This window comes from Dongia sp., from assembly GCF_041905885.1.
Lineage (GTDB): Bacteria > Pseudomonadota > Alphaproteobacteria > Dongiales > Dongiaceae > Dongia.
This window is the reverse complement of the sequence record NZ_JAYRKD010000028.1, coordinates 1-54,914: the sequence shown is the minus strand read 5'-3', so window position 1 is coordinate 54,914 and position 54,914 is coordinate 1. Positions and strand designations below refer to the sequence as shown.

The 54,914-nt window shown below is 65.9% G+C and carries 61 protein-coding genes, 1 tRNA gene and 1 pseudogene (1 of these 63 running past the window's edge); 52 read left to right on the top strand and 11 right to left on the bottom strand.

Annotated elements, in window-relative coordinates; genetic code table 11:
* Both ACH2CY_RS22725 and ACH2CY_RS22720 read left to right on the top strand, forming a co-directional pair.
* On the top strand, positions 1-300 hold the 3' portion of the coding sequence (locus ACH2CY_RS22725; protein WP_395021938.1) for a phosphatidylserine/phosphatidylglycerophosphate/cardiolipin synthase family protein. The gene continues 1,122 nt to the left of window position 1, outside the view; only the last 300 of its 1,422 coding nucleotides appear in the window; its start codon lies beyond the left edge, outside the window; the stop codon is at positions 298-300.
* Positions 301-468: 168 nt separating this feature from the next.
* Positions 469-927 (top strand): response regulator, encoded by a 459-nt coding sequence (locus ACH2CY_RS22720; RefSeq protein ID WP_395021936.1) that lies wholly within the window; start codon positions 469-471, stop codon positions 925-927.
* 4 nt (positions 928-931) lie between these two features.
* On the opposite strand, the gene ACH2CY_RS22715 is transcribed toward ACH2CY_RS22720, so the two are convergent.
* A complete protein-coding gene (locus tag ACH2CY_RS22715; protein WP_395021935.1) occupies positions 932-1,321 on the bottom strand; it encodes a hypothetical protein in 390 nt (129 codons plus the stop codon).
* A gap of 140 nt (positions 1,322-1,461) precedes the next feature.
* On the opposite strand from ACH2CY_RS22715, the gene ACH2CY_RS22710 reads away from it, so the two are divergent.
* Complete coding sequence (locus tag ACH2CY_RS22710) at positions 1,462-2,181, top strand: gamma-glutamylcyclotransferase (protein WP_395021934.1); 720 nt, start codon at positions 1,462-1,464, stop codon at positions 2,179-2,181.
* On the opposite strand, the gene ACH2CY_RS22705 is transcribed toward ACH2CY_RS22710, so the two are convergent.
* The gene (locus tag ACH2CY_RS22705) at positions 2,165-2,884 is read right to left on the bottom strand and encodes a GntR family transcriptional regulator (RefSeq protein ID WP_395021932.1); all 720 of its coding nucleotides are present in this window, start codon (positions 2,882-2,884) and stop codon (positions 2,165-2,167) included. The two genes, ACH2CY_RS22710 and ACH2CY_RS22705, sit on opposite strands and share 17 nt — an antisense overlap.
* A 130-nt stretch (positions 2,885-3,014) precedes the next feature.
* On the opposite strand from ACH2CY_RS22705, the gene ACH2CY_RS22700 reads away from it, so the two are divergent.
* From ACH2CY_RS22700 to ACH2CY_RS22685, 4 genes are all read left to right on the top strand, one after another.
* Complete coding sequence (locus ACH2CY_RS22700; RefSeq protein ID WP_395021931.1) at positions 3,015-3,890, top strand: dihydrodipicolinate synthase family protein; 876 nt, start codon at positions 3,015-3,017, stop codon at positions 3,888-3,890.
* Positions 3,891-3,895: 5 nt separating this feature from the next.
* A complete protein-coding gene (locus tag ACH2CY_RS22695) occupies positions 3,896-4,930 on the top strand; it encodes a proline racemase family protein (protein ID WP_395021930.1) in 1,035 nt (344 codons plus the stop codon).
* A 91-nt stretch (positions 4,931-5,021) separates the two neighbouring features.
* Positions 5,022-7,955 carry an HD domain-containing phosphohydrolase gene (locus ACH2CY_RS22690; protein ID WP_395021929.1) on the top strand — a complete coding sequence of 978 codons (2,934 nt, stop codon included), beginning with the start codon at positions 5,022-5,024 and terminating at the stop codon, positions 7,953-7,955.
* Between the two features lie 10 nt (positions 7,956-7,965).
* Positions 7,966-8,478 (top strand): cupin, encoded by a 513-nt coding sequence (locus ACH2CY_RS22685; RefSeq protein ID WP_395021928.1) that lies wholly within the window; start codon positions 7,966-7,968, stop codon positions 8,476-8,478.
* A gap of 1 nt (position 8,479) precedes the next feature.
* On the opposite strand, the gene ACH2CY_RS22680 is transcribed toward ACH2CY_RS22685, so the two are convergent.
* Genes ACH2CY_RS22680 through ACH2CY_RS22670 form a run of 3 tightly spaced genes read right to left on the bottom strand, consistent with a single transcriptional unit; the run spans position 8,480 to position 11,104 of the window.
* Entirely contained in the window at positions 8,480-9,307 is an 828-nt protein-coding gene (locus tag ACH2CY_RS22680; RefSeq protein WP_395021926.1) for a DUF4886 domain-containing protein, read from the bottom strand.
* 4 nt (positions 9,308-9,311) lie between these two features.
* Complete coding sequence (locus tag ACH2CY_RS22675; protein ID WP_395021925.1) at positions 9,312-10,307, bottom strand: dipeptidase; 996 nt, start codon at positions 10,305-10,307, stop codon at positions 9,312-9,314.
* 26 nt (positions 10,308-10,333) lie between these two features.
* Positions 10,334-11,104, bottom strand: a complete 771-nt coding sequence (locus ACH2CY_RS22670) for an SDR family NAD(P)-dependent oxidoreductase (protein WP_395021924.1) — start codon at positions 11,102-11,104, stop codon at positions 10,334-10,336.
* Positions 11,105-11,221: 117 nt separating this feature from the next.
* On the opposite strand from ACH2CY_RS22670, the gene ACH2CY_RS22665 reads away from it, so the two are divergent.
* On the top strand, positions 11,222-12,442 hold the full coding sequence (locus tag ACH2CY_RS22665; protein ID WP_395021923.1) for an MFS transporter: 1,221 nt from the start codon (positions 11,222-11,224) through the stop codon (positions 12,440-12,442).
* On the opposite strand, the gene ACH2CY_RS22660 is transcribed toward ACH2CY_RS22665, so the two are convergent.
* The 4 genes from ACH2CY_RS22660 to ACH2CY_RS22645 form a co-directional block, all read right to left on the bottom strand.
* Positions 12,430-12,978, bottom strand: coding sequence for a hypothetical protein (locus tag ACH2CY_RS22660; RefSeq protein ID WP_395021922.1), 549 nt, complete (start codon positions 12,976-12,978; stop codon positions 12,430-12,432). The genes ACH2CY_RS22665 and ACH2CY_RS22660 overlap by 13 nt on opposite strands.
* A 365-nt stretch (positions 12,979-13,343) precedes the next feature.
* Positions 13,344-14,777, bottom strand: coding sequence for a C69 family dipeptidase (locus ACH2CY_RS22655; RefSeq protein WP_395021920.1), 1,434 nt, complete (start codon positions 14,775-14,777; stop codon positions 13,344-13,346).
* A 75-nt stretch (positions 14,778-14,852) separates the two neighbouring features.
* Entirely contained in the window at positions 14,853-16,580 is a 1,728-nt protein-coding gene (locus tag ACH2CY_RS22650) for an SUMF1/EgtB/PvdO family nonheme iron enzyme (protein ID WP_395021919.1), read from the bottom strand.
* Between the two features lie 39 nt (positions 16,581-16,619).
* Positions 16,620-18,353 (bottom strand): SUMF1/EgtB/PvdO family nonheme iron enzyme, encoded by a 1,734-nt coding sequence (locus ACH2CY_RS22645; RefSeq protein ID WP_395021917.1) that lies wholly within the window; start codon positions 18,351-18,353, stop codon positions 16,620-16,622.
* A 496-nt stretch (positions 18,354-18,849) separates the two neighbouring features.
* Here ACH2CY_RS22645 and rpsL point away from each other — a divergent pair, with 496 nt between their 5' ends.
* The 41 genes and pseudogenes from rpsL to ACH2CY_RS22440 all read left to right on the top strand — a co-directional run bounded on the left by rpsL (position 18,850) and on the right by ACH2CY_RS22440 (position 49,756).
* On the top strand, positions 18,850-19,221 hold the full coding sequence (gene rpsL / locus ACH2CY_RS22640) for a 30S ribosomal protein S12 (RefSeq protein WP_395021916.1): 372 nt from the start codon (positions 18,850-18,852) through the stop codon (positions 19,219-19,221).
* A 12-nt stretch (positions 19,222-19,233) separates the two neighbouring features.
* Entirely contained in the window at positions 19,234-19,704 is a 471-nt protein-coding gene (gene rpsG / locus ACH2CY_RS22635; protein ID WP_395021915.1) for a 30S ribosomal protein S7, read from the top strand.
* 23 nt (positions 19,705-19,727) lie between these two features.
* A complete protein-coding gene (fusA, locus tag ACH2CY_RS22630) occupies positions 19,728-21,803 on the top strand; it encodes an elongation factor G (RefSeq protein ID WP_395021914.1) in 2,076 nt (691 codons plus the stop codon).
* Positions 21,804-21,827: 24 nt separating this feature from the next.
* Entirely contained in the window at positions 21,828-23,018 is a 1,191-nt protein-coding gene (gene tuf, locus ACH2CY_RS22625) for an elongation factor Tu (protein ID WP_395021912.1), read from the top strand.
* Positions 23,019-23,031: 13 nt separating this feature from the next.
* Positions 23,032-23,346 carry a 30S ribosomal protein S10 gene (gene rpsJ / locus ACH2CY_RS22620; RefSeq protein WP_379953391.1) on the top strand — a complete coding sequence of 105 codons (315 nt, stop codon included), beginning with the start codon at positions 23,032-23,034 and terminating at the stop codon, positions 23,344-23,346.
* A gap of 7 nt (positions 23,347-23,353) precedes the next feature.
* On the top strand, positions 23,354-24,046 hold the full coding sequence (gene rplC / locus ACH2CY_RS22615; RefSeq protein WP_395021910.1) for a 50S ribosomal protein L3: 693 nt from the start codon (positions 23,354-23,356) through the stop codon (positions 24,044-24,046).
* 12 nt (positions 24,047-24,058) lie between these two features.
* Complete coding sequence (rplD, locus tag ACH2CY_RS22610) at positions 24,059-24,691, top strand: 50S ribosomal protein L4 (RefSeq protein WP_395021908.1); 633 nt, start codon at positions 24,059-24,061, stop codon at positions 24,689-24,691.
* The gene (locus ACH2CY_RS22605) at positions 24,688-25,020 is read left to right on the top strand and encodes a 50S ribosomal protein L23 (RefSeq protein WP_395021907.1); all 333 of its coding nucleotides are present in this window, start codon (positions 24,688-24,690) and stop codon (positions 25,018-25,020) included. The genes rplD and ACH2CY_RS22605 overlap by 4 nt, the downstream gene beginning before the upstream one ends.
* A gap of 18 nt (positions 25,021-25,038) precedes the next feature.
* Positions 25,039-25,869 carry a 50S ribosomal protein L2 gene (gene rplB, locus ACH2CY_RS22600; RefSeq protein WP_395021905.1) on the top strand — a complete coding sequence of 277 codons (831 nt, stop codon included), beginning with the start codon at positions 25,039-25,041 and terminating at the stop codon, positions 25,867-25,869.
* Between the two features lie 12 nt (positions 25,870-25,881).
* Positions 25,882-26,172: a 30S ribosomal protein S19 gene (rpsS, locus tag ACH2CY_RS22595; RefSeq protein ID WP_395021903.1), complete on the top strand. Its 291-nt coding sequence runs from the start codon at positions 25,882-25,884 to the stop codon at positions 26,170-26,172.
* Positions 26,169-26,558 (top strand): 50S ribosomal protein L22, encoded by a 390-nt coding sequence (rplV, locus tag ACH2CY_RS22590; RefSeq protein WP_395021902.1) that lies wholly within the window; start codon positions 26,169-26,171, stop codon positions 26,556-26,558. Before rpsS ends, rplV begins: the two co-directional genes overlap by 4 nt.
* The gene (gene rpsC / locus ACH2CY_RS22585; protein ID WP_395021901.1) at positions 26,558-27,235 is read left to right on the top strand and encodes a 30S ribosomal protein S3; all 678 of its coding nucleotides are present in this window, start codon (positions 26,558-26,560) and stop codon (positions 27,233-27,235) included. Before rplV ends, rpsC begins: the two co-directional genes overlap by 1 nt.
* A 15-nt stretch (positions 27,236-27,250) precedes the next feature.
* Positions 27,251-27,667 carry a 50S ribosomal protein L16 gene (gene rplP, locus ACH2CY_RS22580; RefSeq protein ID WP_395021900.1) on the top strand — a complete coding sequence of 139 codons (417 nt, stop codon included), beginning with the start codon at positions 27,251-27,253 and terminating at the stop codon, positions 27,665-27,667.
* Positions 27,668-27,679: 12 nt separating this feature from the next.
* Entirely contained in the window at positions 27,680-27,880 is a 201-nt protein-coding gene (gene rpmC / locus ACH2CY_RS22575) for a 50S ribosomal protein L29 (RefSeq protein WP_395021899.1), read from the top strand.
* 25 nt (positions 27,881-27,905) lie between these two features.
* On the top strand, positions 27,906-28,172 hold the full coding sequence (gene rpsQ / locus ACH2CY_RS22570) for a 30S ribosomal protein S17 (protein WP_395021897.1): 267 nt from the start codon (positions 27,906-27,908) through the stop codon (positions 28,170-28,172).
* Positions 28,173-28,184: 12 nt separating this feature from the next.
* A complete protein-coding gene (rplN, locus tag ACH2CY_RS22565; protein WP_028096610.1) occupies positions 28,185-28,553 on the top strand; it encodes a 50S ribosomal protein L14 in 369 nt (122 codons plus the stop codon).
* Between the two features lie 21 nt (positions 28,554-28,574).
* A complete protein-coding gene (rplX, locus tag ACH2CY_RS22560) occupies positions 28,575-28,892 on the top strand; it encodes a 50S ribosomal protein L24 (protein ID WP_395021896.1) in 318 nt (105 codons plus the stop codon).
* A gap of 11 nt (positions 28,893-28,903) precedes the next feature.
* Positions 28,904-29,446: a 50S ribosomal protein L5 gene (gene rplE / locus ACH2CY_RS22555; protein WP_395021895.1), complete on the top strand. Its 543-nt coding sequence runs from the start codon at positions 28,904-28,906 to the stop codon at positions 29,444-29,446.
* Positions 29,447-29,468: 22 nt separating this feature from the next.
* Positions 29,469-29,774 carry a 30S ribosomal protein S14 gene (gene rpsN / locus ACH2CY_RS22550; RefSeq protein ID WP_395021893.1) on the top strand — a complete coding sequence of 102 codons (306 nt, stop codon included), beginning with the start codon at positions 29,469-29,471 and terminating at the stop codon, positions 29,772-29,774.
* Between the two features lie 17 nt (positions 29,775-29,791).
* Complete coding sequence (gene rpsH, locus ACH2CY_RS22545) at positions 29,792-30,187, top strand: 30S ribosomal protein S8 (RefSeq protein WP_395021892.1); 396 nt, start codon at positions 29,792-29,794, stop codon at positions 30,185-30,187.
* A gap of 12 nt (positions 30,188-30,199) precedes the next feature.
* Positions 30,200-30,736: a 50S ribosomal protein L6 gene (rplF, locus tag ACH2CY_RS22540; protein ID WP_395021891.1), complete on the top strand. Its 537-nt coding sequence runs from the start codon at positions 30,200-30,202 to the stop codon at positions 30,734-30,736.
* A gap of 17 nt (positions 30,737-30,753) precedes the next feature.
* Positions 30,754-31,116, top strand: coding sequence for a 50S ribosomal protein L18 (gene rplR / locus ACH2CY_RS22535; RefSeq protein ID WP_395021889.1), 363 nt, complete (start codon positions 30,754-30,756; stop codon positions 31,114-31,116).
* 15 nt (positions 31,117-31,131) lie between these two features.
* Complete coding sequence (rpsE, locus tag ACH2CY_RS22530; protein ID WP_395021888.1) at positions 31,132-31,716, top strand: 30S ribosomal protein S5; 585 nt, start codon at positions 31,132-31,134, stop codon at positions 31,714-31,716.
* Positions 31,717-31,729: 13 nt separating this feature from the next.
* Positions 31,730-31,912: a 50S ribosomal protein L30 gene (rpmD, locus tag ACH2CY_RS22525; RefSeq protein ID WP_395021887.1), complete on the top strand. Its 183-nt coding sequence runs from the start codon at positions 31,730-31,732 to the stop codon at positions 31,910-31,912.
* A 41-nt stretch (positions 31,913-31,953) separates the two neighbouring features.
* Positions 31,954-32,430 (top strand): annotated as a pseudogene (gene rplO / locus ACH2CY_RS22520) (50S ribosomal protein L15); the annotation flags it as partial.
* A 269-nt stretch (positions 32,431-32,699) separates the two neighbouring features.
* Positions 32,700-34,046, top strand: coding sequence for a preprotein translocase subunit SecY (gene secY, locus ACH2CY_RS22515; protein WP_395021885.1), 1,347 nt, complete (start codon positions 32,700-32,702; stop codon positions 34,044-34,046).
* Positions 34,047-34,063: 17 nt separating this feature from the next.
* A complete protein-coding gene (locus ACH2CY_RS22510; protein ID WP_395021884.1) occupies positions 34,064-34,720 on the top strand; it encodes an adenylate kinase in 657 nt (218 codons plus the stop codon).
* A 154-nt stretch (positions 34,721-34,874) separates the two neighbouring features.
* The gene (rpsM, locus tag ACH2CY_RS22505) at positions 34,875-35,252 is read left to right on the top strand and encodes a 30S ribosomal protein S13 (RefSeq protein WP_395021883.1); all 378 of its coding nucleotides are present in this window, start codon (positions 34,875-34,877) and stop codon (positions 35,250-35,252) included.
* A gap of 52 nt (positions 35,253-35,304) precedes the next feature.
* On the top strand, positions 35,305-35,718 hold the full coding sequence (rpsK, locus tag ACH2CY_RS22500; protein WP_395021881.1) for a 30S ribosomal protein S11: 414 nt from the start codon (positions 35,305-35,307) through the stop codon (positions 35,716-35,718).
* Between the two features lie 136 nt (positions 35,719-35,854).
* Positions 35,855-36,868, top strand: coding sequence for a DNA-directed RNA polymerase subunit alpha (locus ACH2CY_RS22495; RefSeq protein ID WP_395021879.1), 1,014 nt, complete (start codon positions 35,855-35,857; stop codon positions 36,866-36,868).
* 136 nt (positions 36,869-37,004) lie between these two features.
* Positions 37,005-37,430: a 50S ribosomal protein L17 gene (rplQ, locus tag ACH2CY_RS22490; RefSeq protein WP_395021877.1), complete on the top strand. Its 426-nt coding sequence runs from the start codon at positions 37,005-37,007 to the stop codon at positions 37,428-37,430.
* Between the two features lie 210 nt (positions 37,431-37,640).
* Positions 37,641-39,020 carry a Do family serine endopeptidase gene (locus ACH2CY_RS22485; RefSeq protein ID WP_395021876.1) on the top strand — a complete coding sequence of 460 codons (1,380 nt, stop codon included), beginning with the start codon at positions 37,641-37,643 and terminating at the stop codon, positions 39,018-39,020.
* A gap of 4 nt (positions 39,021-39,024) precedes the next feature.
* Positions 39,025-40,335, top strand: coding sequence for a replication-associated recombination protein A (locus ACH2CY_RS22480; RefSeq protein ID WP_395021874.1), 1,311 nt, complete (start codon positions 39,025-39,027; stop codon positions 40,333-40,335).
* A gap of 190 nt (positions 40,336-40,525) precedes the next feature.
* Positions 40,526-41,182, top strand: coding sequence for a cysteine hydrolase family protein (locus ACH2CY_RS22475; protein ID WP_395021873.1), 657 nt, complete (start codon positions 40,526-40,528; stop codon positions 41,180-41,182).
* A gap of 1 nt (position 41,183) precedes the next feature.
* A complete protein-coding gene (locus tag ACH2CY_RS22470) occupies positions 41,184-42,182 on the top strand; it encodes an RluA family pseudouridine synthase (protein ID WP_395021871.1) in 999 nt (332 codons plus the stop codon).
* Positions 42,179-42,862 carry an HAD-IA family hydrolase gene (locus ACH2CY_RS22465; protein WP_395021870.1) on the top strand — a complete coding sequence of 228 codons (684 nt, stop codon included), beginning with the start codon at positions 42,179-42,181 and terminating at the stop codon, positions 42,860-42,862. Before ACH2CY_RS22470 ends, ACH2CY_RS22465 begins: the two co-directional genes overlap by 4 nt.
* A 31-nt stretch (positions 42,863-42,893) precedes the next feature.
* Positions 42,894-44,963, top strand: a complete 2,070-nt coding sequence (locus ACH2CY_RS22460) for an AsmA family protein (protein WP_395021869.1) — start codon at positions 42,894-42,896, stop codon at positions 44,961-44,963.
* A gap of 4 nt (positions 44,964-44,967) precedes the next feature.
* Positions 44,968-45,687, top strand: a complete 720-nt coding sequence (locus tag ACH2CY_RS22455) for an ATP12 family chaperone protein (RefSeq protein ID WP_395021867.1) — start codon at positions 44,968-44,970, stop codon at positions 45,685-45,687.
* 80 nt (positions 45,688-45,767) lie between these two features.
* Positions 45,768-47,300, top strand: a complete 1,533-nt coding sequence (locus ACH2CY_RS22450; RefSeq protein ID WP_395021865.1) for an acyl-CoA carboxylase subunit beta — start codon at positions 45,768-45,770, stop codon at positions 47,298-47,300.
* A 172-nt stretch (positions 47,301-47,472) separates the two neighbouring features.
* Positions 47,473-49,458 carry an acetyl-CoA carboxylase biotin carboxylase subunit gene (locus tag ACH2CY_RS22445; RefSeq protein ID WP_395021862.1) on the top strand — a complete coding sequence of 662 codons (1,986 nt, stop codon included), beginning with the start codon at positions 47,473-47,475 and terminating at the stop codon, positions 49,456-49,458.
* A gap of 1 nt (position 49,459) precedes the next feature.
* Entirely contained in the window at positions 49,460-49,756 is a 297-nt protein-coding gene (locus ACH2CY_RS22440; protein WP_395021861.1) for an acylphosphatase, read from the top strand.
* On the opposite strand, the gene ACH2CY_RS22435 is transcribed toward ACH2CY_RS22440, so the two are convergent.
* Together ACH2CY_RS22435 and lipB are read right to left on the bottom strand one after the other, a co-directional pair.
* A complete protein-coding gene (locus tag ACH2CY_RS22435; RefSeq protein ID WP_395021860.1) occupies positions 49,753-50,010 on the bottom strand; it encodes a DUF6455 family protein in 258 nt (85 codons plus the stop codon). The genes ACH2CY_RS22440 and ACH2CY_RS22435 overlap by 4 nt on opposite strands.
* Before the next feature lie 109 nt (positions 50,011-50,119).
* Positions 50,120-50,794, bottom strand: coding sequence for a lipoyl(octanoyl) transferase LipB (lipB, locus tag ACH2CY_RS22430; protein WP_395021859.1), 675 nt, complete (start codon positions 50,792-50,794; stop codon positions 50,120-50,122).
* Between the two features lie 96 nt (positions 50,795-50,890).
* Here lipB and ACH2CY_RS22425 point away from each other — a divergent pair.
* The 3 genes from ACH2CY_RS22425 to mgtE all read left to right on the top strand — a co-directional run bounded on the left by ACH2CY_RS22425 (position 50,891) and on the right by mgtE (position 54,816).
* Positions 50,891-50,975, top strand: a tRNA-Leu gene (locus ACH2CY_RS22425).
* Positions 50,976-51,106: 131 nt separating this feature from the next.
* Positions 51,107-53,404: an NADP-dependent malic enzyme gene (locus ACH2CY_RS22420; protein WP_395021858.1), complete on the top strand. Its 2,298-nt coding sequence runs from the start codon at positions 51,107-51,109 to the stop codon at positions 53,402-53,404.
* On the top strand, positions 53,401-54,816 hold the full coding sequence (gene mgtE, locus ACH2CY_RS22415; protein ID WP_395021856.1) for a magnesium transporter: 1,416 nt from the start codon (positions 53,401-53,403) through the stop codon (positions 54,814-54,816). The genes ACH2CY_RS22420 and mgtE overlap by 4 nt, the downstream gene beginning before the upstream one ends.
* Positions 54,817-54,914 lie beyond the last annotated feature (98 nt).

Here is a 54,914-nt window from a genome sequence, read left to right as displayed (position 1 = left end):
CTGGAAGCGGGCGTGAAGATCTTCGAGACCCGCGACGTGGTGCTGCATTCGAAGACCGTGACCATCGACGGCGTCTGGTCGGCGGTCGGCTCGTCGAACTTCGATCACCGCAGCGTGCTCTTCAATGACGAGATCGACGCCGTCATTCTGGGGAAGCAGACGGCCGAGGATCTCGAAGCCATCTTCAAGGAAGGCGAGCAGACTTCCAATCGCATCGACCAGGCGAGTTGGGAGGCGCAGCGGGGCTTCGGCGAACGGGTGCGCGGCTTCTGGTCCCGCATGATGGAAGGGTTGCTCTAGTCCTAGGACTCACCCGTCCAACGGTGAGTTGCGCGCAAGTTGCCCGGCGGACGTTTGCAACCAAATTTCCATTTCCGGGTTTGAGTTCCGAATGTGGTTTTGGCGCATGTTTACGAAGGATTAACCATGCCCGAGCCGCCGAGGATGCGTGAGGCAGAGCAGAGTGACATGGCCATGGACAGTACCAGCGATTCCCGCAACGCCGCGGCGGCGGAGTCCAAGATGATCACAGAAGGTCCGTGGTCGGTTCTGATCGTCGATGACGACCCGTCATTGCGCGAGACCCTGCGCCGCATGATCGAGTCCGTGGGCTATGACGTCCAGTGCGCCCCAGACGCGCGCGCGGCGATCGACTGCGTCGCGGGCCACGAGCCGGACATCATCATCACCGATATCTACATGCCGGCCGGCGATGGCTTCGAGCTGCTGAACTGGCTGCGCAACAACGGCATCCGCACGCCGGTCATCGCCATGTCAGGCTCGAACTCGGGCAGCGGCGAATACGACCAGCTCGCGGTCGCCGAGCATCTCGGCGCCGCCGCCGTGATCGACAAGCCGTTCCGGCAGTCGAAGCTGGTCGAGACCATCGACCGCGTCCTCGCCAACCGAGGCGCGCCGCCGCGCTGAGGACTCAATACTCCGCGATCTGCAGCATGACGATGTCCTCGCCGATCATGCCGGTGCCGATCGCCTGGTCGGCGCCCACGGTGAACATCACCTTGCCGGTGCGCCCGTCGCTGCAGGTCAGCGTGGCGACGCCGTTCTCCGTGGCATTCCCGGCGACCTCGCCCCCGGTGTCAGCGGGCATCTGCCGATAGGGTCCGCTGCACGTCGTGCCGCGGTCGCTGGTCAGGGTCAGTGAGCCGTTCCCATCGATGCCGCCACTGGATTCGCCGGTAAAGGTCTCGGGCGCGTGGAGCATCTTGCCTTCGACGTTGCCGGCGCAGCCTGACAGGAGCAGCATGGCGCCCAGCGCCAGGACGGTTGAAAGATCTGCGGTGCGGTGTCTGATACGAATCACGTGTCTCACTCTCGGTATAAATATTTGAAGCTGCCGTAACGATGCACGGGCCGTGCCGGTTCCCTTCAGCGAAGCGGGCAGCGCTGGCGCAACGGTCACAACGCCGTTATGCTCGGCTCGAGCTCAGACGCGGGGACCTCATGCGTGCGCGTTCATCCAAGGCGCTGCGAAAATTGCCGCTCTCGCTGACCGCAGACCTGGTCGCGCGTGTCGAGCGCAAGGAACCTGATCCGGGGCCGCTGCCCGGCCGGGTCTACCTGACGGAATCCGATTACGATGCGCTCACCGCCGAGCTGATCGCCACGCTGAAGGGCGGGCCGCTCTGGATCTTCGCCTATGGCTCGCTGATCTGGCGGCCGGAATGCGACTTCGTCGAGCATCGGCGCGCGACGGCACATGGCTGGCACCGCTCTTTCTGCCTCGAGCTGAAGCGCTGGCGCGGCACGCCGGACTGCCCCGGCCTGATGATGGCGCTCGATCACGGCGGCGCCTGCCACGGTGTGATCTGCCGCCTGCCCGACGACGACCAGTTCGCCCAGCTCGGCAACCTGCTCCGCCGCGAGGTCGACCAGCGCGAAGACCTCGGCGAGCTCAGATGGATCACCGCCAAGGCCGAGATCGGGAAAGTCCGGGCGCTCACCTTCTATGCGGGGCCGCGCGCCAGCTATTACACCGGCAAGCTGCCGGACCAGGAGGTGGCCAGAATCCTGGCGCGGGCCGCCGGCCACTGGGGCTCCTGCGCCAACTATCTCTACCAGACCATCACCAAGCTTGAGGAATACGGCATCCACGACACACACCTGTGGAAGCTGCAGCACATGGTGGCAGAGGAGATCCGCAAGCTCACTGCGCTGCCCTGACGCCGCCGAGGGCGATATCGCTCGCGTAATTCTCCTTCATGAAGTCGATGAAGTTGTCGCGGAACTGCCGGGTATGGGCATGGGCGAGCGCGTCGGCCCGTTCCACATCCTTGGCCTTGATCGCGACGATCATCTCGTCGTGCTCGTCGGTCAGCAGGATGCCGTCCTTGCTGCGTTCGAGGAACTCGAAATGCAGATGCAGCATGCGCCGCCCCTGGTCGAGCAGCCGCTCGTAGAAGGCGGTGAGATAGGGATTCCGGCCGGCCTCGGCGATCGCCATGTGGAAGTTCTTGTTCGCCTCCGACATGGCGAGATGGTCCTGGCTCTTGATCGCGGCGATGAAGGCGCGCTGCCGCTGGGCGATGATCTTGAGATCGGCCTCGGTCCGGAGCGCCGCCGCGAGGCGCGCGTTCATGCGCTGCGCGACGTCCAGCGCCTCGACATATTTCGGGAAGCTCGCGATCTCGATCGGCGCCACGATGGTGCTGCGGTTGGGCAGGGTGACCACCAGGCCGTCGCCGGCGAGTCGGATCAGCGCCTCGCGCACCGGCGAGCGCGAGAGGTCGAAACGCTCGGCGAGCGTGGTCTCATCCAGCATCGCACCGGGCGCCAGGCTGAGGTTCAGGATTTCGGTGCGGAGGGCGTCATAGACGCTCTTCCAGCTGGTCCCCCGGGAAGGCTTGGCTTCGGTCTCCGGCTTCACGCTTCGACTCCATCGCTGAAATCATTGGATAATTCCAAGAGTAGCGGCTCCAATCTAATCCTCCGCTTGACTCTTGTCGACATAAAGCCGACAAAGATTGTCGGCATATTGTCGACAACTGGAGCATGCGATGCGACTGACTGGAGTGATGCCGGCTTTGGTGACGCCGTTCGACGAGGCGGGGAAGATCGACTTCGGCAAGTTCGAGAAGCTGCTGGCCAAGCTCCGGCAGGACGGCGTGAAAGGCTGGGTGCCTTGCGGCTCGACCGGCGAATACAACGCGCTGACCGCCGAGGAGCGAGCGGCGGTGCTGAAATTCGTCGCCGGTTTCGCCGACAAAGGCGAGCTGCTGATCGCCGGCACCAATGCCGGCTCCACCTGGGAGGTGATCGAGCACACCAAGCGGGCGCGCGATCTCGGCTACGGCACGGTGCTGCTCTCGGCGCCGTTCTACGCGACGCCGGCGCCCGACGAGCTGATCGCGCATTACCAGGCGGTGCTCGACGCGGTCGATGTCGAGATCGTGCTCTATAACTATCCGCCGAAGGTCGGGGTCGAGGTCGGCCTGACCGTGCTCGATGCCTTCGTCGACAACCCGCGGGTGCTTGGGATCAAGGAATCCAGCGGCAACCTGGTGCGCGCGATCGACATTCGCGCGCGCTATGGCGATCGCTACCAGCTCTCGAACGGCTCGGACGACCAGACGCTCGATTTCTATCTCTGGGGCGCCGGCTCCTGGATCTGCGGCCCCGCGAACTGCATGGCCAAGGCCTGCGTCGACCTGGTCAACACCATCGAGCGCGGCGATTGGCTGAAGGCGCGGGACAAGATGCAGGTGATTTACGGCGCGATGTCGAGCCTGGAAAGCGGCAAGTTCGTGCAGAAGGTGAAATACGGCTGCGAGCTGGCCGGCACACCGGTCGGGGTCGGGCGTCGCCCGCTGCTGCCCTTGAGCAGCGAGGAGAAGGCGGCCTTCCGCAAGGCCATGGAACCGGTCCTCGGGTGAGCCCCATGCGGTGGGATCGCTCGGTCGAGATCCTCGAGGTCCATTGCCAGGGCGAGATCGGCAAGGTGGTGGTCGGCGGCGCGCCGGAGATTCCGGGCCGGACCGCGCTCGACAAGATGAACCACGTCAACACGGTCGATGACAGCTTCCGCCGCTTCCTGACCTTCGAGCCGAGGGCAGGCGCCGCCATGTCGATGAACCTGCTGCTGCCGCCGACCCGGCCGGATGCGGATGCAGGCTTCATCGTGCTGCAGGCGGACCGCGCGCACCCGATGTCGGGCAGCAATTGCATCTGCGTGGTGACCGCGCTGCTGGAGAGCGGTCGGGTTAAGATGCAGGAGCCGGAGACGATCCTGCGGCTGGACACGCCGGCGGGGTTGATCACCGCCCGCGCGCGCTGCGCAGGCGGACGCTGCCGCGCGGTCTCGCTGGACAATGTGCCGGCTTTCGTCGAAGCGCTGGATAAGGTGATTGCGACGCCGCGCTGGGGAAAGATCAAGGCCGACATCGCCTTCGGTGGAGTCTATTACGCGATCGTCGATGTCGACCAGGTCGGCCTGGAGATCGCGCCGGGCCGGGCGTGCGAGCTGGCCGCCGCCGGCATCGAGCTGAAGGCGCTGCTGGCGGATCAGGTCAAGGTGCAGCATCCCGAGCACGCCGGCATCAACGAGATCGCCTATGTGATGCTGCGCGGCCGCGATCCCGACGGCGCGGTCCGGACTTGCACGACCTTGAAGCCCGGCCGGGTCGACCGCTCGCCCTGCGGCACCGGCAGCTCAGCCAATCTCGCGGTGCTGCAAGCGCGCGGCGAGATCAGGACCGGCGACGTGCGGCGCTCGCGCTCGATCATCGGCGGCGAGTTCCTGGTCGAGGCGATCGGCGAGACCGAAGTCGCCGGCCGGCGCGCGGTACTGCCGCGCATCACCGGCGAGGCCTGGATCTACGGCCGCGAGGAGCTGCGCCTCGACCCGGACGATCCGTTCCGGCGTGGTTTCGCGCTCTCGGACACCTGGGGGCCGCAGGTCGATCAGCTGGGCTGAGACGGCCGCGCGCGGCCTTGGGCTTTGGGGCAGGAATGACAATCACGCGCCGAGCCTGTAGAATAAATTCCTCATCAGGGAATTGCCCGGCATGCGGCCCAAACCCAAGGGCTTTTCGCTCTACGCCTACATAGCAACGCTGTTCGTGGCGCTCCTGTTCGCCTTCGCGGCGGTCACGATCACGGCGCAGTACATCCAGACCCGGAACATGCTGCTGGTCTCCGCGGGTGCGCTGTTCGAGCGCATCGGGGAGCAGACCCGGCAGGGCCTTGGGCGCATCACCGAGCCGGCGATCCTCAGCGTGCGACTGCTTTCGCGCTCCTACCTGGTGACGGCGCGCAGCGAGGAGACGCGATTCGCCACCTCCCGGATCATGGTCGAGGCGCTGCGAGGCGGGGCGGCGCTGCAGGCCGTCTATGTCGGCTATGACGACGGCGACTTCATCTTGATGCGCACCGTCGATCCCAAGTCGGAGTGGGGGCGCTCGATCGCGCCGCCGCAAGCTGCAGCCTATCTGGCACAGAGCATCACGCATGATGCGGCCGGGAAGGCGGTCGGACGGTATCTGTTCTACGACAGCGAGATGGTCTTGCTCGAGAACCGGCTGATGCCGGGATATGTCTACGACCCGCGCGAGCGCGGCTGGTACAAGGCGGCGATGCAGCGGCCGGGGCCGACCATGAGCGCGCCCTATCTCTTCTTCACGACGCGGCAGATCGGCGTCACTTTCAGCGAGCGCAGCGCCGACGGCGGCGTGGCGGTGGGCGTGGATGTCACGCTGGACTCGCTCTCGGACGTGCTGCAGGCGTCGAAGGCGACGCCGTCATCGCTGCTGGCCATTGTCGATGAGAAGGGGCACGTGCTGGCGAGCAGCGAGGGCAAGCTGCCCTCGATCCTCGATGCCGCGGGCGCGCCGGTGCTGCCGAACGTCGCCGATCTGAACCAGCCGGTGCTGGAGCAGGTCGCCGGGCGGGCCTACGCATCGCAATCGGCGACCAACAGCTTCGATGTCGGGAGCACCCGGTGGCAGACCTTCTACGCGCCGCTGATCAGCGGCACCGAGCCGATCTCGCTGGCGATCGCCACGCCGCAGGATGAGATCCTGGCCGAGGCCGACCGGCAGCGCGCCTGGATGCTGCTGATCAGCCTGGTGGCGCTCACCGCCGCGACCCTGGCGGCGCTGGTCATCGCGCGGTTGATCAGCCGCTCGCTCGACCGCCTGACCCAGGCGGCGCGCGACTTCAACGCCTTGAAGTTCGACCGGCCGTTCGACGTGCAATCCTTCGTGGTCGAGATCGACCGGCTGGCCGTGGCAATGGGTGCCATGAAGAACACGATCAGCCGGCTGCTGGCGATCGGCGCGCTGCTCGGCGGCGAGAAGAAGTTCGACCGCCTGCTGGACGAGATCGTCGCCGAGACCATCAACATGACCGGGGCGCGCGGCGGCATCGTCTATCTCTCCGAGCTCGACGGCTCGTTGATCGGCGCGTTGGCGCGGTTCGACGGCCGCCAGCTCGGCGGCGCGCCGCCGCCGGCGCTCCGTGCCGGCGTGAATGACGATCATCCGGCGGTGCAGGCGGCGACCCGCCGCGCCACCATCGAGACCGAGGTCACGCCGCAGCAGGTCGAGCGCTGGTATCCCGGCTTCGAGCATCGCCAGACGTTCCGGGTAATGGCCGTGCCCCTGAAGAATCGCGAAGGCGACCTGGTCGGCGTACTGATGCTGTCCGACAATCCGGAGATCCGCCAGGCGGAGGCGACGCGGGCCGACGTGCAGGCTTTCGTCGAGGCGGTCTCGGGCACCGCGGCGGTGGCGATCGAGACCAATCGCCTGATCGAGGAGCAGAAGCGGCTGATGCTGGCGATCATCGAGCTGCTGGCCGGTGCGATCGACGCCAAGAGCCCCTATACCAGCGGCCATTGCCAGCGGGTGCCGGTGCTGGTGGAGATGCTGGCCCATGCGGCGGAGCAGGCGACCGAGGGCCCGTTCAAGGGCTTCAAGCTCAGCGACGAGCAATGGGAGGAGCTGCACATCGCCGGATGGCTGCACGATTGCGGCAAGGTGACCAGCCCCGAGTTCGTGATCGACAAGGCGACCAAGCTGGAGACCATCACCGACCGGCTGCACGAGGTCCGCATGCGTTTCGAGGTGATCAAGCGCGAGGCGGAAGCGGCCTGCTGGAAGGAGATCGCCGAGGCCGGGCTCGACGGCGACGCGCGGCGGGAGCGGCTGCAGGCCTTGCAGCGGTTGTGGAAGACCCTGGACGAGGAGTTCGCCTTCATCGCCGAAAGCAACCTCGGCGGCGAGTTCATGGCGCCGGAGAAGGTCGCGCGGGTGAAGGCGATCGCCGGGCGCCGCTGGACCCGCACGCTCGACGACCGGATCGGCCTCTCCCACGAGGAGACGGAGCGCAAGGCGCGCACGCCGGCGCCGGCGCTGCCGGTCCAGGAGCCGCTGCTCGCCGACCGGCCGGAGCATGTCATGGTCCGCGGCGAGCGGGACCGGATCACGGCCGACAATCCCTGGGGCTTCAAGGTCGATGTTCCCGACCTGCTCTACAACCGCGGTGAGATCTACAATCTCACCGTCGAGCGCGGCACCTTGACCGAGGAGGAGCGGTTCAAGATCAACGCCCATATGATCGAGACCATCCGCATGCTGAACCGCCTGCCGCTGCCGCGGCATTTGCGCAACGTGCCGGAGATCGCCGGCGGGCATCACGAGAAGATGGACGGCACCGGCTATCCGAAGCGGCTGACGCGCGCGCAGATGAGCGTGCCGGCGCGGATGATGGCGGTGGCCGACATCTTCGAGGCGCTGACCGCCGCCGACCGGCCCTACAAGAAGGCGAAGTCGCTTTCGGAATCGATTTCCATCATGGCCAGGATGCGCGACAATGCGCATATCGACCCGGAAGTCTTCGATCTGTTCCTGGCCTCGGGTGTTTATCGCCAATATGCGGAGCGCTTCATGCAACCGGAGCAGATCGACGCGGTTCTCATTCAGAACTATCTGCGTGCCTGAGGAGCGCCCCATGGTGCAGACCCTGTCGAAGCCGGAAACCCTGCTGCTGCAGCCGGGCAAGCTGACGCCCAACAACCCGCGCCTGCCGGTGCTGCTCTATCGCAACGCGGTGGAAATCTCCGGCAGCGATCCCGCCGCGAAGTTCGAGGCGATGTTCGACCGCAACGGCTGGCCCTCGGCTTGGCGCAACGGCGTTTATGCCTATCACCACTATCACACCGGCGCGCATGAGGCCCTGGGCTTTGCCGGCGGCAGCGCACGGCTGCTGCTGGGCGGGCCGGACGGCGTGGAGGTCACGGTGAATGCCGGCGATGTCGCGGTGCTGCCGGCCGGCACCGGGCATTGCAAGCTGGAATCGACCGGCGGCTTCCTGGTGGTCGGCGCCTATCCGCCGAACCAGCAGCCCGATCTCAACCGCGATGCCGCGACGCCGGAGATGATCGCGCGGATCGCGGCCCTGTCCTTCCCCAATTCCGACCCGGTCTCCGGATCCGGCGGGCCGCTGACCACGCTCTGGCAATAGCTCAGCGGTTGACGGCCTGCACCAGGACCGCGGCCGCGGCGGCCGACATGCCGAAGGGACGATAAGTGGTCTCGGCACCGGAGCGATGGGTGAAGTAGCGGTAGAAGGTGAGGGCCGCCAGATAGGTGCCGGCGTAGCTCGCGTGATGCAGGTCGCGCTGGTAGAGATCCGTGGCGCCCGCCTGCACTGCAAAACTGTAGGATCGCGCCACCCGGACAACCGGCATCCCCAGCTCTTGCGCCAAGGCCGCGGTCGCGCGCTGGGCCTCGGCCGACATTTCCTTGAAGGTCTTGCCGTAGCAGCAATAGCTGCGATCCGTGTAGGACTGGGCGCCGTCGAGATCCGGCCAAGTCTCGAACAGGATCGGCTGGGCCTTGAGCGGGCTCAGCGCATAGTTCCAGTCGAGCGCGTTCTCGCGCGCCTGCTGGACCCAGCGCGGCAAGGAGTACCAGAGGCTCCGCTCCTGCAGCACCACGTAGTCGGGGCGATTGGCCTGCGCCCAGGCCAGGGCGTCGGTCTGCTTCAGCATGCTGCGCAGGTCGGCGCCCGGATAGGTGACGGCCTTGACCGAGAGCTGCACCGGGTTGCCGGGATCCGCCGCGGCGATGTTGACCAGCATCGCCGCGAGATCGTTGCCCGAGGTGAAGCTGTTGCCGACGAAGAGGATGGTGATGGTCCGTGCGGTCTGCGGGGTCTCGCCCGAGTGCATCACCGCGTCGCGATCCCAGTCGCTGAGGATGTAGCGCCCGCCGAAGCGCGGTGCATTCAAGACCGCGAGGAAGCTCAGCGCGATCGCCAGCGCGACGATCAGGCCATTCCTGAGGGTCATCCGCCTATTTCCAGACCGCCCTCGCCACGCGCAGGAAATTGCCGCCGAGGATGCCGGTCGTCTCGGCGTCGCTGAAGCCGCGCTGCAGCATGGTCTCGACGATCTCGGGCAGCTGCTCCGGCGGCAGGTAGAGCGAGGCGGTCTGGTACTCCGCCTTCGGCCAGTAGCGGCTGTTGCCGCTGACCAGGTCGTCGACGTTCTCGGCATCGAAGGCATAGTCCAGCGAGATGCCGACATGCGCCGCGCCGACCAGGCCGGCGACATGGGCTACATGGTCGACGAAAGTCTTGCTGCTGATGTCGTTGCGGCCGAGGAAGTTGCCGATCCCGTTGATGCCGACGACGCCGCCGGTCTTTGCACAGGCCCTGATCTGCTCGTCGGTGATGTTGCGGCCATGGCCCCAGAGCGCCTTGGCGCAGGAATGCGAGAAGATGACCGGCGCCGCCGAGGCTTCCATCGCCTCCATGGTGGTGCGATAGGCGCTGTGCGAGCAATCGACCAGCATGCCGACCCGGTTCATCTCGGCGATCACGGCGCGGCCGAGCGGGGTGAGGCCGGTATCGGCGTCGTGGCAGCCGCCGCCCACCAGGTTGTTGAGATTGTAGGCGAACAGCATCTGCCGCACGCCGAGTTCGTAATAGACGTTGACCATGTCGGCGCTGCCGTTGAGCGCGTTCATGCCTTCGAGGTCGAAGGCGACGGCAAGCTTGCCCGCCGCCTTGGCCTGCAGGATGTCCTCGGCGGTGCGGACCAGCAGATACTGCTCCGGCCGCTGCTGCAGCCAGGCACGGAATCCGGCCAGGACCGCGAGGCTCACCTGCCAGTCGATCACGTCATAGCCGACATTGATCGAGAGGTAGTGCACGCCGGATTTCGCCCAGCGCTGCAGGTTTTCCAGGCGATGGGCGCCGCCGACCGGGTCGAAGCCGGCATGGTCGTCCCAGACCAGGGCCTCGCGGTAAAGCTTGCGGGCGCGATCGCTGATGGCAAGGCCGGGCATGGTGTCCGTGGTCTCCCCGTTGAATTTCAGATTGCGGTGTTGCCGCCGTCCACCAGCAAGGTGGTGCCAGTGATGAAGCTCGCCTCGTCGCTGGCGAGAAAGGCGACGGCGGCGGCGATCTCCGGCGGCTGGCCGACCCGGCCCATCGGGATGACGGCGCCGTTCTCCTTCAAGCCCTCGGCGGCGCTCTTGCCGCGATGGGTGATGCCGGAGAGCAGCATCGGCGTCTCGACATCGCCCGGCGCCACCGCGTTCACGCGGATGCCCTGGCGCGCGTGATCGACGGCGAGCGCCCGGGTCATCTGCACGACGGCGCCCTTCGAGGTGCAATAGGCGAGCTCGGCCCGGCCGGCGACGAAGGCCCAGTCCGACGCGATATTGACGATCGCGCCGCCATGGTCGCTGGCATCGAACTGCGCGATCATGCGGCGCACCGCGGCGCGAGAGAAGCGGAACACCGCCTCCACGTTGACCCCCATGACCCGGGCGAAGTCCGCGTCCGAGGTTTCGAGCACGGTGCCGCGATGCACGATGCCGGCATTGTTGACCAGGATGTCGATCCGCCCGAAGCGCTGCACGGTCTCCTGCACAAGCTGGTCGGCGATGCCGGGCTCGGTCACATCGCCGGCGATGAAGCCGGCATCGAGCTTCTTCGCCAGCTGTTCGCCGCTGTCGCTGTTCCGGCCGGTCAGCAACAGGCGCGCGCCCTCCGCGGCGAAGCGCTCGGCAATGGCCAGTCCGATGCCGGAGGTCGCCCCGGTGACCAGCGCCGCCTTGCCCGCCAATTTCCCAGCCATTGTATCCTCACAATTAAGCAGACCCGCCATCGGCGCGGTCGCCCCCCTGAGGAAATATCATAGCAAGATCGGCGATTTGTCGCGGACAATCCGGCCCAAGAATCGCCAGGGGAAATCATGACAGCGCAGCACGCGCCGGACAGTCTCTATGCCTGGGGCCGGGTCGCGGCCTCGCTCGGCCTCGCGACCGTGGGCGGGATCGGGCTCTGGGCGCCGGTCGTGGTGCTGACCACGATCGAGCAGGAGTTCAACGTCGGGCGCGCCGGCGGATCGCTGCCCTATACCGCGACCATGGTGGGCTTCGCGATCGGCGGCATCACCTTGGGGAGGCTGGCCGACAAGTTCGGCATCCTGCTGCCGCTGCTGATCGGCGCCGCCACCTTGGGCCTGGGCTTCATCGCCGGCGCCTTCAGCACCAGCTATTGGCAGTTCATCGCCATCCAGGCGGTGCTGATCGGCATGCTCGGCTCCAGCGCCACCTTCGGGCCGCTGGTTGCCGACACCACCCACTGGTTCCACCGCAACCGCGGCATCGCGGTGGCGATCGTCGCCAGCGGAAACTATCTGGCCGGCACGATCTGGCCGCCGTTGCTGGAATACGCGATCGCGCACTACGGCTGGCGCGACGCCTATCTGGGCATCGGCATCCTCTGCCTCGTCACCATGCTGCCGCTGGCCTTGTTCCTGAAGCGGCGGCCGGAGATCGCCGACCATCATCCGGTCAACGCCAACGGTGGCGGCAACGGCTCCAGTGCGCATCAGCTGCTGCCGGCACCGAAATTCCTGCAGCCGCTGCTGATGCTGGCGGGCGTCGCCTGCTGCGTCGCCATGTCGATGCCGCAGGTGCATATCGTCGCCTATTGCACCGACCTCGGCTACGGGCCGGCGCGCGGCGCCGAGATGCTCTCGGTGATGCTGGGGATGGGCGTGATCAGTCGCCTGGGCTCGGGGCTGATCGCCGACAAGATCGGCGGGGTCGGCACTTTGATCCTGGGCTCGGTGCTGCAATGCGTGACCTTGCTGTTCTACATCCCGTTCAACGGCCTGACCTCGCTCTATGTCGTGTCGGCCTTGTTCGGCTTGAGCCAGGGCGGGATCGTGCCGAGCTACGCGCTGATCGTGCGGCAGTATTTCCCGGCCCGGCAGGCCGGCGTGCGGGTCAGCCTGGTGCTGATGTCGACCGTGATCGGCATGGCGATCGGCGGCTGGATGACCGGCCTGATCTTCGACTGGACCGGCTCCTACAGCGCCGCGTTTCTCAACGGCATCGCCTGGAACCTGCTCAACATGTCGATCGCCCTATGGCTGCTGTTCCGCGGCCGCGGTCAGAAGGCGTAGAGCGCGAGACCGATCAGATGGGTGACGCTCTCGCCGTCCTCTGAAAGCGGCAGCATCATCACGCGATAGCGCAGGTAGCCGCCGCGCGGATCGCTCCAGGCCAGGCTGGATTCGCGGATCCAGACCTTGCCCTCGAGCGTGCTGATGTAGTGATGCTCGATCGCGACGATATCGGCGGTGGTGCCGATCTCATCGACATAGGCGCCGGCGCGGGTCGGCTCGCGGTCGACGATCGCCTGGCCGAGCAGTCGGTAGCGGAAGCGCGGTGCGCTCCGGCCCGGAACCTCGACCACATCGACCAGGAACACGTTGGGCAGCAGCTTGACGCCCAGCGCCGCCGGGTCGATCTCGCTGCGCGCGGGATAGCGGCCCTTCGCCGCGGCAATGGATTCCCAGGTGCGGAGCAACTGGCCCCAGAACGGCTCTGCGCCGGACTCGATCTCGCGGCGCGCCGCCGGATCGATGTCGATCCGGCCGATGCGGGCGCGACCGGCACCGGTTCTCGGGTCGCGCTGATTGAAAGACGCACTCGGCATGATTCGCTTTCCTGCGGCGCAGCTGCCCCCACGGCATCCAGCCCGCTGGCATTCGACCCTTGTCATCGGAAATGAAATGGGCGCGACCGGATTCGATGCGCGCCCTCCAATTGGCGCTGTGAATGAAGGATGCGCATTGGATTGGCAACGCCACCCCGCGCATGCGAGTCATGCAATCCGTGAATGCAAGTTCAAGAAGTCTTTACACTTCTCACACCACCTTATGTGGCGGGCGGTTGCGTGCAATAGAAGTTCGCGCCGCGCCGTCGACAAGCAAGTTTCGCTTCAAGGCCGGCGGGATCCCCACGGAAAGGTGATCGGCGGCATGCGCAAATCTCAGCGGCGGCGCCGGGCGCAGGGATGACTTACCAAATCTGCTCCGGCGCGCCGGGCTCAGCATCGGTCCGAATCCCGAACCGTGCCCGGGTGCGGGCTTCAATGCTCGCAGCCAACGCTTCCGCCAGCGCCAGGGCGCTCATCAGCTCGCTCTGTCCGTAGTAGGTCAGATAGCCGCAGGCCAGATCCGGTTCGCCGGATGCGAGCAGGATTTCGGCGGTGCGCAGCACCGAGGGCTGGGCCGCGACGAGGCGGCGCTCCACCGCGGTCCAGGTTTCGGTCACCTCCGGCAGGAAGGCTTCCTGGTTCTGGAACAGGAGATAGAGCAACCGTTTGAACACGGCCGCGGCCGAGCGGGTGGACTCGATCCCCTGGGGCACCGTCGAGACCGAGTCCGGTCTTCCGTTGCGTGCATGGCGCAGATCCAGGAAGCGCGCATCCTCGCCCGCGGTGAGATAGCGATGCTGACGATACTCCTCCGGCACCGCGCGCATGCCCATGAAGACCGGCACGAAGGGTGCCGCGACCGCGCCGACCTGGGTATGCCAGAGAGTGCGCAGCGCGTCGTGGCGCGGATGCTGCAGCGGCATGACCTGGCCGTAGCCCGCGGTGTCGCCGGTCAGCTTCTCGGTGCGGACCGCCCAGAAGATGTCGTGTAGGCCGATCTTCTCCGGCCGCGCGGCCCGCGCCTGCATCTCCGCCTCGATCCATTGCACGCCGGCCCAGGGTCCCTTGCCGTCGCCGTAAACCTGGTTGAAATCGAACGGCGTACCGTCCTGATACCAGCCCTGCTCACGCGCGAACGAGACCAGGTGCGGTGCATAGAGGAAATCCGGATGGCCCGGCTGCTCGATCGGGATCACGCCGATGAAGCCGGGGCGCGAAGCGCGGATGCTGTCGGCGCCGAGGCGTTCCGCCGCCCAGAGCTTCTGGGCGCCGGAACATTCGATCACCACCCAGGCCTCGTCGGGGTCGGCGATCAGGTGGGAATTGCCGCCGTAATCCGCATAGCCGTGCTCGGCGATCATCGCGGCGATGAGTTCGACGCCCTCGCGCGCGCTGTGGGCGCGTTCCAGCACCAGGCGCGCGAGGTCGCTGTAGTTCGGGCCGGTCTGGGTCGGCGGCGTCATTGCAATCAAGTCCGCGCGCGAGGTCGACCAGATGTCGCGCACCGCGACGCCGTGCTCGTTCAGGCCGCCGTTGGTCAGCGGCGCCGGCACGCCCTTGTAGTAGCTGTAGCTGACGCGAATATGCCGTGCCGTCTCCGGCACCTGCGGGATCTCCAGCAGCAGGCCGGGCATGTCGGCGGCCGGTGTCACGCCGACGGTGATCATCTCGCCCGCGCCGTGCCGGCGCCGCGGCTCGATCTCCAGCCAATGGCTGGAAGGCTCGTCGCCGTAGCCGGCGAGATAGGCGATCCCGTCCGCGGTCCGATTCTTGCCGATATAGAGACCGTAGCTCATCTGACGTTTCCCATCGCACTCTGCTGTTGCGTCAATAGCAGACGCGGTGCGGCGATGGAAAGCCGGGCGGGTGCTTTAGAGGTCGCGCGCCAGGCGGAAGCCGAGCGTGGCCTCGCGGCTGTTCGGGCCGCCCTTGTCCCGCATGGCGAAGCGGCTCTGCCAGGCGTTGTTGAGATAGCCGCTGCCGCGGAGGCCGCGCTCGCTGCAGCCGTCCTCGATCCAGGCGGTGCCGTCGTTGGGTGCCCCGGCATAGCTCGGGTGGTAGCAGTCCGCGACCCATTCCCAGACGTTGCCGATCATGCCCTTGAGGCCGAAGGCATTCGCCGCCAGGGCATCCACCGGCGCCGTTTGCGCGAAGCCGTCGTCGCAGGGCATGCCGTCTTCGACCAGCGGATACTTGGTCTTGCCGCTGGCATCGAAGACATTGGCGGTGCGGCAGCCGTTCTTGGCGAAAGGCTCCTCGCCCCAGGGCCAGCTGCCGTTGCGCCCCGCACGCGCGGCGTATTCGAACTCCTGCTCGCTCGGCAGGCGATAGTTCCGGCCGGTCTTCTGGCTGAGCCAGGCCGCGTAATCCTGCGCGTCGGTCCAACTGACGCAGACCGCGGGATGCCGTCCGCCCTGCTCGATGCCGGGGCGCATGAAATCTGCATTGGGGTCGCTGACACCGTCGCCGCCATCGGCGATGAAGCAGCCTTTCTCGGGCTCGCGCTTGGTCTGCAGCACGAAGGCGGCGTAATCGTCGCGCGTGACCTCGGTCGTCATCAGCGCGAAGGGCAGGGGGATCGTGACCTCGGTCTGCGGTCCCTCATTCTCGCGGTGGTTTCCGTCCGCAGTGGCGGAGCCGAGCTGGAAGCGCCCGGCCGGGATCACCACCATCTCCGGGCAATCCGCGCAGTCGGTGAAGGGCTGTCCGGGCGGCGCCGGCAGGGCCAGGCTCTGGCTGCGGGTAACCGGGGGCTGCGATGGTTCGACTGCGGCGACTTGCGCCGGCGCCGGCGCTGCAGTTGCGACCGTCGTATCGCCCGCCGATCCATCGCTGGGCGTCCTGAAGTAGAATTCGCCGGTGAGAGAGGAGGAGTCCCAGGGCACCTGCTTGTTGCCGGTCTCGTTCATCACCGCGACCCGCACCTGGCGGAACAGCAGCTCCAGGGGCAGCTGCTTGCTCTCGATCGCGGCCGCCAGCGCCTCTGAATAGGGGCTGTTGCTGCCGCTGCCGTCGAGCGCCGCCTGCCCCGGCGCGGTCGAATAGGCGATGAAGCTGCCGGTCGGCGCATCCATGCGCGCCAGCCCGTCCTCCGCCGCCGAGCGCGTGGTCGCGGGCAGCGGGTTGTTGCGGCAGGCATCGAGGATGATGATGTTCATCCGGTTGCCGGCATATTCCATCTGCTTCAGCACCCAGTTGGCGTCGACCGCCTCCATCTCGACATCGGCCTGGCTTTCGATCGCGGCGCCGGTCGGAATGAGAAAATTCTTGCCGTCCACCTGCACGCCATGGCCGGCGTAGTAGAAGAGACCGACGGTATCGGTGCCGGCCGCCGCGAGCGACTGTCCGAAATCGGCGAAGGCGCGCTTCATCGTCTTCTGGTCGGCGTCGATCACCGTGTTGACTGCGAAGCCGGCCGACTGCAACGCCTTGGTGATGAGTGCTGCGTCATTCGGCGCATTGGCGAGCGGGCCGATCCCGCCGCCGTAGCTGCCGTTGCCGATCACCAGCGCAAGGCGCGTCTCGGCGACGGCGGAATTTGCGGCCGCGGTCAACAGAACAAGAAGGATGGAGAAGATCCGGAGCGGATGCTTCGCCATGGATCCGAGCGCTCCTGCCCGAAGGGTGAAGAGTCGATCCTAGTCGAGATCCCGCACCAGACGGAAGCCGATGGTCGACTCCCGTCCGTTGGAGGTGGCGGCCCAACGGGTGCTCAGCCGAGAATCCCAGGGATTCTCCAGCCAGGCGCCGCCGCGCATGGGCTGGAACGGACCATCCTCCGCTTTGCCTTCGACCGGCGTCTCGCAGCCCTCCGCCCAGGCGGAGCCGTCGGTCGGCGCACCCTGGTAGGTGTTGTGCCAGCAGTCACTCACCAGCTCCCAGACATTCCCGAGCATGTCATGGACACCGAACGCATTGGCCGGGAACGATCCGACCGGGGCGGTGGTGGTGAACTTGTCGTCGCACTTCAAGGCTTCGTTGATCGGGTACTTCTTGTGCCCGCTTTGATCCATGGCATTGATGAACCGGCAGGCGTTCGCGCTGATGTCGTTGCCCCAGGGATAGGACGTCTTCTTGCCGGCGCGCGCGGCATATTCCCATTCGGCTTCGGTCGGCAGGCGGTAATGCTTGCCGGTCTTGTCGCTGAGCCAAGCCGCGTAATCGGCGGCATCGTAGCCGCTGACGCAGACCACGGGATGGTTGCCCTGTTGCTCGATGCCCGGATGCAGGTAGTCGCCCTTCTCATCCCATTTGCCGTTTCCGCCATCCGACTGCTGGCAGCCGCCGCTGGTGTCGCGCGCGGCGGCCAGGACGAAGGCGTCAAACTGATCCCGGGTGACTTCCTTGGTCATGATGGCGAAGGGTTTGACCGCAACCTTGTGGGTGGGCTTCTCTTCCGGACGATCGGCCTGGTCGCCGGGACCGAAGCCCATGCTGAAGCTGCCCGCCGGGATCGAGACCAGCTCCGGACAATCCGGGCAATCGCGGAACACCTTGCCGGCCGCGATCGCGGGTTCCGGCGTGCGGCTGGTGTCGACGGCGTCGCCACCGCTCGGCGCGGCCGGTTGCGGCGCGGGCGCGAGGGCGGCGCTCTGCTGCGCCGGCGCCGATCCGTCGGGACGCTTGAAGTAGAACTCGCCGGTCAGGGACGAGGCGTCCCAGGGCACCTGATTCTCGCCGGTCGCGTTCATCACGTTGACGCGGACGTTGCGGAACAGCTGCTCGAGGGGCACCCGGTCGCTCTCGATCGCTTTGGCCAGGGCGGCGGAATAGGGGCTGTTCGAGCCCTTGCCGTCCAGCGCGGCGTCCCCCGGCGCGGTCGAATAGGCGAGGAAGCTGCCCTTCGGCGCATCCATGCGCGCCAGGCCCTTCTCGGCCGAGCGCTTGCCGGCCGGCAGCGGGTTGTTGCGGCAGGCATCGAGGATGATGATGTTCATCCGGTTTTCGGCGAACTCCATCTGCTGCAGGACCCAGTCGGCGTTGACCGCCTCCATCTCGACATCGCCCTCCTTGGCAATATCGGCGTTGGTGGGGATCAGATAGTTGGCGCCGTTCACCTGAACGCCATGGCCGGCATAATAGAAGAGGCCGACGGCGTCCTTGCCCTTGGCGGCAAGCGTCTCGCCGAAATCGGCGAAGGCCCGCTTCATCTGCTTCTGGTCGGCGTCGAGCACCATATTGACCTCGAAGCCGGCACCTTTCAGGGCCTTGGCGATCAGCTGGGCGTCGTTCTTGGGGTTGGGAAGGCTGCTGAAGGCGGCGCCGTAGTTGCTGTTGCCGATTACCAGCGCCACCCGCGGCTCGGCCGCCGCCGGGCCGGTCCAGGCCAGCTGACACATCAATAATAAGGAGAGAAAGCCCCAGAGACGCACGCCCAACCTCACCCGCACCGCATACCCGGATAACGAGGCTATGACTGGCGTCCTTCCGGGACAAGTTTAACTATGTTTGCAAGCTCACATTGGAGTAGAGGTCGCGTGGGTTCTGCGGGTCCGGAGGGCGGGATCCGGGGCCTGGAATAGGTGGGTGCACAGATTCGCAAGACTCGAGCTAAGCTGCTGGTTTCGCTAGCGAATTAACCTCTGCGCTTTTCCTTGACGCCCCATCCCCGAATCAATATATTCCGCGCGCCTTTGACGGGGCAGGTGGTGGTTCCAGTCGTCCTCCGGGATGCAACGAACCAGACGCTGCCCCCCTACAAAGCATTGAAATTACATAGCTCTCTCAGTTTGAGGGCAGGCGTACAAAGAGACCGCATCGAGGTATAGCCCGAGAGGGCAGGCCTGGATGTCGGTCGTTTCGCGTATCGCTGTTTGGAAAAGCGCCTGATGGACACGGTCCGGACGCGCACGAGGTGAGGACGAAGTAATGCCGACGATCAACCAATTGATCCGTAAGCCGCGCTCGCCGCTGGTTGGGCGAAACAAAGTGCCGGCTCTCCAGGCGAACCCGCAGAAGCGTGGCGTTTGCACCCGCGTTTACACGACGACCCCGAAGAAGCCGAACTCGGCGCTCCGTAAAGTCGCCCGCGTCCGCCTCACCAACGGTTTCGAAGTCACCTCCTACATCCCCGGCGAAGGCCACAACCTTCAGGAACACTCGGTCGTCATGATCCGCGGCGGCCGCGTGAAGGATTTGCCGGGCGTTCGCTACCACATCATCCGCGGCACGCTCGATACCCAGGGCGTCAAGGACCGCAAGCAGCGCCGTTCGAAGTACGGCGCGAAGCGGCCGAAGTAAGGAGAACGCGAAATGTCCCGTCGTCACGCTGCTGAGAAGCGCGAAGTTCTGCCGGACGCCAAGTATGGCGATATCGTGCTCACCAAGTTCATGAACTGCCTCATGTACCAGGGCAAGAAGTCGGCTGCCGAGACCATCGTCTACGGCGCCATGTCCCAGGTCGAGAAGAAGTCCAAGGGCGACCCGGTGAAGGCCTTCCACGAGGCGCTCACCAACGTGAAGCCGCATCTCGAAGTCCGCTCCCGCCGCGTCGGCGGTGCGACCTACCAGGTGCCGGTCGAAGTCCGCCCGGACCGCGCCCAGGCGCTGGCGATCCGCTGGATCATCGCGACCGCGCGCGGCCGTTCCGAGCAGACCATGACCGACCGTCTCGCCGCCGAGCTGCTGGACGCCGCCAACAACCGCGGCGCCTCGGTGAAGAAGCGCGAAGACACCCATCGCATGGCGGAGGCCAACAAGGCCTTCTCGCATTACCGCTGGTAGAGACGGCGGCTTAGGAACGCATCATGGCGCGCACCACTCCACTCGACCGCTACCGCAACATCGGCATCATGGCCCACATCGATGCCGGCAAGACCACGACCACGGAGCGGATCCTCTATTACACCGGCAAGTCCTATAAGATCGGTGAAGTCCATGAGGGCACTGCCACCATGGACTGGATGGAGCAGGAGCAGGAGCGCGGCATCACCATCACCTCGGCCGCGACGACCTGTTTCTGGCGCGAGCACCGCATCAACATCATCGACACCCCGGGCCACGTCGACTTCACCATCGAAGTCGAGCGCTCGCTGCGCGTGCTCGACGGTGCCGTGACCGTGTTCGACTCGGTTGCCGGCGTCGAGCCGCAGTCCGAGACCGTGTGGCGCCAGGCCGACAAGTACGGCGTGCCGCGCATCTGCTTCGTCAACAAGATGGACCGCATCGGCGCCGACTTCTACCGCTGCGTCCAGATGATCAAGGACCGCCTCGGCGCCAAGCCGCTGGTCGTCCATCTGCCGATCGGCGTCGAAAGCGATTTCGCCGGCCTGGTCGATCTCGTGGCGATGAAGGGCATCATCTGGAAGGATGAGAGCCTGGGCGCCGAGTTCGTGGTCGGCGACATTCCGGACGACATGAAGGAACAGGCCGCCGACTACCGCCACCAGCTGATCGAGGCGGTGGTCGAGACCGACGATGCGGCCATGGAAGCCTATCTCGAGGGCAAGGAGCCGGATCTCGAGACGCTGAAGAAGCTGATCCGCAAGGGCACCATCGCCGGTTCGTTCGTGCCGGTGCTGTGCGGCTCCGCGTTCAAGAACAAGGGCGTGCAGCCGATGCTGGACGCCGTGATCGATTTCCTGCCGTCGCCGCTGGACGTGCCCGATGTGAAGGGCGTGGAAGTGGACGGCGACAAGGAGATGACCCGCAAGAGCTCCGACGACGAGCCGTTCTCGGGCCTCGCCTTCAAGATCATGACCGATCCCTTCGTCGGTTCGCTGACCTTCGTGCGCGTCTATTCCGGCGTGCTGAATGCCGCGACCCAGGTCATGAACACCGTGAAGGGCGACAAGGAGCGGGTCGGCCGCATGCTCGCCATGCACGCCAACAGCCGCGAAGACATCAAGGAAGCCCGCGCCGGCGACATCGTGGCGCTCGCGGGCCTGAAGGCGACCACCACCGGCGACACGCTCTGCGATCCCGCGCACCCGATCGTGCTGGAGCGCATGGAATTCCCGGATCCGGTCATCGAGGTCGCGGTCGAGCCGAAGTCGAAGGCCGACCAGGAGAAGATGGGCGTCGCCCTGCACCGCTTGGCGCAGGAAGATCCCTCGTTCCGCGTCTCCGTGGATCACGAGAGCGGCCAGACCATCATCAAGGGCATGGGCGAGCTTCATCTCGAGATCATCGTCGATCGCATGAAGCGCGAGTTCAAGGTCGAGGCCAATGTCGGCGCGCCGCAGGTGGCGTACCGCGAGACCATCACCAAGACCGTCGAGCACGACTACACCCACAAGAAGCAGACCGGCGGTTCCGGCCAGTTCGCGAAGGTGAAGATCCGCTTCGAGCCGTTGGCTCCGGGCAGCGGCTTCGTGTTCGAGAACGACGTGGTCGGCGGCACCGTGCCCAAGGAATACGTCCCGGGCGTCGAGAAGGGCCTGAAGCTCGCCAAGGAGTCCGGTGTCATCGCCGGCTTCCCGATGATCGACTTCAAGGCGACCCTGATCGACGGCCAGTACCACGACGTTGACTCGAACGTCATGACCTTCGACATCGCCGCGCGCGCTTGCTACCGCGAAGGCATTCCGAAGGCCGGCCCGAAACTGCTCGAGCCGATGATGAAGGTCGAGGTCGTGACCCCGGAAGACTATCTCGGCGACGTGATCGGCGATCTGAACAGCCGGCGCGGCCAGGTGCAGGGCATGGACAGCCGCGGCAACGCGCAGGTCGTCAGCGCCATGGTGCCGCTCGCCAACATGTTCGGCTACGTGAACAACCTGCGCTCGATGAGCCAGGGACGCGCGCAGTACACGATGACCTTCGATCATTATGAGCAAGTGCCGCAGGCGGTTGCGGACGAAGTCCGCGCCAAGATGGCGTAACGCGGCTAGGAACGGAGCAGTCCAATGGCGAAAGCTAAGTTTGAGCGGAACAAGCCGCATTGCAATGTTGGCACGATCGGTCACGTTGACCACGGCAAGACGTCGCTGACGGCGGCGATCACGAAGGTGCTGGCGGAGACCGGCGGCGCGACGTTCACGGCGTACGACCAGATCGACAAGGCGCCGGAAGAGCGCGCCCGCGGCATCACGATCTCGACCGCGCATGTCGAATACGAGACCAAGAACCGGCACTACGCGCATGTGGATTGCCCGGGTCACGCCGACTACGTGAAGAACATGATCACCGGTGCGGCGCAGATGGACGGCGCGATCCTGGTGGTCTCGGCGGCCGACGGCCCGATGCCGCAGACCCGCGAGCACATCCTGCTGGCGCGCCAGGTCGGCGTGCCGGCCCTGGTGGTATTCATGAACAAGGTCGACATGGTGGACGACCCGGAGCTCCTCGACCTGGTCGAGCTGGAAGTGCGCGAGCTGCTGACCTCCTACCAGTTCCCGGGCGACAAGATCCCGATCATCCGCGGCTCGGCGCTCTGCGCGCTGGAAGACAAGCAGCCGGAGATCGGCCATGACGCGATCCTGAAGCTGATGCAGGCGGTGGACGAGTACATCCCGCAGCCGGAGCGTCCGAAGGATCGTCCGTTCCTGATGCCGATCGAAGACGTGTTCTCGATCTCGGGCCGCGGCACCGTGGTGACCGGCCGTGTCGAGCGCGGCATCGTGAAGGTGGGCGAGGAAGTCGAGATCATCGGCCTGAAGCCGACGGTGAAGACGACGGTGACCGGCGTCGAGATGTTCCGCAAGCTGCTGGACAGCGGCGAGGCGGGCGACAACATCGGCGCGCTGCTGCGCGGCACCAAGCGCGAGGAAGTCGAGCGCGGTCAGGTTCTGGCCAAGCCGGGTTCGATCACCCCGCACACCAAGTTCAAGGCCGAGGCCTACATCCTGACCAAGGAAGAGGGTGGCCGTCACACGCCGTTCTTCACCAACTACCGCCCGCAGTTCTACTTCCGCACGACCGACGTTACCGGCACCGTGCAGCTGCCGGCGGGCACCGAGATGGTGATGCCGGGCGACAACATCTCGATGGAGGTGCACCTGATTGCGCCGATCGCGATGGACGAAGGCCTCCGCTTCGCGATCCGCGAAGGCGGCCGCACCGTCGGCGCCGGCGTCGTCGCCAGCATCATCGAGTAAAGGCACCAAGACGATGGACAGCCAGAATATCCGCATCCGCCTCAAGGCGTTCGACCATCGCGTTCTCGATCAGTCGACGAACGAGATCGTGATCACGGCGAAGCGCACCGGCGCCCAGGTCCGCGGCCCGATCCCGCTGCCGACCCGCATCGAGCGCTTCACGGTGAACCGTTCGCCGCACGTGGACAAGAAGAGCCGCGAGCAGTTCGAGATCCGGACGCACAAGCGCTTGCTGGACATCGTTGATCCGACCCCGCAGACCGTGGACGCGCTGATGAAGCTCGACCTCGCCGCGGGCGTCGATGTCGAAATCAAGTTGAAGAACTGAGGCAGCCATGCGTACCGGTCTCCTCGCCCAGAAGATGGGCATGACCCGCATCTTCGCCGCCGACGGCAACCACGTCCCGGTGACCGTGCTGAAGGTCGATCACTGCCAGGTCGTTGCCGTCCGCACGACCGAGACGAACGGCTACAACGCCGTGCAGCTCGGCGTCGGCAAGGCCAAGGTCAAGAACGTCTCCAAGGCGCAGCGCGGCCACTTCGCGAAAGCCAAGGTCGAGCCGAAGCAGAAGCTCGCGGAATTCCGGGTCTCCAAGGAGAATCTCCTGGAAGTCGGCGCCGAACTCTCCGCCGCGCATTTCGTCACCGGCCAGTTCGTCGATGTCGTGGGCACCACGATCGGCAAGGGCTTCGCCGGCTCGATGAAGCGCTGGAACTTCGGCGGTCTCCGCGCCTCGCACGGCGTCTCGGTCTCGCACCGTTCGCACGGTTCGACCGGTAACCGCCAGGATCCGGGTCGTACCTTCCCGGGCAAGAAGATGGCCGGCCATCTCGGCGTCGAGCGCGTCACGCAGCAGAACCTGAAGATCGTCGAGACCGACGTCGAGCAGGGCCTGATCTACGTGCACGGCGCGGTGCCGGGCCACGAAGGTGCCTACGTCCTGGTGAAGGACGCCGTGAAGCGCGCTCTGCCGAAGGAGGCGCCGAAGCCGGCCGCCCTCAAGGGCAAGGCCGAAGCGGCCGCCTAAGGAACAGCGATCATGAAACTCAAGATCACCGACATCGACAGCAAGGCCCACGGCGAGATCGACCTCGCCGACGAGGTCTTCCAGGACATCTTCGGCCGTCCGGTCCGCCGTGACCTCCTGGCCCGTTGCGTCAACTGGCAGTTGGCCAAGCGCCGCTCCGGCAACCACAAGACCAAGGAGATCGGCGACATCTCCGGCACCACCAAGAAGCCCTATTCGCAGAAGGGCACCGGCCGCGCCCGCCAGGGTTCGCTGCGCTCGCCGCAGTTCCGCGGCGGCGCGACGATTTTCGGCCCGGTGGTCCGCAGCCACGCCCACGACCTCAACAAGAAGGTCCGGGTGCTGGCGCTGAAGACCGCGCTTTCCGCCAAGCAGAAGGAAGGCAAGCTGATCGTCTGGAACGGCACCGCCGGCGCCTCGGGCAAGACCAAGGAGCTGACCGCGAAGCTGAAGACCCTCGGCCTGAAGTCGCTCCTGGTGATCGACGGCCCGGCGGTCGATGAGAAGTTCGCCCTGGCCGCGCGCAACATCCCGAATGTGGATGTGCTGCCGCAGCAGGGCGCCAATGTGTACGACATCCTGCGCCGCGACACCCTGGTCCTGACCAAGGCTGCCGTGGAGCACCTCGTGGAGCGTTTGAAATGAGCCGCGCGCGCAAGATCGAAAAGCCGGTCGTGAAGCTCGACGAAGCCCAGATGCTGACCATCATCCGTCGTCCGGTGGTGACGGAGAAGAGCACCCAGGGTTCCGAGCACAACCAGGTGACCTTCCGCGTTCCCTTGGAAGCGACCAAGCCGGAGATCAAGGCTGCGGTCGAGACCATCTTCAAGGTGAAGGTGAAGGCGGTGAACACCCTGCGCGTCCAGGGCAAGACCAAGCTGTGGCGTGGTCGCCCGGGCAAGCGCAACGATTTCAAGAAAGCCGTGGTGACGCTCGTCGAGGGCAACACCATCGACGTGACCACGGGAATCTAAGGGCGGGAATCTGACGTCATGGCATTGAAAACATTCAAGCCCACTTCCGCTGGCCGCCGCCAGCTGGTCATCGTCGATCGGTCCGAGCTCCACAAGGGCGGCCCGGTCAAGGCGCTGACCGAGGGCAAGAAGCGCAAGGGCGGCCGCAACAACTACGGCCGGATCGTGAACTTCCGCCAGGGCGGCGGTCACAAGCAGCGCTATCGCATCGTCGATTTCAAGCGCCGCAAGTTCGACGTGACCGCGACGGTGGAGCATCTCGAGTACGATCCGAACCGCACCGCGTTCATCGCTCTCATCAAGTATTCGGACGGCGAGCAGGCCTACATCCTGGCCCCGCAGCGCCTGAAGGCCGGCGACCAGGTCGTCTCCGGCGAGCGCGTGGACGTGAAGCCGGGCAACGCCATGCCGCTCCGGAACATCCCGGTCGGCACGATCGTGCACAACGTCGAGCTGAAGCAGGGCCGCGGCGGCCAGATGGCCCGCTCCGCCGGCACCTACCTGCAGCTGGTCGGCCGCGACCAGGGCAATGCGCTGCTGAAGATGCCGTCGGGCGAAGTCCGCATGGTCAAGGCCGAGTGCATGGCCACGATCGGCGCGGTCTCCAACCCGGACCAGCAGAACGTCTCGATCGGCAAGGCCGGTCGCGCGCGGTGGCTGGGCAAGCGCCCGACCGTCCGCGGCATCACCATGAACCCGGTCGATCATCCGCACGGTGGTCGTACCAACGGCGGTCGTGCCTGGGTCACCCCGTGGGGTAAGCCGACCAAGGGCAAGAAGACCCGTCACAACAAGAAGACCGACGGTCTCATTCTCCGCCGCCGTCAGGCCGCGAAGAAGAAGCAGTAAGGAAAAGCGAAGATGTCGCGCTCCGTATGGAAGGGTCCGTTTATCGACGGCTATCTGCTGAAGAAGGCAGAGGCGAGCCGTGGCAGCGGACGCAACGAAGTGATCAAGACGTGGTCGCGGCGTTCGACCATCCTGCCGCAGTTCGTCGGCCTGACCTTCGGTGTCTACAACGGTCACAAGTTCCTGCCCGTTCTGGTCACCGAGAACATGATCGGCCACAAGTTTGGTGAATTCTCGCCGACCCGGACCTTCACCGGTCACACCGCGGTCGACAAGAAGGTGAAGAAGGCGCCGTCGGCATGAGCAAGCAGAAAACCGAGCGCAAGCTGAAGGACAACGAGGCGCAGGCTGTCGCCTCGGTGGTCCAGACCACGCCGCGCAAGTTGAACCTGGTGGCGGGGATGATCCGCGGCATGGGCGCCCAGCCGGCGCTGGCGGCACTCACCTTCTCCAAGAAGCGCGCCGCCGGCGACGTGAAGAAGGTGCTGCAGGCCGCGATCGCCAACGCCGAGAACAACCACCAGCTCGACGTCGATCGCCTGTTCGTCGCTGAGGCCTATGTGGGCGGCAGCTTCAAGCTGAAGCGCTTCGCCGCCCGCGCCAAGGGCCGCGGCGTCCGCGTCGAGAAGAAGTGGAGCAATCTGACGGTCGTCGTGCGCGAGCGCGCCGAAGCCGAGGAGACGAAGTAATGGGTCAGAAGGTCAATCCGATCGGCCTCCGGGTCGGCATCAACCGGACCTGGGACAGCCGCTGGTTCGCCGGCAAGGACTACGCGCAGCTCCTCCACGAGGATCTGAAGCTGAAGGAATACCTGCGCGACCGTCTGGCCCAGGCCGGCATCTCGAAGATCGTGATCGAGCGCCCGGCGAAGAAGGCCCGCGTCACCATCCACTCGGCGCGTCCGGGCGTGGTGATCGGCAAGAAGGGCGCCGACATCGAAAAGCTGCGTTCCGATCTCGCCAAGATGACCGGCTCGGAGGTGAGCCTGAACATCGTCGAGATCCGCAAGCCTGAGATCGACGCCAAGCTGATCGCCGAGAACATCGCGCAGCAGCTCGAGCGCCGCGTCGCGTTCCGCCGCACCATGAAGCGCGCGGTGCAGTCGGCGATGCGCCTCGGTGCGCTCGGCATCCGCATCAACTGCAGCGGCCGTCTGGGCGGCGCCGAAATCGCCCGCATGGAGTGGTACCGCGAGGGCCGCGTTCCGCTGCACACGCTCCGCGCCGAGATCGATTTCGGCGAGGGCACGGCAAAGACGACCTACGGCACCTGCGGCGTGAAAGTCTGGGTGTTCAAGGGCGAGATCATGGCGCATGACCCGTTGGCGACCGATAAGCGCGCCAGCGAAGCTCAGCCCGCGCGCTAACGAGGAATTGGGACCATGCTTTCTCCGAAGCGAACCAAGTTCAGAAAGGCCCACAAGGGCCGGATCCACGGCAAGGCGAAGGGCGGCTTCGAGCTGAACTTCGGCGCCTACGGATTGAAGGCCGTCGAGCCGGGCCGCATCACGGCGCGCCAGATCGAGGCGGCTCGCCGCGCGATCACGCGTCATATGAAGCGCGTCGGCAAGGTCTGGATCCGGGTGTTCCCGGACGTGCCGGTCAGCCGTAAGCCCGCCGAAGTCCGCATGGGCTCGGGCAAGGGATCGCCGGAATACTGGGTGGCGCGTATCCATCCGGGCCGGATCATGTTCGAGATCGACGGCGTGCAGAAGAATCTCGCCGTAGAAGCTTTCGCGCTCGCGTCCGCCAAGCTGCCGATCAAGGCGCGCATGGTCACGCGCCTCGGCGACGAATAAGGAGTTCGGGTGATGAAGGCCGAAGATCTGCGGATTAAGAGCGAAGACCAACTGAAGGCCGACCTGGTGTCGCTGCAGAAGGAGGCGTTCAACCTGCGCTTCCAGCGCGCCTCCGGTCAGCTGGAGAACACCGCCCGCGTGCGCGCCGTCCGGCGTGACATCGCACGGGTCGAGACCTTCCTGCGCCAGAAGGCGCAGGCCAAGGCCTCCTGAGCGGCGCGGGTAGAGGAGAGAAGAGATGCCAAGGCGAGTCCTGCAAGGCACCGTGGTGAGCGACAAGAACGCGAAGACCGTGATCGTCTCGGTCGAGCGTCGCGTCATGCACCCGGTCTACAAGAAGTTCATTCGTCGCTCGAAGCGCTTCCAGGCGCATGACGAGGCGAACGCGTGCAAGGTCGGCGACGTGGTCTATATCCGCGAGTGCCGCCCGATTTCGAAGAACAAGCGCTGGGAAGTGGTGACGGCCGCCGAAGCTTCGGTGACCGCCAACGCCTCCGCCAGCTAAGAGGGCCGAACCATGATCCAGATGCAGACGAACCTGGACGTTGCCGACAATTCCGGCGCGCGCCGCGTGCAGTGCATCAAGGTGCTGGGCGGTTCCAAGCGCCGCACCGCGAGCGTGGGCGACGTGATCGTCGTCTCCATCAAGGAGGCGATCCCGCGCGGCAAGGTGAAGAAGGGTGACGTGCACCAGGCGGTGATCGTCCGGACCGCCAAGGAAATCCGCCGGACCGACGGCAGCTCGATCCGCTTCGACCGCAACGCGGCCGTGCTGATCAACAAGCAGGGCGAGCCGATCGGCACCCGCATCTTCGGCCCGGTGACCCGCGAGCTCCGTGCGAAGAAGTTCATGAAGATCATCTCGCTGGCACCTGAAGTGCTCTAAGCGGGAAGGATTGGGTAGAAAATGGCGACGAAGCTGAAGATCAAGAAGGGCGACAAGGTGGTTGTGATCACCGGTCGCGACAAGGGCAAGACCGGCGAGGTCATGAAGGTGCTCCGCGAGGAGAACCGTCTGATCGTGCAGGGCGTCCACATGGTGAAGCGCCACCAGCGCCAGACCATGCAGGCGCAGGGCGGGATCATCGAGAAGGAAGCCTCGATCCACGTCTCCAACGTCGCCCATATCGACCCGAAGACCCAGAAGCCGACCCGCGTCGGCTACCGGATGGACGGCGAGCGGAAGATCCGCGTCGCGCGTCGTTCCGGCGAAGCGATTGATTGAGGAGGCCTGATATGGCTGCCCGTCTGCAAGACCATTATAAGAAGGTCGTCCGCGAAGCCCTGACCAAGGAGTTCGGTTACACGAACCCGATGCAGGTGCCGAAGCTGGACAAGATCGTGATCAACATGGGCGTCGGCGAAGCGACCGCCGATTCCAAGAAGATCAACCTCGCGGTTGCCGAGCTGACCGCGATCGCCGGCCAGAAGCCGGTGATCACCAAGGCCCGGAAGTCGATCGCGACCTTCAAGCTGCGCGAAGGCATGGCGATCGGCTGCAAGGTCACCCTGCGCAAGCAGCACATGTATGAGTTCCTTGATCGCTTGGTGAACATCGCTTTGCCGCGGGTCCGCGACTTCCGCGGCATCTCCGGCAAGAGCTTCGACGGCCGCGGCAACTACACGCTCGGCCTGAAGGAGCAGCTGGTGTTCCCCGAGATCGACTACGACAAGGTGGATAAGGTTCGCGGCATGGACATCGTGATCTGCACGACCGCGAAAACCGACGCTGAGGCCAAGGCTTTGCTGAAGGGCTTCGACATGCCCTTCAACAACTGAGCCGGCCCGTTAGGAGCAAGAGATGGCTAAGAAGAGCTCGATCGAGAAGAACAAGAAGCGGGAGCGGATGGCGAAGCAGTACGCCGCCAAGCGCAACCGGCTGAAGGCGATCGCCGACAACGAGGATCTGCCGATGGAGGAGCGGTTCGCCGCCCGCCTGAAGCTGGCCGAGCTGCCGCGCAACTCGTCGAAGGTGCGCATCCGCAATCGCTGCGAGCTGACCGGCCGTCCGCGCGCGACCTATCGCAAGTTCAAGCTTTCGCGCATTGCGTTGCGCGACCTCGCTTCCACCGGGCAGATCCCCGGCATGGTCAAGTCGAGCTGGTAATCGGGAGACGATGAAGCATGGCAATCAATGATCCATTGGGCGACCTGCTGACCCGGATCCGCAACGGTCAGAAGGCGGGCATGCAGAAGGTTGCAAGCCCCGCGTCCAAGCTGCGCGCGAACGTCCTCGAAGTGCTGAAGCGCGAGGGTTACATCCGTGATTTCTCCATGGATGCCTCGAAGCCCGGCGGCGAGCTGACGATCGAGCTGAAGTATCACGAGGGCACGCCGGTCATTAAGGAGATCAATCGCGTCTCCAAGCCTGGCCGTCGGGTCTATTCCAAGATCGCCGACCTACCGCGCTACTACAACGGTCTCGGGATCTCGATCCTGTCGACCCCGCGCGGCGTCATGTCGGACGGCGAAGCACGCACCGCCAATGTCGGCGGCGAAGTGCTCTGCCGGGTGTTCTAAGGAGCGAATGCAATGTCCCGCGTCGGTAAGAATCCAGTCGAGGTTCCGCAGGGCGTCACCGTTGACGTCGCCGGCGGCGCCGCGACCGTGAAGGGCAAGCTCGGAACCTTGAAGCTTCCGATCTCGACCGCCGAGGTCGAGGTCACCGTGAAGGACGGCAAGGTCTGGGTGAAGCCGATCAACGAGTCGAAGCAGGCCCGCATGAGCTGGGGTGCGACCCGCGCCAACTTGCGCAACATGGTCGAGGGCGTCTCCAAGGGCTACACCAAGAACCTGGAGATCACCGGCACAGGCTATCGTGCGGCGGTGCAGGGCAAGAACCTGCAGCTGCAGATGGGCTACAGCCACGATGTGACCTTTGCGATCCCGGAAGGCATCGCGATCAAATGCGAGAAGCCGACCGCGATTTCGATCACCGGCTTCGACAAGCAGAAGGTTGGTCAGATCGCTGCGGAAATCCGCGCCGTTCGCCCGCCTGAGCCCTACAAGGGCAAGGGCATCAAGTACGAGGGCGAGCACATCCTCCGCAAGGAAGGCAAGAAGAAGTAAGGTAAGGGCTAAGCGCCATGTCGAACGTCAGCAAGCTTTTCGCCCGCCGCCAGCAGCGGGTTCGGACCGGGCTCCGGAATAATTCCGGCGGCCGTCCGCGCCTGTCGGTCTTCCGTTCGGGCCTGCATATCTACGTCCAGATCATCGACGATGCCGCCGGCGCCACGCTGGCCTCGGCCTCGACCATCGAAAAGGACGTGAAGAGCGGCCTGAAGACCACCGCCAACATCGAGGCGGCGAAGAAGGTCGGCAAGCTGATCGCCGAGCGCGCGGCTGCCAAAGGCATCAAGGAAGTCGCCTTCGATCGCGGCGGCTACAAGTATCATGGCCGGGTCAAGGCCCTGGCCGATGCCGCCCGCGAGGGCGGACTCTCCTTCTAAGGACAGGAAACGAATATGGCACGTCAGGCGAAATCCGAAGGTGGTCGTCGCGACCGCGATCGCGAGCGGGGCGGAAATCGTTCCGAGGAAGTCGAGCTGATCGAGAAGCTGGTCGGCATCAACCGCGTCGCCAAGGTGGTGAAGGGCGGTAAGCGCTTCGGCTTCGCCGCGATCGTCGTCGTCGGTGACGGCAAGGGCCGCGTCGGTCACGGCTCGGGCAAGGCCCGCGAAGTGCCGGAAGCGATCCGCAAGGCGACCGAGCACGCCAAGAAGACCATGATCCGCGTTCCCCTGCGTGAAGGTCGGACCCTGCATCATGACGCCGACGGCCATTTCGGCGCCGGTCGCGTGGTGATCCGTGCGGCGGAAGCCGGGACCGGCATCATCGCCGGCGGCCCGGTTCGCGCGATCTTCGAGGCGCTCGGCGTCCATGACGTCGTCGCCAAGTCGGTCGGCACCTCGAACCCGCACAACATGATCAAGGCGGCGTTCGATGCGCTCCAGCATTGCAACTCGCCGCGTTCGGTTGCCGCGCGCCGCTCCAAGAAGGTGAGCGACATCCTCGGCAAGCGCGATGCGGCCGCCGAAGCCCGCGAGTAAGGGATAAGTCACGATGGCGAAGCTCAAGATCACCCAGACCGGCAGCCCGATCGGCCGCAAGCCCGGCCAGAAGGCCACCCTGCGGGCGCTCGGTCTCGACAAGATGAACCGCTCGAACGTGGTCGAGGACACCCCCTCGATCCGCGGCATGGTCGACAAGGTCGCCCATATGCTGAAGGTCGAGCCGGCGAAGTAATAACCCTGGCGCGTTTGAGCGCCTGCTGAAGGTTTATGACCATGAAACTGGACCAACTCCGAGACAATCCGGGCGCCCGCAAGTCCCGCATCCGCGTCGGCCGCGGCATCGGCTCCGGCAAGGGCAAGACCGGCGGCCGCGGTGGCAAGGGCCAGACCGCGCGCACCGGCGTCGCCATCAACGGCTTCGAGGGCGGCCAGATGCCGCTCTACCGCCGCCTGCCGAAGCGCGGCTTCAACAACATCTTCGCGCTCGAGTTCGTCGAGGTGAACACCGGCCGCCTGCAGCAGGCGATCGATGCCGGCCGCCTCGATGCCGGCAAGCCGGTCAATGCCGAGACCCTGCGCGCCGCCGGCCTGATCGGCCGCCCGCGTGATGGTGTGCGTCTGCTGGGCAAGGGCGATCTGAAGGCGAAGCTTGCCATCGAAGTCGCCGGCGCCTCCAAGTCGGCGATCGCCCTGGTCGAGAAGGCCGGCGGTTCGGTGAAGGTGACCATGCCGGTGAAGGAAGAGGCCCCGAAGGGCCCGACCAAGGCCGAGCTCTTTGCCAAGGCCCAGGCCGAGAAGGCCGCCAAGGGCGAGGAAAAGAAGGCCGACGCCAAGGCACCGAAGGCCGCCAAGCCTGACGCCGAGACCCAGAACCGGGCCGAGAAAGCCGCCAAGAAGCCCAAGGCCGAGAAGCCGGCCAAGGAATAACCTGGCTAAACAGCGCTGGGGCTTGAACATTCCGCGGGAATTGCAATCTGTGATGGGCAATTCCCGCGTTTAGCCGCGAAGGCAAGAGGACCATGGCTTCAGCCGCCGAACAGTTAGCCTCCAGCATCAACCTCGGCGCCTTCGCCAAGGCCGAAGAGCTCAAGAAGCGGATCTGGTTCACCCTGGGCGCGCTGGTCGTGGCGCGCATCGGCGCCTATATCCCGCTGCCCGGCATCGATGCTGCGGCCTTCGCCCAGATCTTCAGCCAGCATTCCGGCGGCGTCCTCGGCATGGTGGACATGTTCGCGGGCGGTGCGATCAGCCGGATGACCGTGTTCGCGCTGGGCATCATGCCCTACATCTCCGCCTCCATCATCATGCAGCTGATGACCTCGGTCGTCCCGACCCTGGAAGCGCTGAAGAAGGAAGGCGAAAGCGGCCGCAAGAAGATCAACCAGTACACCCGCTATGCGACGGTCGGCCTGGCGCTGGTCCAGTCCTTCGGCATGGCCAACGGCCTCATCCGCATGGCCGGCCCCAGCGGCTCCGCGGTCATCGATCCGGGCATGACCTTCATCATCACCGCGGTCGTCTCGCTGACCGCCGGCACCGTGTTCCTGATGTGGATCGGCGAGCAGATCACCGCCCGCGGCATCGGCAACGGCATTTCGCTCATCATCTTCGCCGGCATCGTCGCCCGCCTGCCGACCGCGGTCGAGCAGATGCTGACCCAGCTCTGGACCGGCTCGATCAGCGGCATCTTCGTGCTGGTGGTGGCGGTCATGGTGGCGGTGGTGATCGCCGGCATCGTGTTCTTCGAACGCGCCCAGCGCCGGCTGATCGTCCAGTATCCCAAGCGACAGATGGGCAACCGGATGATGGGCGGCGAGTCCTCGCATCTGCCGTTGAAGCTCAACAGCTCGGGCGTCATTCCGCCGATCTTCGCCTCGTCGCTGCTGCTGCTGCCGCTGACCGTCGCCGGCTTCTACGGCTCCAGCGCCGGCGCGCCGGGCTGGCTGCAGGACGTTATGGCCTATCTCGGCCACGGCAAGCCGCTCTACATCGCGCTCTATGTCGCGATGATCGTGTTCTTCGCCTTCTTCTATACCGCGATCGTCTTCAACCCGGACGACACGGCGGAGAACCTGAAGAAGTACAACGGCTTCATTCCGGGTATCCGCCCGGGCAAGAACACCGCGGAATATCTGGACTACGTGCTGACCCGCCTGACCGTGGTCGGCGCCGCTTACCTGAGCGTCGTCTGCGCGCTGCCGGAAGTGCTGATCGCCAACTACGCGATCCCGTTCTACTTCGGCGGCACCAGCCTGCTGATCGTGGTCTCGGTCACCATGGACACGGTGGCGCAGATCCACTCGCATCTGCTGGCGCACCAGTATGAAGGGCTGATCAAGAAGGCCAAGCTGAGGGGCCGCCGCTAACTCGGGGGAGAGACGGTTTGAATCTGATTCTGCTGGGACCCCCCGGGGCAGGGAAGGGGACCCAGGCCAAGAAACTGACCGACGAGCGCGGGCTCGTGCAGCTTTCGACCGGCGACATGCTGCGGGCGGAAGTGGCGTCCGGCTCGGCGCTCGGGGTCGAGGCCAAGAAGATCATGGACGCGGGCCAGCTGGTCTCGGACGCGATCGTGATCGGGATGATCGACGGCCGGACCGACAAGCCGGACACGGCCAAGGGCGTCATCTTCGACGGCTTTCCGCGGACCGTGGCGCAGGCCGAGGCGCTGGACGCGATGCTGGCGAAGAAGGGCAAGAAGATCGACGCCGTGATCGAGCTCAAGGTCGATGACGCGGCGCTGATCGAGCGGATTTCCGGGCGGTTCACCTGTGCCAAATGCGGCACCGGCTACCACGACAAGTTCGCCCGGCCGAAGAAGGACGGCATCTGCGACAAGTGCGGCAGCACCGAGTTCACCCGGCGCGCCGACGACAACGCGGAGACCGTGAAGGCCCGCCTGGTCGCCTACCGGCAGCAGACGGCGCCGATCCTGCCGTATTACCAGGCCAAGGGCCTGCTGCATTCGGTGGACGGCATGGCTGCCATGCCGGAAGTGGCCGGGCAGATCGACCGGGCGCTGGACGGTGTTAAGGGCTAAGTATCTGATCTGGTAGAGTAAATTTGCGCTAGCATGGATCTTGCGCAGTGGTTGACGGGCAGGCGAATCTTCATATAATGCGCGCCTCTCGACCACCCAGGTGACCGAGTTGTTTCGTGTTGCCGTGATCCGGGAATATTGAGGAGTTACTGCAGTGGCGCGTATTGCCGGCGTCAACATCCCGACGCAAAAGCGGGTGATCATCGGCCTGACCTACATCACCGGCATCGGTCCGGCGAAGGCCAAGGAAATCGTCGAGAAGGTGGGCATCCCGGCCGACCGGCGCGTCAGCCAGCTGACCGACGCCGAGGTCGTGAAGATCCGCGAAGTGATCGACCAGGGCTACACCGTGGAAGGCGACCTGCGTCGCCAGACCGCGATGAACATCAAGCGCCTGATGGACCTCGGTTGCTACCGCGGCCTGCGCCATCGCAAGGGCCTGCCGGTCCGCGGCCAGCGCACGCATACCAATGCGCGCACCCGCAAGGGCAAGGCGGTCGCGATCGCCGGCAAGAAGCAGGCGACGAAGTAATTTGAACTCGCGACGGCTCTAAAGCCCCGCGCATAAGGATTGGACGGAAGACATGGCTAAACCAGTGGCGGCAGGCGGAGCTCCGGGCGGCGGACGCGTCAAGCGGCGCGAGCGCAAGAACATCACCTCCGGCGTCGCGCATGTGAACGCCAGCTTCAACAACACGATGATCACCATCACCGACGACCAGGGCAACGCGGTTGCCTGGGCCTCGTCGGGCTCGAACGGCTTCAAGGGTTCGCGCAAGTCCACGCCGTATGCGGCGCAGGTTGCCGCCGATGCCGCCGCCAAGAAGGCGATGGAGCATGGCGTGAAGACCCTGGAAGTCCAGGTGCGCGGCCCGGGTTCCGGCCGCGAGAGCGCGCTCCGCGCGCTGCAGGCGGCGGGCTTCACGATCACCTCGATCCGTGACGTGACCCCGATCCCGCACAACGGCTGCCGGCCGCCGAAGCGCCGCCGCGTCTGATCTGAGTTTCGGCCGCCCACTCATTGGGCCGGCCAATCTGCTTCGAATGCGGGCCCACTTGCTGGGTCCGCTTTTCGAATTTAGAGCGCCCGAGCGATTGGATGGCTGCGGGGCTCGATGCGAAAGGACGAATAACGTGATTCAGAAGAACTGGACCGAGCTGATCAAGCCGAACAAGAAGGTCGATTCCGCCGGCGACGCCAAGCGCCAGGGCACGATCGTCGCCGAGCCGCTGGAGCGGGGCTTCGGCCTCACCCTCGGCAACGCGCTGCGCCGCGTGCTGCTGTCCTCGCTGCAGGGCGCCGCGGTCACCGCGGTGCATATCGAGGGCGTGCTGCACGAATTCTCCTCGATCCCGGGTGTCCGCGAGGACGTGACCGACATCGTCCTCAACATCAAGCAGATCGCGCTGCGGATGTCCGGCGACGGGCCGAAGCGCATGCGCCTGAAGGCCCAGGGCCCGGGCGAAGTGAAGGCCGGCCAGATCGAAGCGGGTCACGACATCGAGATCCTCAATCCGGATCTCGTGCTCTGCACCCTCGACCAGGGCGCCAACCTCGCGATCGAGTTCACCGTCAACACCGGCAAGGGCTACATCGCCGCGTCGCAGAACCGTCCGGAAGATGCGCCGATCGGCCTCATTCCGGTCGATGCGATCTTCTCGCCGGTCCGCAAGGTCTCCTACAAGGTCGAGAACAGCCGCGTCGGCCAGGTCACCGACTATGACCGCCTGTCGCTGCAGATCGAGACCAATGGTGCCATGACCCCGGAAGATTCGGTGGCGATCGCCGCGCGCATTCTCCAGGACCAGCTCCAGCTCTTCATCAACTTCGAAGAGCCGACCACGGTCATGGCGGAGGAGCGCACCTCCGAGCCGCCGTTCAACCGCAACCTGCTCAGGAAGGTGGACGAACTCGAGCTTTCGGTGCGTTCGGCCAACTGCCTGAAGAACGACAACATCGTCTACATCGGCGATCTGGTGCAGAAGACCGAGGCGGAAATGCTCCGCACCCCGAACTTCGGCCGCAAGTCGCTGAACGAGATCAAGGAAGTGCTGGCGCAGATGGGCCTCCATCTCGGCATGGAAATCCCGAACTGGCCGCCGGAGAACATCGAGGAGCTCGCCAAGCGTCTCGACGAGCCGTACTGAGTTTGAGTTTGAACTAAGGGCCATCCGGCCCGAGCCCGGCCGTTCATGACATCACGTGATGTCGCGGCGATCGGGAAGTGCAATCGGTCTTGCCCTCGCGTGAAAGAGGGAAGGCCAGTGAGAGAGGAGAGGAACCATGCGTCACGGTATGTCCGGGCGTAAGCTCAATCGGACCAAGAGCCATCGCAAGGCGCTGTTCATGAACCTGGCCCAGGCCCTGGTGAAGCATGAGCAGATCAAGACCACCCTTCCGAAGGCGAAGGACCTGCGTCCGATCGTCGAGAAGCTGGTGACCCTCGGCAAGCGCGGCGGCCTCCATGCCCGTCGCCAGCTCATCTCTCACCTCCAGGACGAGAAGCTGGCCACCAAGCTGCTGACCGTGCTGGCCGACCGCTACAAGGGTCGTCCCGGCGGCTACACCCGCGTGCTGAAGGCGGGCTTCCGCTACGGCGACGCGGCGCCGATGGCGATCATCGAGTTCGTGGACCGCGACCCCGCCGCCAAGGGCCAGGATTCCGGCCCGACCGCGGAGAAGAAGGGTGAGGAAGCCGAAGCCGCGTAATGCGAGCTTTCGCGCTGAAGTGAATGCGAGGGGGCGGCACTTTCGGTGCCGCCCCTTTTGCTTTTTGGCCGGCGGATTGCCACCTAGTATTCTCCGTCATCCCGGCGCTAGGCGCCGGGATCCACGCCTTGGGGCTTGAAGAAGGCGTGGATCCCGGGACCAAGTCCCGGGATGACGGCAAAATCATCGCCAAGTCTTGAAAGACCGACAATGCTTCGACTTCTCGCTGCCCTCGCTCTCTCACTCTCCCTCGCGACCCCTGCGCTCGCGCAGGAGACGGTGCCGCAATCGAAGACCCAGATCGAGCTGACCTTCGCGCCGCTGGTGAAGAAGGCGGCGCCCGCGGTGGTGAACATCTTCACCCGCACCGTGGTGAAGGAGCGGTCGTCGCCGTTCTTCGACGATCCCTTCTTCCAGCAGTTCTTCGGCGAGCAGCAGCCGCGTGAAAGGGTGCAGAACTCGCTGGGTTCCGGCGTGATCCTGCGGCCGGACGGGCTCATCGTCACCAACAACCATGTCATCGCCAAGGCCGACGAGATCCGGGTCGTGCTCTCCGACGGCCGCGAGTTTCCAGCCGAGGTGATCGCCGCCGACGAAAAGTTCGACATTGGCATCCTGAAGATCGACGCCAAGGGCGAGGTCCTGCCGACCCTGGAGCTCAAGGATTCCGACGACATCAATGTCGGCGACCTGGTGCTGGCGATCGGCAACCCGTTCGGCGTCGGCCAGACCGTCACCATGGGCATCGTCTCGGCGCTGGCCCGCACCAACATCGGCGTCGGCGATTACGGCTACTACATCCAGACCGACGCGGCGATCAACCCGGGCAATTCCGGCGGCGCCCTGATCGGCACCGACGGCCGGCTGATCGGCATCAACACCGCGATCTATTCGAAGACCGGGGGCAGCATCGGCATCGGCTTCGCGATCCCCTCCAACATGGTGGCGCGCATCGTCGATGCGGAAGCCGCCGGCGGCAAGCTGGTGCAGCCTTGGATCGGCGTCTCCGGCCAGGCGTTGACCGCCGACATCGCGCTCAGCATGGGCCTGCCGCATCCGGGCGGCGTGGTGGTGCAGCAGGTCTACCCGATGGGCCCGGCTGACCGCGCCGGCCTGCAGCCGGGCGACGTCATCGTCGGCGTCAACGACCGCGGCATCGCCGATCCCGGCGGGCTGCGCTTCCGTCTCGCCACCCAGAAGGTCGGCGCCACCGCCGCCCTCAACGTGATCCGCCGCGGCAAGCCGGTCGATTTCTCGGTGAAGCTGATCGAGGCCCCGGAAGAGCCGGCCCGGGATGAAACCGAGCTCAAGGGCGAGCAGCCGCTGAATGGCGCGGTGGTGGTCAACCTCTCGCCGGCGGTCAGCGATGAGCTCGGCGTTGCCGACTGGAAGGGCGTCGCCATCGCCAAGGTCCGCCGCGGCTCCTACCCGGCTAAGCTCGGTCTCGAGCCCGGCGATCTCTTGATCAAGATCAACGGCAAGGATGTCTATTCGGTCGAGGACGCGGTGGCGATCCTGGGCGTCCCAGTCGATGATTGGACTCTCACCGTCAGCCGCAACGGCCAGACCAAGACCTTCGAGGTGCATTGAGGTGGTGAGCCTCTTCGAGCAGAACGCGCCGCGGCCATTGGCCGACCGCCTGCGGCCGCGCAAGCTCGACGAGGTGGTCGGCCAGGATCACCTGATCGGTCCCGAAGCGCCGATCGGCCGCATGCTGAAGAACGGCCAGATCTCCTCGATGATCCTCTGGGGCCCGCCCGGCTGCGGCAAGACCACGATGGCGCGGCTGCTGGCCGAGGACATCAACCTCGCCTTCGAGCCGCTCTCGGCGGTCTTCTCCGGCGTCGCCGACTTGAGGAAGGTGTTCGAGGCCGCGCGCGAGCGCCGGCGGATGGGTGAGGGGACCCTGCTCTTCGTCGATGAGATCCACCGCTTCAACCGCGCGCAGCAGGACGGGTTTCTCCCTTACGTCGAGGACGGCACCGTCGTCTTGGTCGGTGCCACCACCGAGAATCCCTCCTTCGAATTGAACGGCGCGTTGCTCTCGCGCTGCCAGGTCTTCGTCCTCAACCGCCTGGATGACGCGGCCATGGAGCAGCTCCTGCAACGTGCGGAAGAGACCATGCACCAGCGCTTGCCGCTCGATGCCGATGCCCGCGCGGCGGTCCGCGCCATGGCCGACGGCGACGGCCGCTATCTTCTCAACATGGCGGAGGAACTGTTTCGGCTCCCGCCCGAAAAGATCCTCGACTCCGCCGGCCTCGCCAAGGCGGTGCAGAAACGGGCGCCGCTCTACGACAAGGCGCAGGAGGGCCATTACAACCTCATCAGCGCGCTGCACAAGTCGCTGCGCGGCTCCGACACCGATGCGGCGCTCTACTGGCTGGCCCGCATGCTGGCCGGCGGCGAGGATCCGCTCTACATCGCGCGCCGCCTGGTGCGTTTCGCGGTCGAGGATATCGGAATCGCCGATCCCAATGCGCTCCCGCAGGCGATCGCCGCCTGGGATACCTATGAGCGCCTGGGCTCGCCGGAAGGCGAGCTCGCCATCGCCCATGCGGTGATCTATCTCGGCACCGCGCCCAAGTCGAACGCGGCCTATACCGCCTACAAGGAAGCCATTCGCGCCGCGAAAGAGACCGGCTCCCTCATGCCGCCCAAGCATATCTTGAATGCGCCGACCAAGCTCATGAAGGAGATCGGCTACGGCAAGGGCTATGAATATGATCATGACACCGCCGAGGGCTTTTCAGGTCAGAACTACTTCCCTGAAGGCATGGCGCGGCGGCGCTTCTACCAGCCCAAGGAGCGCGGCTTCGAGCGCGAGATCATCAAGCGCCTCGAATACTGGGATCGTCTCCGCTCCAAACGCCCTGATGGTCGCAACGACGAGAACAACGATTGAACGGCACGAAACGTGCCTCAAGTTGCCCCGGAAGTTGTCTGACATCGGGCAAGACAAAAAGCCTTGCATGGCAGTCGCTTGAGCCATGCACCGGGTGGGCTTGTCAGCCCTTGAGACTCGCGGTTAGGGTTCCCGCGAAATCTGGTTGGGCTCATCTGGGGAGAGCCCGTTCGAAGAGGTTCGGGGCAGTATGAAAGAGTATCTGGCGCCGGAGCGCGAACGGGTGGCTTTGATCACCATCGACGCGCAGCGCGATTTCGTTCTTCCCAATTCGCCGGCCACGGTCGGTGGCGCGCTCTCCACCATCCCCGCGATGCGTCGCCTGATCGATGCCTTCCGCGGCGCCGGTGCGCCGATCGTGCACACGTTGCGCCTCTATCGCTGCAACGGCTCGAATGTCGATCTCTGCCATCGCGCGGCCATCGAAGCCGGCCAGCGCATCGTCATGCCGGGCACCTCGGGCGCCGAGCTCATCGACGAGCTCAAGCCCAGCCTTGGCCAGCGCCTCGAGCCGGAGCTCCTGCTCGACGGCAAGCTGCAGGAGATCGGCCATCGCGAATGGCTCTGCTACAAGCCGCGCCTCTCCGCCTTCTTCCAGACTCCGCTCGAAGATCACCTGAAGTCCCTCGGCATCACCACCATCGTTCTCTGCGGCACCGATTTCCCGACCTCGCCCCGCTCCACGGTCTACGCCGCCTCCAATAGAGATTTCCGCATCGTCCTCGCCACCGACGCCATCTCGGGCGCGACCGATGCCGGCCTCGACGAGCTGGCCCAGATCGGCGTCTACCTGATGAGCAGTGAGCAGCTTCTCAACTGGCTGAAGCGCGACCGCCAGGCCGCTTGAGTTGAGCGGCGTCCAGCAAATCACCATCGCCCCGGATGACGGCGAACAGCGGCTGGACCGCTGGTTCAAGAAGCATTTCCCCGAGATCGGCCACGGGCGGCTGGAGAAGCTGCTGCGCACCGGCCAGATCCGCCTGGACGGGAAGCGCGCCAAGGCCGGCGATCGCGTGGAAGCCGGCCAGATCATCCGCGTGCCGCCGATCGCACCGGCGCAGGACGTGGACAAGCCCCGGACGCCCAAGCCGAAGGTCGTTTCCGAGCAGGACGCCAAGCTCCTGCGCGACGCCGTCCTTTATAAGGACGCCGACGTCCTGGTGATCGACAAGCCGGCCGGCCTCGCGGTGCAGGGCGGCACCGGGCTCGACAAGAATCTCGACGCCATGCTCGACAGCCTGAAGTTCGACGCCGCCGAGCGGCCGCGCCTGGTGCACCGGCTCGACAAGGACACCAGCGGCGTGCTGGTGCTCGCCCGCAACGCCAAGGCGGCGCGCGAGCTTGCCGAAGCCTTCCGGCACAAGTCGGCGCGCAAGGTCTATTGGGCGGTCGTGGTCGGAATCCCGAAACCGGACCGCGGCACCATCGACGCACCCTTGTCGAAGCAGGCCGGCGGCTATGGCGAGCGGGTCGGCATCGACGAGGATGAGGGCCGGCACGCGGTGACTCGCTATGCGATGATCGAGCGCGCCGGCAACCGCGCCGCCTGGGTCGCGCTGATGCCGGAGACCGGCCGCACCCACCAGCTGCGCGCCCATTGCGTCATCCTCGGCACGCCGATCCTCGGCGACGGCAAGTATGGCGGCGTTGCGGCGCATCTCGCCCGCGAGAACCTGCCGCGGCAGCTCCATCTCCATGCCCGCTCGATCCGGATCCCGCACCCCAGGAAGGGCTGGATCGAGGCGACGGCGCCGTTGCCGCCGCATATGAAGGCGACCTGGAAATTCTTCGGCTTCTCCGCGGAGACCGAAGGCGATCCCTTCGCCGATTTCGAGACCAAACGATGACGGATATCGGCCGTTATCGGCTGGTCGTGTTCGATTGCGACGGGACCCTCGTGGACAGCCAGCACAACATCGTCGCCGGCATGATCGCCGCCTGGCGCCGCCACGGCCTGCCCGAGCCGACACCGGAGCAGATCCGCCGCCAGGTGGGCCTCACCCTGGAGATCGGGGTGGCCCGGGTGCTGGAGAGCGACGATCCGGTCATGATCGCCAACCTCGCCAATGCCTACCGCGAGATCGTCCGCGACCTTCGGAGCCGAGCCGAATTGCACGAGCCCCTGTTCGACGGGATCCGGGAGCTGATCGACACCCTGACCGCGCCGGCGATCTTCCTCGGTGTGGCCACCGGCAAGAATCTGGTCGGGTTGAAGCACACCCTCGACGAATTGGGCCTCCGGGACCGTTTCCACACCTTGCAGACCCCCGACCACTGCCGGTCCAAGCCGGACCCGCACATGGTCTTGCGCGCCATGGCCGAAACCGCCGTCGAGCCGGAGGAAACCGTGGTGATCGGGGACACCACCTTCGACATCGAAATGGCCCGTTCCGCAGGGGCAACCGCGATCGGGGTCGGCTGGGGCTACCACGCGGTCGAGGAATTGCATGCCGCCGGGGCGAATGCGGTCCTGAAACACCCGTCAGAATTGATCCACTGTTTGCAATCGCTCTCCGCGAACCGGTAAAATCGCCGCCCGAAAGAGCGGAGCTTCGTTAATGCGGATCAAGCGCCTCCTGACCGGAGCGGCTATCGTGGTGGTGGGCGGTGCGGCCGCCGTTTTCGCCATCCTCCAGTCGGTCGATTTCAACAGCTACAAGGATCTCGTCGCCCAGCAGGTCAAGGCGGCGACCGGGCGCGACCTGGTCCTGGCCGGCGACGTGAAGGTGGCGCTTTCGCTGATCCCGCACCTGGAGATCGACCAGGTCTCGTTCCGCAACGCGGATTGGGGCAGCGAGCCGCAGATGCTGAAGCTCGAGAAGCTCGAAGCGGATGTGGCCCTGATCCCGCTGCTCTCCAGCCAGATCCAGATCAAGCAGGTGCGCCTGGTCGGCGCCGAGATTCTGCTGGAGACCAACAAGGACGGGCTCGGCAACTGGGTGATGGGTGAGCCTTCGAGCGGCGGCAGTTCAGCGCCGCTGCCGCAGATCAGCCAGGTGGCGATCGAGAACGGCAAGCTGCGCTGGCATAACGGCGTCACCGGCAAGACCCGGACCTTCGCGGTCGACAAGCTGACCATGGCGCCGAGCGACGCCGTCGGCAACCTCGCCATCGCCATCGACGGCAAGGTCGATACGATGCCGATCAGCCTCAAGGGCATCACCGGCACGCTGGCAAATTTCACCCAGGGCCCGCTCCCGATCAACGCCACCGGCCAGATCGCCGGCGGGGATCTCGCGATCAAGGGCGAGGTCGCGGATCCCGCGACCCTGAAGGGAATCAATCTCGAGCTGACCCTGGCCGGCAAGGCTGCCTCCGATCTCGGCGCCCTGTTCGAGGCGAAGCTGCCACCGCTCGGCGCCTACCAGCTCCGCACCAAGCTCGGCAATCCGGACGGCAGCTTCGTGTTCGACGGACTTTCCGGCAAGCTCGGCAGCACCGATTTCACCGGCCGCATCGAGATCGATCCGGCGAAGACACCGACCGTGATCAACGCCAGCCTGGCCTCCAGCCATCTCGATCTTGCCGATCTCGGCGTGAAGCCCGACGAGAAGAAGGCGACAGCGCCCGGCGACGGCAAGGTGTTCTCCGCCGAGCCCTGGGACCTGACCCCGCTGCAGGCGGTCGACGGCCAATTCCATCTCAATGTGCAACGCGCAATCTTGGGCTCGACCACGCTCGACAACCTGGTCGGCGAGGGGACGCTGGAATCCGGCGCGCTCAAGGTCACCACGCTGACCGCCGGGCTCGGCGACGGCACGCTCGGCCTTGCCGCCAATGTCAACGGCGCTGTCACCCCGGCGACGGTCGAGGCCCGCTTGCGCGCCAACAATGTGGACGGCGCGCCGCTGCTCGATGCCATGGGCATGGGCGGCGCCGTCACCGCCGGCCGGCTCAATCTCGAGGCAGCGGTCCAGGGCCCGGGCAGCTCCTTGCGCGCGCTGATGGCGGGCTGGAACGGCGGCCTGCATCTGGAAATGGGTGCCGGCGCCATCAACAACGATTTCGCGCGGCTGATGTTCGCCGATCTGTTCCAGCTGGTCACCTTCGGCGGCACCGCGAATGCCGCCAAGGTCAACTGCATGGTGACCGATTTCGCCACGGTCGATGGCATCGCCGGCGCGAAGACCCTGGTGCTCGACACGCCGGGTGTCACCGTCGTCGGCAGCGGCGACGTCAATCTCCGCGACGAGACCCTGCATCTCCATTTCGACAGCAGCTCGAAGCAGACCAACCTCGCCAACCTGGCGGTGCCGATCAATGTCGGCGGTACCCTGGCGAAGCCCGCCGTCTCGCCCGATGCCCTGGGCGCGGTCGGCAACACCGCGGACTTCGCCGCGCGCACCGCCAACAGCGCCACCTTCGGCGCGCTGGCATCGCTGACCGGCGTCGGCGCGGGCACCAGCCCGGGCGAGAATCCCTGTGTCAGCGCTGCCGCGGCCGGGGCGAAGCAATCCGCCGCCCCGTCCGCCGGCGACAAGATCATCAACGGCCTCAGCACCACCGGCGAGGGCATCGGCCAGGGCGCACAGGAACTGGGCGAGGACGCACTCGACGCCGGCAAGAAGGCGGGCGATGCCGCCGGCCAGGCGATCGACGACCTCGGCAAGAGCCTGTTCGGCAACTGAGTTCATGAGCATCGACGTCGCCCGCCGCTTCTACAAGGAAGCCACCGTCGTGGCTGACGGTGACGTCTGGCGCATCGCGCTCGACGGCAAGGTGGTGAAGACCCCCGCGCGCAACCCGCTCGGCTTGCCGACGCGCGCGCTGGCCGAAGCGATCGCCGCCGAATGGAACGCGCAGGACGTCAAGGTGAAGCCGGACACGATGCCGCTGATGCAGCTCGCCAGCACCGCGATCGACCGCGTGGCGCCGGACCGCGACCGCATCATCGCCGAGACCGCCGGCTATGCGGCGACCGACCTGGTCTGTTACCGCGCCGAAGGCCCGGACGAGCTGGCCCAGCGCCAGGCGGCCCAGTGGGACCCGCTGATCGACTGGCTGCGCGAGCGCTACGACGTTTCCCTCCAGAAGGCTGCGGGCGTGATGGCGATCCCGCAATCCGACCAGGCCTTGGCCGCGCTCAGCCGCGCGGTCGCCGCCCAGGACGACCTGCAGCTCACCGCCCTCGGGGTCATGACCGGGGCGGCGGGCTCGCTGGCGATCGGCTTGGCGGTCCTGGAGGGCCGGATCAGCCCCGAAGCCGCGGCAGAGGCCGCCCAATTGGACGAGCTCTACCAGGCCGAACGCTGGGGGATCGACCCGGAGGCCGAAAAGCGCCGGATCGCCCAAAAAGCGGACCTGATTGCCGCACGGCGGTTTCTCGATCTGTTGGCGACTGGTACAGGCTAAACCTTTCTGCTAAGGGGATTTCGCACCTGCGGCAAAAACAGGGCTTCAGAGCCCGCCGCGAGTCCTGGGGGGATGGTTCGATGCAGGAAATCCTTCGCCGGTTGGAGGAGAAGAGGGCGGCGGCACGGGCCGGTGGCGGCGAGCGCCGCGTCCAGGCCCAGCATGCCAAGGGGCGCCTCACCGCCCGCGAGCGGATCGAGCTCCTGCTCGACGCCGATTCCTTCGAGGAATGGGACATGTTCGTCGAGCACCGCTCGGTCGATTTCGGCATGGCCGAGCAGCGCGTGCCGGGCGACGGCGTGGTCACCGGCTACGGCACCATCAACGGCCGGCTGGTCTTCGTCTTCAGCCAGGACTTCACCGTCTTCGGCGGCTCGCTCTCGGAAGCCCATGCCGAGAAGATCTGCAAGGTCATGGACCAGGCGATGAAGGTCGGCGCGCCGGTGATCGGCCTCAACGATTCCGGCGGCGCGCGCATCCAGGAAGGCGTGGCGTCCCTCGCCGGCTACGCCAACGTGTTCCAGAAGAACATCATGGCCTCGGGCGTGGTGCCGCAGATCTCGCTGGTGATGGGGCCCTGCGCCGGCGGCGCGGTCTACTCGCCGGCGATGACCGACTTCATCTTCATGGTGAAGGACAGCTCCTACATGTTCGTCACCGGCCCCGACGTGGTCAAGACGGTGACCCATGAAAACGTCACCCACGAGCAGTTGGGCGGCGCGCTGACCCATTCGCAGAAATCCGGCGTCGCCGATCTCGCCTTCGAGAACGACGTCGAGGCGCTGCTGCAGCTCCGCCGCTTCATCGATCTGGTGCCGTCCTCCAACCGCGAGAAGGCGCCGGCACGCGAGACCGCCGATCCGATCGACCGCGATGAGCTCTCGCTCGATACCCTGGTGCCGCTCAACCCGAACAAGCCCTACGACATGAAGGAGCTGATCCTGAAGGTCGTGGACGAGGCCGACTTCTTCGAGATCCAGCCGGACTACGCCAAGAACATGGTGATCGGCCTGGCGCGGATGGGCGGCGAGACCGTCGGCATCGTCGCAAACCAGCCGATGGTGCTGGCCGGCTGCCTCGACATCGATTCCAGCCGCAAGGCGGCGCGCTTCGTCCGTTTTTGTGACTGCTTCAACATCCCGATCGTCACCTTCGTGGACGTGCCGGGCTTCCTGCCCGGCACCGCGCAGGAATACGGCGCCATCATCAAGCATGGCGCCAAGCTGCTCTTCGCCTATGGCGAGGCCACGGTGCCGAAGGTCACCGTCATCACCCGCAAGGCCTATGGCGGCGCCTATGACGTCATGAGCTCGAAGCACATCCGCGGCGATGTGAACTTCGCCTGGCCGACCGCCGAGATCGCGGTGATGGGGCCGAAGGGCGCGGTCGAGATCATCTTCAGGGCCGATATCGGCGACAAGCAGAAGATCGCCGAGCGCACCGACGAATACCGCGAGAAATTCGCCAACCCCTTCGTCGCGGGCGCCCGCGGCTTCATCGACGACGTGATCATGCCGCACTCGACCCGGAAACGGATCTGCCGCTCGCTCGCCATGCTCAGGGACAAGCAGCTCGAGAATCCCTGGAAGAAACACGACAACATCCCGCTGTGATGCGCATGGCCGTTTCGACTATTTGCCTTTTTAGTCTCGTCATGGTCCGCGCAGGCGGACCATCTACGAGTTTCTTTCCGCAGATCCGTTATGGCTCAGGCAAACTCGTGGATGGTCGGCCTACGCCGACCATGACGACCGAGTGGGTGCCGGCAGCGAGCGCAGGCGCCTGATGTTCAAAAAAATCCTCATCGCCAATCGCGGCGAGATCGCCTGCCGGGTCATCCGCACGGCGCGCGCCATGGGCATCCAGACCGTTGCGGTCTATTCCGAGGCCGATGCCGATGCGCTGCATGTGCGCGAGGCCGACGAGGCGGTCGCGATCGGCCCGGCCGCCGCGGCCGAGAGCTACCTCAAGATCGACAAGATCATCGATGCCTGCAAGCAGACCGGCGCCGAGGCCGTGCATCCCGGCTACGGCTTCCTCTCCGAGAATGTGAAGTTCGCGGAAGCCTTGAAGAAGGCCAAGATCGCCTTCATCGGCCCCGATCCGCATGCGGTCCATGCGATGGGCGACAAGATCGAATCGAAGAAGCTCGCCAAGGAAGCCGGCGTCAGCATGGTCCCGGGCTTCCTCGACGTGATCAAGGATGCCGAGCATTGCGTGAAGGTCGCGCGCGAGATCGGCTATCCGGTGATGATCAAGGCCTCGGCCGGCGGCGGCGGCAAGGGCATGCGCATCGCCCATGACGACGCCGAGGCGCGCGAGGGCTTCCGCTCCGCCAGCAACGAGGCGCGCTCCTCCTTCGCCGACGACCGGGTCTTCGTCGAGAAATACATCGAGCAGCCGCGCCATATCGAGATCCAGGTCCTGGCCGACGGGCACGGCCATTGCCTCTATCTCGGCGAGCGCGAATGCTCGATCCAGCGCCGGCACCAGAAGGTGATCGAGGAGGCGCCGAGCCCGTTCCTCGACGAGAAGACCCGCAGCGCCATGGGCGAGCAGGCGGTCGCTCTGGCCAAGGCGGTCAAATACAAATCCGCCGGCACGGTCGAGTTCATCGTCGACCAGAAGCGCAACTTCTACTTCCTGGAGATGAACACCAGGCTCCAGGTCGAGCATCCGGTGACCGAGCTCGTCACCGGCCTCGACCTCGTCGAGCAGATGATCCGCATCGCCGCCGGCGAGAAGCTGAAGCTCAGACAATCGGACGTGCGGCTGAAGGGCTGGGCGCTGGAAGCCCGCGTCTATGCCGAGGACCCGTTCCGCAACTTCCTGCCCTCGACCGGGCGTCTCATCCGCTATGTGGAGCCGCCGGCCGGTCCTTCAACCCGTGTCGATTCCGGCGTCTATGAAGGCGCCGAGATCAGCATGTTCTACGACCCGATGATCGCCAAGCTGGTCACCTACGGCGCCGATCGCCCGGCGGCGGTGGCGGCGATGCGCGAGGCGCTCGACGCCTTCTACATCCGCGGCCTCAACCACAACATCTCCTTCCTGTCGGCGCTGGCCGGGCATCCCAGGTTCCAGGCGGGGCGCCTCTCCACCGCCTTCATTGCCGAGGAATTCCCGGACGGCTTCCACGGCGTGACACCGGATCCCGACGCCACCGCCGATCTCGTCGCGGTGATCGCGACCGTGCATCACCTCTACGAGCGCCGCGCCCATGCGCGCGCGCCGCATTTCCAGGCCAAGGGCAGCAAGGTCGGCGGCGACTGGGTGGTGAAGCTGGACGGCGTGCCGCACGCCGTCTCGGTGGTGGAGACCGCCGACGGCTTCGCGGTGGTCGGCGGCAACAGCAGCCGCGAGGTGTTGAGCGCCTGGAAGCTCGGCGATCCGCTCTACCAGGGCCGGATCGACGGCCGGCCGATCACCGTGCAGATCGACCGCAACGGCGTCGGCTATCGCGTGACGCACGGCGGCGCCAGCTGCAAGGTCATGGTCTTGAACAGCCGCGCCGCAGAGCTCGACGCCCATATGCCGGAGAAGCTGCCGCCCGACATGTCGCGCTTCCTGCTGTCGCCGATGCCAGGCCTGCTGGTCAGCCTCGCCGTCACGCCCGACGAGGAGGTCAAGGCCGGCCAGACCCTCGCCGTGGTCGAGGCGATGAAGATGGAGAACATCCTGAAGGCCGAGCGCGATGGCAAGGTGGCGAAGCTTCACGCGAAGGCTGGCGACAGCCTGGCGGTCGATCAGATCATCCTCGAGTTCGCGTGAGATGATCGCCCTGCCGGAGGACTGGAAGACGGTACGGCTCACCATCCGTGGCCGGGTGCAGGGCGTGTCCTATCGCTACTGGACCGTCACCGAGGCGATGACCCGCGGCCTCAACGGCTGGGTTCGCAACCGGGCGGACGGCTCCGTCGAGGCGCTGGTCTCGGGTCCGATCCGCGATGTGGATTACATGATCGAAGCCTGTCGCCAGGGACCGAGGGCGGCCCGGGTCACGGCGGTCGAGATCGCGATCGAAGACGGCGCGGTCACCGGCGGCTTCGCGCAGCTCCCGACCGTCTAGCGTGCCTTGCTGCGGCGGTCGCCGCGGAAGCGCTCGAACATCCCGGCATTCGGGCAGAAGCTGCGGAAGGCGCGCGGATCGCGGTGCACGTCCGTCAGCCAGTAGCGGCAGGTCATCAGCGTCTTGCAGTCCTGGCAGCGCTTGATCGCGTGCTGCAGCTGGACCCGGCCCCAGTCGGTGGCCATCTTCTCCGGATCGACCGCGAGCGTCAGCATCATCGCGGTCATTTCCTTCGGCGGTGCCCGTCGCTCCATGGACGTTCTCCCCTGAATCCTGAAGGCTGAATGCTTTTCCGGCCAGGATACGCCCGGCAAAGACGGGAGGGACTGTGACAGGAAGCGGCGCGACGCGGTGTCGCGGGCTTCAGCCGAAGACCGCGTGGAAGCTGCTTTGCAGCGCCGCGTCCAGCTCCCCCCGACTTACCGCCTTCCCGAGCTTGGCCAGCGAAGTGACGCCGAAGGGCTGCGCGGCGCTTTCCCGGATGCCGCAAGGGACGATGCCGGCAAAATGCGCCAGCTCGGGATCGCGGTTGATCGCGATGCCGTGGAAGGTGACCCCGTGCCGGACCCGGACTCCCAGGGCCGCGATCTTGTCCTCGCGCCCATCATGGGAAACCCAGATCCCGATCCGGCCGTCGCGCCGCTCGCCCTTCACGCCGAGGCGCGCGAGCGTGCCGATGATCCATGCCTCGAGGTCGTGCACATAGCGCCGCAAATCGCCGCCGCGCGCCTTGAGGTCGAGCATCACATAGCCGATCCGCTGCCCGGGCCCGTGATAGGTGAGCTGTCCGCCACGGCCGGACTTGAAGACCGGCAGAGCCTCGGGCAGCAGCAGGTCCTCCGCCCGGGCGCTGGTGCCGGCGGTGTAGAGCGGGGGATGCTCCAGCAGCCAGACCTGTTCCGGCGCGGTCCCGGCGTGGATGGCGGCGGCCCGGGCCTCCATCTCGGCCAGGGCGGTGGGATAATCGACCAAACTCTCGGAAATCCGCCATTCCAGCGGCATCGGGGCGGGCTGGGCCAGGGGGGTTCCAGGGGCCATTCCGGGGGTGCTTTCTGCTTGATCGGGCACGGCCGATTTGCTATTCCCCCGGCCTGGATTAGGCAAGGGGCTGATCGTCATTCCCTCGCCCCCGCTGCGGTCGTGGCGGAACTGGTAGACGCGCAGCGTTGAGGTCGCTGTGGGGCAACCCGTGGAAGTTCGAGTCTTCTCGACCGCACCAATCCCTTCAGTGCAAAGCTGATATCGTTCGTGGGAGATCCCGCCGCTGTAGCGCGCGCGGGTACCTCCGCTATATGCTGTCCTCCCAAAGCACTATCCAGATTCTCCTGAAGAAATGGGGTCGAGGAACGGATGGCGGATGACAGCCTGAAAGCCGGCGCGCTCGAATATCACCGCCTGCCCAAGCCGGGAAAACTGGCCATCATCCCGACCAAGCCGCTGGCCAACCAGCGCGACCTGGCGCTGGCCTATTCCCCGGGCGTCGCCGCCGCCTGCGAGGCGATCGTCGCCGATCCCGGCGCCGCCGCCGAGGTCACCAGCCGCGCCAACCTGGTCGCCGTGGTCACCAACGGCACTGCCGTGCTGGGCCTGGGCGCCATCGGCCCGCTGGCCGCCAAGCCGGTGATGGAGGGCAAGGCGGTCCTCTTCAAGAAATTCGCCGATATCGACGTCTTCGACATCGAGATCGCGGAGACCGACCCCGCGAAGCTGGTCGATATCGTCGCCGCCCTCGAGCCCACTTTCGGCGGCATCAATCTCGAGGACATCAAGGCGCCGGAATGCTTCGAGATCGAGAGCAAGCTCCGGGAGCGGATGAAGATCCCGGTCATGCACGACGACCAGCACGGCACCGCGATCATCGTCGCCGCCGCGCTGATGAACGGGCTGGAGGTCGTCGGCAAGCCGATCGACCGGGTGAAGCTGGTCACCTCCGGCGCCGGCGCCGCCGCGCTCGCCTGCCTCGATCTCCTGGTGGCGCTGGGCTTCCCGATCGACAACATCATCGTCAGCGACATCGCCGGCGTGGTCTATGAAGGCCGCAAGGAGCTGATGGACCCGCGCAAGGACCGCTACGCCCGGAAGACCAATGCGCGCACCCTGGCCGATGCGATCAAGGGCGCCGACATCTTCCTCGGCCTCTCGGCGCCGGGCGTGCTGAAGCCGGAGATGGTCGCCACGATGAACGAGCGGCCGATCGTCTTCGCGCTGGCCAACCCGACGCCGGAGATCATGCCGGACGAGGTCAAGGCGATCCGCCCGGAAGCGGTGATCGCGACTGGCCGCTCGGACTTCCCGAACCAGGTCAACAACGTCCTCTGCTTCCCCTACATCTTCCGCGGCGCGCTCGACGTCGGGGCCACCGCGATCAACGAGGCGATGAAGATCGCCTGCGTAAAGGCGATCGCCAGACTCGCCCGGGCCGAAGTGTCGGATGTCGCGTCCTCGGCCTATGGCGGCGAGAGCCTGCAGTTCGGCGCCGACTACCTGATCCCGCGCCCCTTCGACCCGCGGCTCATCGTCGAGATCGCGCCCGCCGTCGCCAAGGCGGCGATGGAAAGCGGCGTCGCCACCCGCCCGATCGCCGACTGGGCGGAATACAAGGAACGCCTGCAGCAATTCGTGTTCCGCTCCGGCCTGGTGATGAAGCCGCTGTTCGACCGCGCCCGCCGCGACCCCAAACGCGTGGTCTATGCCGAGGGCGAGGAGGAGCGGGTGCTCGGCGCCGCGCAGACCGCGATCGACGAGGGCCTGGCCAAGCCGATCCTGATCGGCCGGCGCTCGGTGATCCAGAAGCGGATCGAGCGCCTCGGGCTGCGCCTGCAGGCCGGCCGCGACTTCGAGCTGGTCGATCCCGAGAACGACCACCGCTACAAGGAATACTGGACCCTCTACCACCGCCTGACCGAGCGGCGCGGCGTCTCGCCCGACGTGGCGCGCGACATCGTGCGCACCCGTCCCACCGTGATCGCGTCGCTGATGGTCCGCCGCGGCGAGGCCGATGCCATGCTCTGCGGCACGGTCGGCCGCTTCCACCGGCATCTGGAACATGTCAGCGCGGTGATCGGCAAGGCGCCGGGCAGCCGCTCCTTCGCGGCGATGACCGCGATCATCCTGCCGACCGGCACCTTCTTCCTCGCCGACACCGAGGCCAATCCCGACCCGACCGAGGACGAAATCGCCGAGATCACGATCCATTCCGCGGCGGTGATCCGGCGCTTCGGCATCGTGCCGAAGGCGGCCCTGCTCTCGCATTCCAACTTCGGCACCGACACCTCGACTTCGGCGCGCAAGATGCGCCGGGCGCTGGGCCTGGTGCTGCAACGCGATCCCGAGCTCGAGGTCGAAGGCGAGATGCGCGCCGATCTGGCGGTCGATGAGCAGATTCGCGCGCGCCTGTTCCCGAGCTCGCGCCTCTCCGGCAAGGCCAATCTCCTGGTCATGCCGAATCTCGACGCCTCGAACATCGCGCTCAACCTGTTGCGGCTGCTGGGCCAGGGCACCTCGATCGGCCCGATCCTGCTCGGCGCGGCGCAGCCGGTGCATGTGCTCTCGCCCACGCAGACCGTGCGCGGCATCGTCAACATGACGGCGATCGCGGTCGTGGAGGCGCAAGATGGTCACGAGAAGCGGTCGGGAGCCGCTTCTTGAGCCCGGCGGACCTCCAGCCGAACGAACCTGAACGCGCCCCGGTCGTCGAGACCGTGGACGAGGAAGAGCTTTACGGCCCCTCGCAGGAGCTCCTGCAGAACATCAAGGCGGCGCTGGCCGAAGCCGACATCCCGCAGGTCGAGGCGCTGATCGAGCCGCTCCACCCGGCCGATGTCGCGGACCTCATCGAGCATCTCGACCCCGAGGAGCGACGGCTCTTCCTCGAGATCACCAAGCATGTGATCGAGGCCGAGACCATTTCGCATCTGGAAGACACGCTCCGCGAGGAGGTGGTCGACCAGATGAAGCCGGAAGAGCTGGCCGAGGTCGTCTCGGAGCTGGATTCCGACGACGCGGTCGAGATCCTCGAGAATCTCGACGAGGAGAGGCAGCAGCAGGTCCTCGACGTCATCCCGCAGGAGGACCGCGTCGCCCTCGAGCAGGGCCTGACCTTCCCCGAGGACAGCGCCGGCCGCCTGATGCAGCGCGAGCTGGTAGCGGTGCCGCTGCATTGGAATGTCGGCCAGACCATCGATTTCCTCCGCAACACCAAGGACCTGCCGGACGACTTCTACAGCCTCTATGTGGTCGACCGGCTCCACAAGCCGGCGGGCTCGGTCGCGCTCAGCCGTGCCATCCGCTCGCCGCGCGACGCCAACCTCTCCGACATCATGGAGACAGAGCTTCGCCTGGTACCGGCCGACATGGACCAGGAAGCCGTCGCCTACATGTTCCGGCAATACGCGCTGATCTCGGCGCCGGTCGTGGATGACGGCGGCAAGCTGATCGGCGTGGTCACGGTGGACGACGTCGTCCGCGTCATCGACGAGGAGGCCGAGGAAGACCTGCTGGCGATCGTCGGCGTCGGCGACACCGATTTCCACGATCCGGCCCACATCACCGCCTTCCGCCGCATCCAGTGGCTGGTGGTCACTCTGATCAACACGCTGATCGCGGTGGCGGTTATCTCGCGCTTTGAAGGCATGATCGGGCAGTTCCCGTCACTGGCCGTGCTGATGCCGATCACCGCGGCCATGGGCGGCAATGCCGGCGTGCAGGTGATCACCGTCACCGTGCGCGCCCTGGCGACGAAGGACATCACGCCGAACAGCAACGTCTGGCGCATCATCGCCAAGGAGCTGCTGGTTGGCTTGATGAACGCCTGCATCTTTGCCCTGATCCTCGGCACCATCGGCGCCCTGTGGTATGGGCATATCGAGCTCGGCTTCGTGCTCGCCGCGGCCATGATCTTCAACATGGTCTGGGCGGGCTTCGCCGGCACCGTCATCCCGCTGGTCATGGACCGGCTCGGCCTCGACCCGGCGACCGGCGCCGGGCCGTTCCTGACCACGACCACAGATTGCCTCGGCTTCTTCTCCTTCCTCGGTCTTGCGACGTTGTTTTTGCGCTGATGGCGGACAGAGTCATCGCTTGCACCCCCTCCCAACCCTCCCCCAAAGTTGGGGGAGGGCTTTATACGGTGCCTCCATCTCCCTCCCTCATCTTCTGG

Coding starts and splice junctions, on each gene's coding strand:
- rpsJ (WP_379953391.1), top strand. CDS start 23,032: ATGGACAGCCAGAATATCCGCATCCGCCTCAAGGCGTTCGACCATCGC.
- rpsK (WP_395021881.1), top strand. CDS start 35,305: ATGGCTAAACCAGTGGCGGCAGGCGGAGCTCCGGGCGGCGGACGCGTC.
- rplV (WP_395021902.1), top strand. CDS start 26,169: ATGAGCAAGCAGAAAACCGAGCGCAAGCTGAAGGACAACGAGGCGCAG.
- ACH2CY_RS22700 (WP_395021931.1), top strand. CDS start 3,015: ATGCGACTGACTGGAGTGATGCCGGCTTTGGTGACGCCGTTCGACGAG.
- rplQ (WP_395021877.1), top strand. CDS start 37,005: ATGCGTCACGGTATGTCCGGGCGTAAGCTCAATCGGACCAAGAGCCAT.
- ACH2CY_RS22660 (WP_395021922.1), bottom strand. CDS start 12,978: ATGCCGAGTGCGTCTTTCAATCAGCGCGACCCGAGAACCGGTGCCGGT.
- rplN (WP_028096610.1), top strand. CDS start 28,185: ATGATCCAGATGCAGACGAACCTGGACGTTGCCGACAATTCCGGCGCG.
- rpsC (WP_395021901.1), top strand. CDS start 26,558: ATGGGTCAGAAGGTCAATCCGATCGGCCTCCGGGTCGGCATCAACCGG.
- tuf (WP_395021912.1), top strand. CDS start 21,828: ATGGCGAAAGCTAAGTTTGAGCGGAACAAGCCGCATTGCAATGTTGGC.
- rpsH (WP_395021892.1), top strand. CDS start 29,792: ATGGCAATCAATGATCCATTGGGCGACCTGCTGACCCGGATCCGCAAC.
- rplD (WP_395021908.1), top strand. CDS start 24,059: ATGAAACTCAAGATCACCGACATCGACAGCAAGGCCCACGGCGAGATC.
- rplR (WP_395021889.1), top strand. CDS start 30,754: ATGTCGAACGTCAGCAAGCTTTTCGCCCGCCGCCAGCAGCGGGTTCGG.
- ACH2CY_RS22485 (WP_395021876.1), top strand. CDS start 37,641: ATGCTTCGACTTCTCGCTGCCCTCGCTCTCTCACTCTCCCTCGCGACC.
- ACH2CY_RS22605 (WP_395021907.1), top strand. CDS start 24,688: ATGAGCCGCGCGCGCAAGATCGAAAAGCCGGTCGTGAAGCTCGACGAA.
- ACH2CY_RS22720 (WP_395021936.1), top strand. CDS start 469: ATGGCCATGGACAGTACCAGCGATTCCCGCAACGCCGCGGCGGCGGAG.
- lipB (WP_395021859.1), bottom strand. CDS start 50,794: ATGGCCCCTGGAACCCCCCTGGCCCAGCCCGCCCCGATGCCGCTGGAA.
- rpsG (WP_395021915.1), top strand. CDS start 19,234: ATGTCCCGTCGTCACGCTGCTGAGAAGCGCGAAGTTCTGCCGGACGCC.
- ACH2CY_RS22670 (WP_395021924.1), bottom strand. CDS start 11,104: ATGGCTGGGAAATTGGCGGGCAAGGCGGCGCTGGTCACCGGGGCGACC.
- rplE (WP_395021895.1), top strand. CDS start 28,904: ATGGCTGCCCGTCTGCAAGACCATTATAAGAAGGTCGTCCGCGAAGCC.
- ACH2CY_RS22690 (WP_395021929.1), top strand. CDS start 5,022: ATGCGGCCCAAACCCAAGGGCTTTTCGCTCTACGCCTACATAGCAACG.
- ACH2CY_RS22450 (WP_395021865.1), top strand. CDS start 45,768: ATGCAGGAAATCCTTCGCCGGTTGGAGGAGAAGAGGGCGGCGGCACGG.
- rpsQ (WP_395021897.1), top strand. CDS start 27,906: ATGCCAAGGCGAGTCCTGCAAGGCACCGTGGTGAGCGACAAGAACGCG.
- ACH2CY_RS22655 (WP_395021920.1), bottom strand. CDS start 14,777: ATGAGCTACGGTCTCTATATCGGCAAGAATCGGACCGCGGACGGGATC.
- rpmC (WP_395021899.1), top strand. CDS start 27,680: ATGAAGGCCGAAGATCTGCGGATTAAGAGCGAAGACCAACTGAAGGCC.
- ACH2CY_RS22445 (WP_395021862.1), top strand. CDS start 47,473: ATGTTCAAAAAAATCCTCATCGCCAATCGCGGCGAGATCGCCTGCCGG.
- ACH2CY_RS22455 (WP_395021867.1), top strand. CDS start 44,968: ATGAGCATCGACGTCGCCCGCCGCTTCTACAAGGAAGCCACCGTCGTG.
- ACH2CY_RS22710 (WP_395021934.1), top strand. CDS start 1,462: ATGCGTGCGCGTTCATCCAAGGCGCTGCGAAAATTGCCGCTCTCGCTG.
- ACH2CY_RS22675 (WP_395021925.1), bottom strand. CDS start 10,307: ATGCCCGGCCTTGCCATCAGCGATCGCGCCCGCAAGCTTTACCGCGAG.
- rplP (WP_395021900.1), top strand. CDS start 27,251: ATGCTTTCTCCGAAGCGAACCAAGTTCAGAAAGGCCCACAAGGGCCGG.
- ACH2CY_RS22685 (WP_395021928.1), top strand. CDS start 7,966: ATGGTGCAGACCCTGTCGAAGCCGGAAACCCTGCTGCTGCAGCCGGGC.
- ACH2CY_RS22475 (WP_395021873.1), top strand. CDS start 40,526: ATGAAAGAGTATCTGGCGCCGGAGCGCGAACGGGTGGCTTTGATCACC.
- secY (WP_395021885.1), top strand. CDS start 32,700: ATGGCTTCAGCCGCCGAACAGTTAGCCTCCAGCATCAACCTCGGCGCC.
- ACH2CY_RS22695 (WP_395021930.1), top strand. CDS start 3,896: ATGCGGTGGGATCGCTCGGTCGAGATCCTCGAGGTCCATTGCCAGGGC.
- ACH2CY_RS22665 (WP_395021923.1), top strand. CDS start 11,222: ATGACAGCGCAGCACGCGCCGGACAGTCTCTATGCCTGGGGCCGGGTC.
- ACH2CY_RS22420 (WP_395021858.1), top strand. CDS start 51,107: ATGGCGGATGACAGCCTGAAAGCCGGCGCGCTCGAATATCACCGCCTG.
- rpsE (WP_395021888.1), top strand. CDS start 31,132: ATGGCACGTCAGGCGAAATCCGAAGGTGGTCGTCGCGACCGCGATCGC.
- rplC (WP_395021910.1), top strand. CDS start 23,354: ATGCGTACCGGTCTCCTCGCCCAGAAGATGGGCATGACCCGCATCTTC.
- ACH2CY_RS22460 (WP_395021869.1), top strand. CDS start 42,894: ATGCGGATCAAGCGCCTCCTGACCGGAGCGGCTATCGTGGTGGTGGGC.
- ACH2CY_RS22650 (WP_395021919.1), bottom strand. CDS start 16,580: ATGGCGAAGCATCCGCTCCGGATCTTCTCCATCCTTCTTGTTCTGTTG.
- rpsN (WP_395021893.1), top strand. CDS start 29,469: ATGGCTAAGAAGAGCTCGATCGAGAAGAACAAGAAGCGGGAGCGGATG.
- rpsS (WP_395021903.1), top strand. CDS start 25,882: ATGTCGCGCTCCGTATGGAAGGGTCCGTTTATCGACGGCTATCTGCTG.
- rplF (WP_395021891.1), top strand. CDS start 30,200: ATGTCCCGCGTCGGTAAGAATCCAGTCGAGGTTCCGCAGGGCGTCACC.
- ACH2CY_RS22440 (WP_395021861.1), top strand. CDS start 49,460: ATGATCGCCCTGCCGGAGGACTGGAAGACGGTACGGCTCACCATCCGT.
- rpmD (WP_395021887.1), top strand. CDS start 31,730: ATGGCGAAGCTCAAGATCACCCAGACCGGCAGCCCGATCGGCCGCAAG.
- ACH2CY_RS22465 (WP_395021870.1), top strand. CDS start 42,179: ATGACGGATATCGGCCGTTATCGGCTGGTCGTGTTCGATTGCGACGGG.
- ACH2CY_RS22435 (WP_395021860.1), bottom strand. CDS start 50,010: ATGGAGCGACGGGCACCGCCGAAGGAAATGACCGCGATGATGCTGACG.
- ACH2CY_RS22680 (WP_395021926.1), bottom strand. CDS start 9,307: ATGACCCTCAGGAATGGCCTGATCGTCGCGCTGGCGATCGCGCTGAGC.
- rplX (WP_395021896.1), top strand. CDS start 28,575: ATGGCGACGAAGCTGAAGATCAAGAAGGGCGACAAGGTGGTTGTGATC.
- fusA (WP_395021914.1), top strand. CDS start 19,728: ATGGCGCGCACCACTCCACTCGACCGCTACCGCAACATCGGCATCATG.
- rplB (WP_395021905.1), top strand. CDS start 25,039: ATGGCATTGAAAACATTCAAGCCCACTTCCGCTGGCCGCCGCCAGCTG.
- rpsL (WP_395021916.1), top strand. CDS start 18,850: ATGCCGACGATCAACCAATTGATCCGTAAGCCGCGCTCGCCGCTGGTT.